This is a genomic window from Streptomyces sp. NPDC059371 (assembly GCF_042751995.1).
In the GTDB taxonomy this organism is placed as follows: Bacteria; Actinomycetota; Actinomycetes; order Streptomycetales; family Streptomycetaceae; genus Streptomyces.
Window position 1 is genome coordinate 54,187 of the sequence record NZ_JBHYXD010000019.1, and the last position, 56,459, is coordinate 110,645.

Consider the following 56,459-nt stretch of genomic DNA (forward strand, 5'->3'; position numbering starts at 1 on the left):
CTCTCTGACCTTCTGACTTCTTGTGTAACCCGCTCTCCGGTGCCACCTCGCCCCCCCGCGCCGCGGCCCCCCCCCCGCGCGCGCGCGCCCCCCCCCCCCCCCCCCCCCCCCCCGTCTCGCTTCCGTGGAAAAGCATCCGGAGGGATCAATGTCGGACCAGACCGCCGACATCACCCGAATCAAGGAGAGCGCGCGTTCACTCTCCAAGATTCACCGTGAGTTCAGCCAGAACGCGAACCCCGCCGATGGGCTCGGGGTCGGCACGCTGGGCGAACAGAGCCTCGTTGACGTGTTCGACGATTTCGGTGACAACTGGAAGATCCATCGTGAGCGCTTGACGGACGAGCTGAAGAAACTTTCCGAGATTCTGTCCACGGCGGCCAAGGCTTACGAGGACATCGATCACCAGCTCGCCGAAGCGCTTCGTTCCACCGACGCGAAGGACGCGGGCGGCAAGGGAGCCAAGAAGTGACGCGTCCCCGGGCCGACGAATGGCAAGTGATCGGAGAGGCGTCGGACCCGATCCCCGGGGATCCGGATGAGATCGCCGGACTCGGCCGTGACCTTCGCCGGACTGCGGAAGCCATCCAGAAGCAGGCGAAGGAGATCACAGCGCTCTCCTCCGTCGAATCCTGGAAGAGCAAGGCCGCTGAGGAGTTCCGCAAAGAGGCCGAGGAAGCCGAGGGAAAGCTCCGAAAGGCCTTCAAGCGCTATGACGCGGCCGCCGACGCTTTGGGCGAGAAGGTCGTCGAGGGCGGCCCCTCCAAGGAGTACGCCTCTGAGCTGCATCGTGCGCAGAGCATGGCCGACAAGGCACTTCGTGACGCTCGTGACGCGCATGACGAGCACGAGTCGAGCAGCGGCGCGATCGGCAAGCTGCCCAAGGACACGGCGGACGACGACCCCGACCGGAAGAAGCTGGAGAAGCGCCAAGAGGCTGCGACTTCGGCAATGGAGCGAGCGAAGAAGGACCTCGACGCGGCCAAGGACATCCGCGATGCGGCGGCCAAGCGTGCGAGGGATGCCATTCGCAGCGCCATCGACCACGATGGCCTGAAGGACGGCACCTGGGACAAGTTCAAGGACTGGGTGCACGACAACGCCGGGTGGATCACAGAGTTCCTTAATTGGGCCGGCTGGGTCGCGACGATCTGCGGAACGCTCTCTTTGATGGTGGGATGGATCCCCGTCATCGGGCAGGCGCTGGCCGGAATCCTGGGGTCCATCGCCCTGTTTGCCACGATCGTCTCCCTGCTCGGGCATGTCCTGCTGGCGCTTGCCGGCGAGGGCAGTTGGTTCGATGTCGCACTGGACGTCGTGGGAATCGCCACGCTGGGTATCGGCCGCGGTGCCATGGCAGGCGCCAAGGGTGCGATGCAGGGAGCCAAGGGAATGGCTCGCTCGGCCGCCTTCCGGCGCGCCATGGAGAACGTCGTGGCCAAGCGGGGAAGTGCTGCCTTCCAACGGGCAGAGCAGGCGGCGTGGAAGCAGGCCAACCGTTTGAGCGGCGGCGCTCTGCGCGGGAAGAAGGGCGCTGAAGCGGTGGCCGGTGCCCCCAAGGGCTGGTTTCCCGGTGCGGGCCGCGTGGGTGAAGCATTCAACCCCCGCGCCATCGGCAGGGAGATGTGGGAGGGCTTCAAGGGCGTCAAGGACCTTCGCCCTCGTAACCTGAGCTCGCTGGGCCGGGGGAGCACCTGGGAAGGTGCCGCCTTCAAAGTCGGTGACAGCGGCCTCGGGGACCTGGCCCGGGAGCTCGACAACATCGCTCCGGAGATCCGCAATGTGAGCGAGGTCAAGGCGGCGATGGACGTGTTCAAGACCCAGACGCACATCTGGCAGGGTACGACTGCTGTGGCGACGTTCATCGACGCCGCTGACAAGGGAAAGCTGACCGCCCCGATCGGACACGCCCTCGGCACCGACGCGCTGGACGACGGGCTGTGGTCGGCCACGGGAATCAAGGACGCTTGGACGACGAGCAATGGCTGATCGACCGGATTCGGGAACGGTTCTTCCGGACACTCATGTGCGACCCCGGGGGGCGAACCCGTATGCCCTTGACGTGGTACGCCACGCGCGTCTCTACCGGCGCGGAGACGAGCTGATCCTCCGTGATCGCCGACTACGCGAGCGCCGGTACGCCATCGGCGCGGGCGGAATCAGCCGTGCTGTCTTCCTTTCGCCGCCCGACTCCGAAACGGTGGTGAGGACCCCCTCGGCCGACCGATGGGGTGTGGTCGACTTCCGAGGCGCCGACGAGAGGACGATCCTCCGGATTCCTCTCGCGGAGTGGCTTCCGGAAGCGGGCCTGGTCGGAGTGCTCGACATAGGGCCGTCACAATGCCTCGACCGGTCCGGATTGCGTCGGCTCGTGGGTGATCTGGGCATTTCCTTGGAAGAGAGCCCGAAGACGGGTGCGCACCGGGACGACCAGACGTCCGGCGTGCGACCCGACCGCGCCATTCATCACGAGCTTCCCGCCTGGCACAACTGGGCGAGGGGAATCGGCATGCTCGTCTGGTTCGTCTTCTTCCTGGTCTTTGCCATGACGGGCAACGCGAGCCCGTGGACGTTCGCTGTCGCAGCGGGCGGATTGTTCGTCGTGCCGGGCTCCGACATGGTCGTACGCCTTCTGCAGCGAACACGTGACCGTCAGGACTCATCGCTCACCGGCGCGACCGTCGTGACGCCATCACCGATGGAGGGCTCAGGAGCCACTCGCCGCTTCCATGACACGGCCGCCGTGCGGATCCTGCCGAAGGACATCGTCCTGACCGACACGCTGGGAGGGGAGCGGTGGATCGCTAGGGGAGGAGCGTCGGGAGTGACCAGCCTTGTGCGCCTGACGGATCCGAAGTCCGGTGCTGTCCTCGGTGTCGAGTTCAGGGACGGGACGGACGCGGTGCGGGTGCTCCTTGTCTGGCGCTGGTGGTTCGCCGGTCCGCGGGGGCGGGAGACCTGGGCGGAACTCGTCAGCACGCTCGGAGTGCCGGTCTCCGACGAGAACGTCCGGACCGTCAAGGACCCCGATTCATGGTGGCAGAACCATGAGCTGGCCGCTGACGCACGAATGATGTCGCCGATCGACGCGAAGGAAGCCCGCTCGCGGACTAGGTGGAACGCCGCGTCCGGTCGAGGCGCCGAGCCGTTCATCGTCTCTCTCTTCGCTCTGCTGTTGTTGCCTCAACTCGTTTCGGATCAGTGGCCCGCACGGGTGGCCGGGGCCCTGGCGATACTGACCATCGTGATCGAACTCTCGCAGGTGGTCGCCCATCAGCTGACCAGCCGGCTTCAGTTCGATCGCCCTGTGACTCCGGAGTCGCCGTGACCGCCCCCGCCGGAACGGACCGAACGCAACCGCCGCCGTCCGACTATCAGCTGTTGCTGCCCGACGGGTGGTTCCGGATCGATCTCGAACCTGAGAGACGACGACAGTCAGTCGACGCTCTGGTGAACCGACAGTTCAACGGCGTCGACAACGAACCACGCCTGCGTCGTCTTTTGCTACAGGAGTTGATTGAGCGTGCCACCAACGCGTTCGATCAAGGAGGCCTCGAGCTCTACATCAGTCTCCAGCGGGCGGGCGCCCTGACCATTCCCGCCTCTTTGCTGGTCACCCTGATCCCTCCTATGAGGCCGGGAGGACAGTCGCCGTCACTGCAGGAGCTGGCCGACGACCTCGGGGCCGAGGGAGGCAGAGGACGCACAGTCTCGATGGTCGAACTTGCCGCGGGCACGGCGATGAAGGTCCGGGTCGATCCAGATGCCACAGACTTGAAGGAACCGGTCCTCACCACATCGGGTGAGAAGGAGATCGACGCCCTTCCCTCCGTGACAGTGGACTATCAACTGGGCGTACCGCGCAGTGACATGAATCTGCTGCTGACGTTCTCCACGCCCCTGGTTCAGATCGCCGACGCGATGGTGGAGCTCTTTGATGCGGTCGCCGGATCACTCAGGTGGAAGGACGAGTGAGGTGACCTCCATTCCGACGCTCACCTACGGAATCACCTGCCCTCGGGACTGGATTCCCCTCCCCGTCATGCCGGGGGAGGAACTCAAGCGCGACTGGGCAGAGCTGGCAGCCAAGGACATTGTCGAGCGAAGTGAGGCGGCGGGATACGACATCGACCCGGAGGCTGTGCAGGCCGACCTGCGCGCCCGAGCCGAGGACAGCCGCAGCCGCGCCCCGTTCTACGCGTTCGCTTTCTATCCCGATGGTTTCGACGCGGCGCTGGGGATCTTGGAAGTCGATCTCATTCACCCCGACGATTCCGTACCCCTCATAACCTTGGACTGGCTGACCGATACCTTCAGTACCGACGACTTCGGGCCGCCCCAGGTCACGCGAACCGATGTCCCCGCAGGACCAGCCGTACGGATCCGACAAGACTTCGCCGCTGGCGGAGCTCCGTCAGATGGACCGGGACTCCTGTTGGAGACCCTCACGTATGGAATTGTGCCGACCGGTACCGAGAGCGCGGTGGTCCTTCTTATGTCCTGGACCATGCCAGGTATCGCTGACGCGATGGAGGAGGCGGCGGGCAGCATCGTGCAGACGCTGACTGTGGAACGCTGAGCCAGGACTGGCGCCCGGTGACGTCCCCGATCGAGTTGGTCCACCAGACCAACTCGAGTCGTCCGGAGACCCCTGGGGACGTCAGCGTGGGTGTGCCGATGACGACAGTGGAGAGCGTTTCCTCGGCCCGCCCATCGGCTTCGGGTGCGTCCGCATCAAACGACCGTGACGGCTGTGCGGAGCCTTGTCACCGTACGCAGGTCTTGCTCCCCCGTACGGACGTGCCGTCGGAGGTCTGCCACACGCCTGGAGCAGTCTTCTCCAGGCGCGTGTTGTACAGAACGTAGGCGTCGTTTCCAGCGGGGGTCCTGTCGACCTTCTCGGACCTCCGGTCCTTGTTGTACGCCTTGGTCTCATCGGCGCAGTACGAGACACCGGCGGACTTGCTGTCGAAGATCTCGACCCTGGGGCTGTAGTAGCGGGTGGTTCCCGTGTACGTGATTCCGGCGTCCAGCCACTTCTGAACCCACTTGACGGAGGACGTCAGAGCCTTGCCCTTGTAGTAGAAGGCCAAGCCAGGGGTGTCCGAGGTGCCCTTGATGATGGCGTCGTTCATCGCCGTCTGCGCGCGACCCGCGTCCGCCAGGATCGCGTCCTTCGTCGCGTCCCCCGTCTTCCATCCCTCGAATTCGTCCTTCACGTTGCCCGGAAGGGTGATGTCGGGCCGGTCGGCGTCGGCCGATGTGCTCGCGCTGGGGGAGGCCGAAGCCGTGCTGCCGCGGTCCGCTCCCGCGATCTTGTCGTTCGCCTTCGGGGTGTCGTCCCCGCCGCCACAGGCCGTCAGCAGCAAGGCTGTTGTCGCGGCGAATGCGGTAGCAACGGGCAAAGAGCGGCGCTTCACAGTGAACTCCCCGTGGGACATCGGTTGAGCGAACTCGATCAAGGGCAATGTCGACATCGTGTGGTGCATGTTGAGAGTGCGTCCGAGGCGGTCGACAAGGCGTTCAGCCGGCGCGGCGCGCTTTCGCGAGCTACGTCGCAAGGGTGGTTCCGGCGGGCCACCGCTTGACGGACTGGATCTCTTGGACGGTGATGTCCTGGATGGTTCCACCACTTCCACGGGCGCTGCCGGAGTAGGTGATCCGCGACTCCAGCGTGTGGCCGGAGCGCTTTGCGGACGTGTCGACGCTGGTGTCGGAACTGCCGGTGCCGCGATCGGCGAAAGCAGGGCCGGGCGACAGCACACAGGTCGTCGCAAGGGCGCCGACGGCGAGTGCCCGGCCCTTGGACCTCAGCGCGTGCACTTGCCGCTGCCCCTTTCGGAGACGAGCTGCGTCGTCTGCCAGACGTCGTTGCCGGCCTTCTTCAGGTGAGTGTTGTAGTAGACGTACGACTTCTTGGTCACCGGGGTTCGGTCGACCTTCTTCGTCATCACGTCCTTGTTGAACGCCTTGCTCTCGTCCGTGCAGAACGTGACCCCCGCGGATGTCGTTCCGTAGAGCGTCACACTGGGGCGGAAGTACCGAACGGTGCCGGTGTACGTGATTCCGGCGTCCACGAAGGACTTGACCCACTGAGCGCCGCCGACGAGGGCGTCGCCCTGCCGGTAGAAGGCGAGGGCCGGTTCGTCGGGGTTCCCCTTGACGATCGCGTAGTTGGTGGCCGTCTGCGCGCGACCCGCGTCCGCCAGGACGGCGTCCTTCGTCGCGTCCCCCGTCTTCCATCCCTCGAACTCGTCCTTCACGTCGCCCGGAAGGGTGATGTCCGGCCGGTCGGCGTTGTCCGAAGCGCTCGCGCTGGAGGAGGCCGAAGCCGTGCTGCCGCGTTCCGCTCCCGCGATCTTGTCGTTCGCCTTCGGAGTGTCGTCCCCGCCGCCACAGGCCGTCAGCAGCAAGGCTGTTGTCGCGGCGAACGCGGTAGCAACGGGCAAAGTGCGGCGCTTCACAAGGGACTCCCCGTGGGACATCGGTTGAGCGAAGTCGGTCAAGGGCCATGACGGTATCCATGGGGCTGCTGGTTTCGCCAGGCGGAAACCCCACGCCGGACGTGGGCATACGAGGGTGTTCCGGGGTGAATTGGCGTTCCATGGTGGCCTGATGGTGTTCCGGGACACATCGGTCCCTGCGGAGACGGGGCCCGCTTCCCCATCTCGCCCAGGGTTTGCGTTCGACACCTTCACGTGAGGCGCCGCGCAGGCGGAACCCTTCGTCTCCGGGGTGTTGTCCCCGCGTCCGTTCCACCTCGTACGCTGACCCGAGCCGAACAAGTCGAACACACGCGGCGAGTTCGTACGCGAAGGCAGAGGATGAACGACGCACCCGGGGGCACCATGGACCGCTACATCGAAACGCTCACCGTCGAGCGCGGCGGATTCCGGATCAAGGTGCCCGAATCGTGGTGGGAGTTCGACGTGCGGCCGGAGTCGCGGGACGACTCGATCCGGCGGATGGTGAGCGAACGGATCGACGGGCATCCGGAGTTGGCACGGCATCGCGACACCTACACCGGCTTCCTGCGCAAAGCCGCCGCCGACGCCTGGAAGTCCGGTGCCCTGTACTGCGGCTGCATGGCGGAGTCGTTCGGCGGGGACACCCCGATCACCGGCTCGGTCACCGTCTCGATCGTCGGCGGCCGCGCGCGGAACGGTGAGCCCCTTCCCACGGACCCTCAGGCCATCGCGGCACAACTCGCCGTGCGGGAAGCGAAGAAGGAGGGCGACGCCTGGCGGAAGGTGACCACCGTCGAGATACCCGGCGTCGGCCCCGCCGCGAGGACGTACGGCATCGAGGACATCGTCGTCCCTGACGACAGTCTCCAGCGCACGATCCGGGCTGTGCTCATGCAGACGTTCATCCCGGTGCCCGGCCAGGAGGGCAGGGTCGCGCTGGTCGCCGGCAGCAGCCAGGTCCTCGACCTCGCCGACTCCTTCTTCGACATCTTCGACGCCGTCACCTCGACGTTCCGTTTCGCGGGCCGGTAGGCCCGTGCCCCTCGGCGCCGCGGGCCCCCTGGCCGTGTACCGGCTCATGCCGAGCGCCCGGAATCTGCGCACCCTGCGTCTGGACGACTCGCTCGTCGATCTCAAGCGCTGGCAGTTCCAGGGCGACGACCGGGCGCCGCGGCCCACCGTGTTCGCGGCGGAGTGGACGGGTGATCCGAAGGCCCGGGAGGCCGAGTTCGTGTCCGACTGTCCCGGCGCTCCGATCCTCGGCGGCCGGCTCGCGGACCGGCTGCGGGAGGATCTGGAGAAGTCGGGCAGGCTTCTTCCGGTCCGCGTCGAAGGGTCGCCCGCGGCCGCCTACCTGCTCCACCTCGTGGACCAGGTCGTCGACTGTGTGGACACCCGCGCCTCGTCGCAGCCGAAGAAGGCGACCGGCGAGATGCAGAGGACCGTCTTCCGCCCGGACGCCCTCCCGCTGGCCCTGCCCTCCTTCCGCGTGCCGCAGTTCCCCGTCGGCGTGCAGTGGAACGCCTGGGCCGTCGACCGTCTGACCGGGCTCCTCGGGGACGACCTGGAGGCCCGCCCGGTCTGGTCGGAGGACCCGGCCGTCAAGCCGCATCCCAAACCGTGGGGGTTCTGAGTCCGGTTCTCCACCCGCCCCGTCCGTGAGCACCTCGTGCAGGCCTCGTGCACGGCCCGTGACGGCTGTTCCGGCCGGCGGTGGTGATTCGCTGGCGCACAGGTGACGGACAGGCCGTGCCGCCGGGCTCAACACGGAACCGAACGGCTGTCGTTGCGCGTCGATAACGTCGAGTCGGGTGCGCTTCAGGGGTCTTGACGCGCCTTGAGGGGCTTAGGGGCTGCTGATACGGTGCCATGGCTTGACACTCGCCCCGGCGCCGGAGTTCGACCAGGTCGCACGGTCCGTCCCGTAAAGGGGATCGGGGGTGAAGTGTCCTACTTGGCTCGTGAATTGACAGACATTTTCTTGGGTGTACGGGGAGCGGTCGCGTGAGGATCCAAGAGCGTACGGGGGCGGGCAACAACCGTGCCGCCACGTCGGCCCAGCCGGCGATGGGCGAGCGGCTTCCCACCCCGCCTCGCGAGCGCAAACCCGCGCTGGCCGCGCTCGCGGTGCTCCTGATCCTCGTCGGCGCGCTCGGCGCCACCATGCTGGTGCTGCGCGCCGGTGACCGTGTCGAGGTCGTGAAGGTGACGAGCGACATCCAGGCGGGTGAGTCCGTGGGCGATCACACGATCTCCGTCCTGGTCGCGGACGACACCTCCATCAACTACGTCAAGTGGAGCCAGCTCACCGCGCTCAAGAAGCTCAAGGCCAAGTCCACGATCTACAAGGGGACCGTGGTCATCGGCGACATGTTCGCCTCGGGTGCCGAACTTCCCGCCGGCAAGGCCTCCGTGGGTGTCTCCCTCAAGGAGGGCCAGTACCCCTCGGGCATCAAGTCCGGTGACACGGTGGCCGTCTACCGCGTCGGCGACACCGGAACGAGCGGCAGCCGCTCGTCGGGTTCGTCCAACTCCGCCGGTTCCGGCTCTTCGAGCGCGGACGCCGCTCCCATCGTCGAGCAGGCGAAGGTCATTTCGGTCGAGAACGACACGGACAGCACGATCAGCAGCACCAACCTGCCCGTCACCCTGATGGTGGACAGCGGCCAGGCGGCCTCCGTCACCACCGCGGCTTCGGCGGGCCAGGTCGCCCTCGTCATCGTCCCCGGCAACTAGAGGCGAGTGAGTAGACAGACATGGCGCTCATCGCCCTCGCCGCAGACAAGGGTTCTCCGGGAGTCACCACCGCAGCGGTGGCGCTCGCGGCGGTCTGGCCCCGCAGGGTCCTGCTCGCCGAGACCGACCCGGCCGGCGGCGACCTCGTGTACCGGAGCGCGGCGGCCCACGGCGGCCCGCTGAACCCGAACACCGGCATGCTCTCGATCGCGGCGACCGCCCGGCGCGGTCTCGTCCCCGACCAGCTCTGGGACCACGTACAGCCGCTGAGCGGCGGACTCGACGTCCTCGTCGGACTCGGGATCGCCGAGCAGGCCGCCGGTCTCGCCGGACTCTGGCCCACCCTGGGCCGGGCGTTCGCGCAGCTCGCCGACTCCCCGAACGCGCCGGCCGACGTCATCGCCGACTGCGGCCGGATCAGCGGGGACACCCCGGCGGCGGAACTGTTCCCGCACGCCGCCCTGGTGCTCCTGCTCTCCCGCACCGAGCCCGAGGCCATCGCCCGCGTCCGCGACCGGGCCGCCGCCCTCTCCGCCAAGCTGCACGGCGGACCGCGCGGCGCCGGCGGACTCGCCACCCCGTTCATCGGCGTCGTCCTCGTCGCCGACCCGGGCGACTCCGCCAAGCTCGTCCACCAGGTCAACGACATGCTCGTGGCGGCCCAGACCGGAGCCCGCGTCGTGGGCACCATCGCCGACGACCCCGCGGGCGCCGCCCAGTTGGCCGGACGCCGGCGCGGGCGCCTCGACAAGTCCCTGCTCATCCGCTCGGCCCGCAAGGTGACCGCGGATCTGTATCAGCAGTACGGCGCCGCCTGGTCCGTACCCGCCGACGGACCGAACGCCGGGCACGGACAGCCCGCCGCCGGAGCCGGCCGATGACCGCCGTCGACCACCAGCTCGTCAAGCGGTTCCGGCAGGACGCCGGCGACCGCATCTCCGAACAGCGCCGCGAGGACCAGGTCCGCGGCGTCACCCCGATGTCCAGCGAGGACGAACGGCACTACGCCCGCGCCGTCATCGCCCAGATTCTCGAGGACCACGCCCGTACCGAGATCAACCTCGGCCGGACCCCGCCCGACGCGGAGACCGAGGAGCAGTACGCGGCAGCCGTCCACGCCGCGCTCTTCGGAGTGGGCCGACTCCAGCCACTCCTCGACGACCCGGAAGTCGAGAACATCGACATCAACGGGTACGACGAGGTCTTCATCGGCTACGCCGACGGCCGGGAGGCCAAGGGGGACCCCGTCGCCGAGACCGACGAGGAACTCGTCGAGCTGATCCAGATCCTCGGCGCGTACTCGGGTCTGTCGTCCCGTCCCTTCGACTCCGCGAACCCGCAGCTCGACCTGCGGCTGCCGGACGGTTCCCGGCTCTCCGCCGTCATGGACGTGACCCGCAGGCCCGCTCTGTCGATCCGCCGCGCGCGCCTGGGCAAGGTCTTCATGTCCGACCTCGTGGGCAACGGCACCCTGACCCCCGAGGTCGCGCACTTCCTCGCCTGCGCCGTCCGGGCCCGCCAGAACATCATGATCGCGGGCGCCACCAACGCCGGCAAGACGACGCTGCTGCGCGCACTCGCCAACGAGATCCCGGCGCACGAGCGGCTCATCACCGTCGAGCGCGCCCTGGAGCTCGGCCTCGACACCTTCGCCGAACTGCACCCGAACGTCGTGGCGTTCGAGGAGCGGCTGCCCAACTCCGAGGGCCAGGGCGCCATCACCATGGCCGAACTCGTCCGCCGCTCGCTGCGTATGAACCCCTCGCGGGTCATCGTCGGCGAGGTCCTCGGCGACGAGATCGTGACGATGCTCAACGCGATGTCGCAGGGCAACGACGGCTCGCTCTCCACGATCCACGCGAACAGCTCCAGCGAGGTGTTCAACCGCATCTCCACGTACGCGCTCCAGGCGTCCGAGCGACTGCCCATCGAGGCCAGTCAGATGCTCATCGCGGGCGCGGTGAACTTCGTGGTCTTCATCCATCGGCGCAACGACTACGAGTCCGGCGGCCGCCTCCAGCGCAGGGTGACCTCCGTACGCGAGGTCAACGGCGTCGACGGACGGGTGCTGTCCAGCGAGGTGTTCGCCGAGGCCCCGGACGGCCGGATCGTCCCGCACGCGCCCATCGCCTGCCTCGACGAACTCGTCGCGCAGGGCTACCGGCTGCCCGGCAGCGGGAATTGGTGACGACGATGACCCAGGACATGACGACGGCCATGGCCCCGGCCGTGCCCCACCTGACCGCGGCCTTGCCGCACCTGACCGCGGCCGCGCCGCACCTCGACCCAGCTGTGCCGCACCTGACCGCGTCCGCGCCGCACCTGAGCGCGGCCGTGGCCACGGGCGCGGCGCCGGGCGGGACCTCCGGCACGACATCGCTCGCGGCCCTCGACTCGCTCGGCTCCATGGGCGGACTGTTCTCCCTGCCCGTCCTGTACGCCCTCGGGTCCGGGATCGCCGTCGGCGGCGGCCTCGCGCTGTTCGCCGTCGCCGTACGCGGACTGCCCGCCAAGCCCGAACACGAGAAGCAGAAGGCGAGCGAGCGCGCGGCCGAGCTGATCCGGTTCGCCGGACAGCGCGGTTCGATCGCCGCCATCGCCGGCCTCGTCGTCCTCCTCCTCACCCGCTGGGCCGTCGCCGGTGTCGCGGCCGGCATCCTCGTCTTCTTCTGGGACAAGCTCTTCGGCGGTGCCTCCGAGGAACGGGCCGCGATGCGCCGGGTGGAGGCGCTGGCGTCCTGGACCGAGTCGCTGCGCGACACCATCGCGGGCGCGGTCGGTCTGGAGCAGGCCATCCCGGCCTCGGCGCGCGCCTCCGCCCCCGTACTGCGGCCGCATCTCGACGCGCTGGTGGACCGGCTGCGTTCCCGGACACCGCTCCCCGACGCCCTGCAGCAACTGGCCGACGAGATCGACGACGCGTCCGCCGACATCATCGTGGCCGCGCTCATCCTCAACGCGCGGCTGCGCGGCCCCGGTCTGCGCCAAGTGCTGGGCGCGCTGGCCAAGTCGGCGCGCGAGGAGGTCGACATGCGGCAGCGCGTGATGGCCCAGCGCGCCTCGACCCGGCGCTCCGTGCAGATCGTCGTCGCGGTGTCCATCGCCTTCGTCCTCGGACTGTCGATCTTCAACCGTGAGTTCGTCGAGCCGTACGGGACCCCGGTCGGCCAGCTCGTACTCGCCTGCGTCTGCGGGCTGTTCGGCCTCGGCTTCTGGTGGCTGCGCAAGCTGTCCACGATCGAGACGCCGGAGCGGTTCCTGGTACGGGACGAGTCGTCCGTCCGGTTCGTGCGGCCCCGTACACCGGTTTCCGGGGATGAGGCGGTACGCCGATGAACCTGACCATGCCGATCCTGATCGGCGCCGTCCTGGGCCTGGGCGTCTACGTCGCCGTCCGCGCCCTCATGCCGTCGAGGCGCAGCGCGGTCGCGCAGGTCGCCCGTATCGACGCCATGCGGGCCCGCGGGGCGGCGTACGAGTCCGCGCATCACGGACAGCGGGACAGCGGACGCCTCGGCAGCCTGCGCGCCCAGGTCGGCGCGCGCGTCGCCGAGCTCTATTTCCAGCAGGGCTGGGAGCAGCGCTCGCTGCGCGCCGATCTGGCGGTGCTCGACCGGAGCTGGGAGCGGTTCCTGGCGACGAAGGTGCTGCTCGCCGCGGCCGGTGTCTTCTTCGGTCCGTTCCTCTTCGCCGTCGTCTGGACGCTCGGCGTCGGCCGCAGTCCGATCATCCCGGTCTGGCTCGCGCTGCTCTTCGCGATCGTGTTCTTCTTCCTCCCCGATCTGGAGGTGCGGCGGGACGCGGTGGACAAGCGGCGTGATCTGCGGCGCGTGATCGGCGCGTATCTGGACCTGGTGTCGATGAGCCTGGCCGGCGGGCGCGGTCTGCCCGAGGCGCTGTTGGCCGCCGCCGAGATCTCCGACGGCTGGGCCACCCAGCGCATCCGCAACGCGCTGGCCGACGCCCGGATCACGGGCATCAGCCAGTGGCAGGCGCTCGGCTCGCTGGGTGAGGAGCTCGGCGTCGAGGAGCTGAAGGATCTGTCGGCGTCCCTGGCGCTGGTCGCGGACGACGGGGCCAAGGTGCGGGAGTCGCTCGCCTCGCGTGCCGAGACGATGCGCCACCGCGAGCTTTCCGAGATCGAGGGCAGTGCGGGCGAGAAGTCGCAGTCGATGCTCGTCGCCCAACTGCTGCTGTGCGCGGGCTTCCTGGTCTTCCTGATCTTCCCGGCGGCGATGCGTGTGTTCCAGGTCTGACCGACCGCGCCGCCCGCGGGGCCACCCGTCGGCCAACACTTTCCTTCGAGAGGACAACTCACCATGAACGGACGGAACTTCAGCACCGGGATCCCGGGGGTGGACTTCCTGATCACCTTCCTCCAGGGCCGGGTGCAGCGTGCCCGCTCCGGCGAGCTCGACCGGGGCGCGTCCGCGGTCGAGTGGGTCATCATCTCGGCCGTCGTCGTCGCCATCGTCGGCGTGGTCGCGGCGATCATCAACGCGGCGCTGAGCGAGGGCGCCAACAAGGTCGGCGACTGCATCAAGGGCGCCGACGCCGGCAAGACCTGCTGAGCGGCGGGAATGCGAGTGCGCGAACACCGAGGGGTACGAAGCTGGGTGCGCCGCAGGGTGGAGGCAGCCTCCGCCCGCGGTGACTCCGGCATGACCGCGATCGAGTTCGTGCTGCTCACTCCGGTGCTGTTCTTCATGATCTTCGCGACGGTGCAGTTCGCGCTGTACTTCTTCGCGGACCACGTCGCCCAGGCGGCGGCCCAGGCGGGCGCCCGCAAGGCCCGTGCCACGGCGGACGCGCAGCCCGGCGCGTGGCGCGGCGAGGCGGGTGACGTCGTCGACAGCTACATCAGCCAGCTCGGTCCGAAGCTGGTGCTGTCCCCGGACGTGACGATGCTCCAGCCGGAGCCGGACACCGTCGGGGTCGAGATCAGGGCGAGGGTCCCCTCGGTCTTCCCGGGCCTGGACCTGACGGTGCACGCGCAGTCGTCCGGCCCGGTGGAGAGATTCGTGAAGGAGGAGGGGCCGTGACGGGACCCGGGGTCCGGCTCGCCGCTCTTCTGGACCACGTGTCCGGGCATCGGCGCGACCGGGGACTGTCCACCATCGAGGTGGTCATCCTCGCGCCGGTGATGATCCTCTTCATTCTGGTGCTGGTGGCCTTCGGGCAACTGGTCGACGGCCGCGGCGCGCTGGACGGCGCCGCCCGGGACGCCGCGCGGGCCGGTTCGATCCAGAAGGACCACGCGACCGCGATGGCCGAAGCGAGGAAGGCGGCCGAGGCGGACCTGTCGGACGTCTGCTCGGGTCCGGTGACCGTCACCCAGACCAGCGCGGGCTTCGAGCCCGACACCCTGTTCACCGTCGAGGTGAGCTGCGAGGTGAGAGGCCTGGCGATGATCGGCCTCGATGTGCCCACCACCCTGGACGCGTCCTTCAGTTCACCGCTCGACCCGTTCCGGAGGACGGCATGAGGCTGAACTCGGCGGTCCGGGAGCGGGCCCGGCGGGCGTGCCCGGAGCCGGACCCCGCACGGCGGGATCCGGAGCTGAGCCCCGCACGGCGGGATCCGGAGCTGAGCCCCGCACGGCGGGATCCGAAGCCGCCCCTCGCCCTGCGCGGCTGGGCCGCCGCGCGCCGGGAGCGGCTCGACGACCGGGGCTCGGGGGCCGGCGCGGTCATCATCTTCGCGCTGGTCTTCCTCTCCCTCTCGGCGTTCGTCATCGACGGCGGGATGTCCATCTCCAAGCGGGAACGGGCCGCCGACATCGCCGAGCAGGCGGCCCGGTACGCGGCCCAGGACATCGACCTCGAATCGCTCTACGAGAACCAGAACGGCCCGGCGCCCATCAACTTCGAGAACTGCGGCGCCCGGGTGAAGGCGTTCGCCCGGGAGATGGGCATGTCCGGCGCGGACATCGCGGCGACCCACTGCGTGACCGCGGACGCGGAACAGGTCGAGGTGGAGGTCCAGCTGACCTACTCGCCGGTCTTCACGGGCATGTTCTACGGCGGAGACGTGACCGTCCACGGCCGAGCGGTGGCGGAGAACGAGGTGGGCTGAGACCCCGGCCCTGCTTGGGCGCGGGGTCGCTCAGTCCATGTCGATTCCGAGATCCCGGGTGAGGATCTCCATCAGCCGTGTCTCGGGAACGTCCGGAACCCGGTACCGGGCCTTTCTGACGTGCGTGAGGAAATCCCGGGGCAGGGAGACGTGGTAGGTGCCGAGGTAGTACGTCAGGTCCTGACGCCACAGCCAGGTCCCGTCGGTGTACAGCGAGCCGATGCCGGACATGAGGGGGCCGTCCGGGTCCAGGACGTCGGACCCGGCACTCGTCTCGGCCCAGAGCCCGGCACCGCGTCCGAGATACCCGATGATCTCCGCCTCGTCCGGCTCCCCACCCGGACGGACGGAATCCCGCAGGAGCCCGTTCACGGGAAGCCCCCACCCGGGCCGAAGCTCGGAAAAGAACCCCAAGGGTCGGATCATTCCCGTGCCTCCGTCCTGGTGCCGTTCTCGAACTACTTCGGCCCGTCCTTCTTCTCCGTCTTCACTCCCTCGGAGACGTTCTTGGCCAGCTCGTCGTCGAGCTTCTTGAACTCGCGGACCACGGCGTCGGACATCTTCGCGAGGGCGTCGAGGGCCTGGCCGATGTCCTCGCGGCCGTCCTCCCAGCCGGACTCGAAGTCGTCCAGGGCGTCGTAGACGGTGTGGTCGCCCAGGTCGTCCTGGTACGACTCGAAGAGCTTCTTGGTGTGGTTCAGCCGGGTCTTGATGTCCCGCAGCCGGCCGCCGTAGTCCTCCAGCTCGCTCAACGGGAGCGCGAGGTCGCTCTTGCCGCCACCACCCATGTCGGTTCCCCCTTGTCGAGTTCTGAAGTCCCGGTCAGGCGAACCGGAACGTGCCGGTCACCGCGTCGAAGATGTCGTGGAACGCCTCGGCCAGGTCCAGCACCGGGCTGGCTCCGGAGACGAGAACGACCTGGTCGGTGGTTCCCGGGACCGGGATGTACGTCTGGGTCAGCACCATACGAAGGGTACGGGTGTCGCCCTGCGCGACGGGCACGTCCTCCACGCCGAATGTCCGCGCCGCTACTCCGATTTGGGGGATGTCGACGGTCGTGACCGTGCGCCAGGCGTCGCCCTCGCGGCGGGCCGTGACAGTCCGCAGATTCTCCGCGATGGCACGCGGGTCGGTCGACAGAGCCACGCCCTGCTTGTTCCTGGCACCCAGCACCGACACGGTGAGGGTCGCGGTCAGCGGAACACCGTCGAAGTTCTCGGCCATGCAGCCCATGTACACGGCCCCGGAGTCGTATGCGTCCTTGGCCATCTTGCGCAGCATGGCCGCCAGGTCGCCTCGGTACTCGGCGAGTTCGGGAATCCCACGGATCCGCTCGTCGACGAGGCCACGGACGGTCGCGTCCCGGCCCTCCGGGCGGATGTCGAACTCCCACCAGGATTCCGGGACGGACAGCGAGAAGCCCGAGAAGCGTTCCGGGGCCTCCGGGGACGCGGAGCTTGCGGTCAAGGTCGGTGGCCTTCTTTCAGGTAGCCCGGTGCGATCCGTCCGGGGCCGGCAGCCAGTCCAGCAGATCCTCGGACCCGGCGGGGGGATCGGCGTCCGTGGTGAGGGACACAGGCAGGTCGAGCCGGGTCGCGCACTCCAGCAGGTGAGGTGAGAGGAAGGTCCGGGAACCGCTCCGCACGTGACCGCTCAGGTCCAACTGCACGGAGTGGCCCCGGCGACGGATGTCCTGGATCTCCTCCAGGGCGGGGGAGATGAGCGCGGCCAGTTCGTCGAGAAGCCCGCCGAATCCCCGTTCCGGCGCCCCGGTCACCTGGAGCGCCCAGCATCCCTCGCCGGGGCGGAAGGGCGATTCGTCCGTCGGCTCTCTGGAGAGCGTGGGGGTGAGGCCCAACTCGGCCGTGATGTCGCGCGGCTTCAGGTTCCGGCCGGTGATGAGGAGGGCGGCTTGAGGGGCTCCCCATGAGGAGAACGGTTCCATGGTTGTCCTCACCGATCGCTGACGCTGGTGGTGACCGTGACGGGAACGCGGAGGGCCGCCGCCTTCCGGACGACGTCGGGGTCCAGCACGAACGTGGCTCCGCGTCCGACGAATCCGAAGAGGTCGAGGTGAATGTCGTATCCCTGGGCGGTCAGTTCGGCCAGTGACTCGGAACGGGGCTTCACCATGTCCACCAGCACGCTGAGCTGGGTGCCGATGCCGCCCGGCATCCGGTCGTGGACCTGAAGCGCCCAGAGGCCGTCCTTGGGCGTCGACACCTGATCGTGCTGATCGCTTCCCGCGCTCCCCGTCGATGTCGGCGGGAGCGAAAGTGTCCGGGACACCAGATCCGCGTCCAGGTCCGGCTTGCGGACGATCAGTGTCACCGCGGTCTCGGCCCAAGGCCCCTCACTGTGGACGTACTCGATCACGCGTCCCCTTCGTCGAACGTGACGGGGGCGTACGTCTTCGCGTAGGCGGCGAGGAACGTCCGGGCTTCCTCGGGTAGCGGCAGGGGCGCCACGGCTACGTAGTCGATGAGCCGCTTCGGTGCGTAGTAGTCGCGGAAGCGGTATTCCACGCGGGCCGGTTCAGCCGCGTCGGTGTAGTGGTGTGCCACCCCGAGGGATTCCGGGAGTTCGGAAAGTCCATACGTGCCGACCGCGTCCCCGAGGCCGACGGGAAGCCGGTATCGGGTCACCTCGGAATCCGAGACCGGAATGCCGCCCGAGCCGATTGCCCGGAGTTGGGGAAGGCCGAAGCCGAACCATGGACCGTTCTTCTTGACGAGCATCCAGCCGTCGGACAGTCGCATGAGAAGTGGAGAGTGCCGTCGAGGAAGGAGGGGGAAAGGGACCAGGGGGCCCGAACCAGGCGGTATCCGATGATCTCTCCGCACTGGCCGTCGATCGGGGGAGCCGCTTCAGCGCAGATGCGGCAGCGATTGGAGTTGTGCATGGCTCTCCTGGCGGTGGTCAGCTCGGTGGGCGTCGAGGAGCGGAGGCTGCGCTCGCCATCACGCGTCGAAGGTCCGGTCGTCGATGAGTTCGCCGTTCTCCGACCACTTCTTGATCGATCGCACCATCCCGCGCGCGCCGTATTCCTTCTCGAGGGCGAGCTGACCGTTCGGGTGCCAGTCCCGCCATCGGCCGTACGGAATGCCTCTTCGGCACTGGCCCTCCGCCCTGTCTGCTCCGTCCGAATACCACTCGCGCAGGGGGCCGTCCTCCAAGCCCTCGATATAGGTGGTCATGGCGACCACCTGACCCGTCCGGGGATTCTCTTCGACAGTCTCGCCGGTGAACAGCCGACCCTGGTAAGTCAGCGACTGGTCGATTCCCATGTCCAACTCGGGGTCGTCGACGTCGATGCGCATCAGTAAGTGACTCCAGGTATGAGGACTTCGTCGCTCGGCGGCCAGCCAGGAAACCTACCTGTGACGCTGTCGACGCCGCCGAGGACATTGTGGCAGTTGGCGCAGAAGGGGGCGGGCTTTCCGCCCCCCATGTAAGGAAAGTGCGTATTCATGGTGATTTCCCGCATTGCGGAAGGGCCGTCCGGGAGCCCCGCGGCGGCACGATCGTGCAGTGCCATGTTCGTCGCTTTCACCTCGGCGTGCCGCAGCGGAACATCCGGGTGGGGGTAGTCGAAGGTGAGAGCACCGTCACGGTCGGGGTAGGGGCCACTGCTCGCCACGTTGTCGACGCTGTCCTGAATGGTGGGGTGGACGTCGCCGGGATCTATTTCGTTTCCCTTGCGCCCGTTGATGCCTTCGTAGACCTTTCCTGTCCTCCGGTCCACACCCACTCCGAGGCAGTCACCGAGGTCCTTCTTCCTGAAGGCATCAGTTCCTTCCGATACCAGGTCCTTGTAGTTCTGTGCTCGTATGTCGGTTAAATTTTTGAGGTAGTCCGAGACCGGCCGGCCGTCGATCTTGGATATGAGTCCGTCGCTTCCGCGCGTGATCCGGCTCTCGGAGGTGGTCTCCAGGAGTTTCGTCCCATGGCCTGCCGGCGGCAGCTTCGGGGTCTTGAATCCTTGACGGGCTCTCCATGAATCGCGCAAGGTGATGGACAGTTGCCTCATGCCCTTGGCGCCGTTGCGGATGGTGCTCGCCAGATTCCTCAGCCCCCCGCCGAGCCCCTTCGTGAAGGCTCCGCCGAGGGCGCGCAGGCCGCCCAGTTTCCAGAGTTTGCCCATCTTGGCCAGGCTCGTGAAGCCCTTCGTGGCGGGGATGCAGTCGAGGACCGCGAAGATCAGGTCGCCCCAGCCGGCTTGGCCGTTGAGCATTTTTCTCACGGTGTCCGCGAGCACCACGAGCGCCGCCGCGAAGACCAGCCAGCCCAGCGGGCCGCCCACGATCATCACGATGATGCCGACGATCGTGACGACCCACTTGCATACCGTGACGATCTCGTCCCAGTGGTCGGAGACCCAGTCGATGGGCTCCTCCCACCAGTGGCGGTTGTGGATGCCCGCGTCCGACGCCTCGTTCAGCTTCTTCACCGTGCGGCGGGCGGCCTCCTCGCGCAGCCCCTTCGCGTGAGCGGCGAGCTTCTTCGCCGCGTCCAGCAGCCCCTTGGCGTCGTCGACGTCCTTGTGGGCGGCGGTCTGCCGCTCCCTGGCGTGCTGGGCGTCACGCGTCACGCGTCGCCCGGCGCACGTCCGCCTCGTCCGGCGGCGGTACGTCCTTGCCGCGGTTCTTGTCCTGGTCGTAGGAGTCGGCCTTCGCGGTGGCCCTGTGCACCCAGTCGTCGGCGCCCGACAGCGCGGTCCGCGCCGTGGACAGGTCCTGGCGGGCCTTGCGGCCGTCGCGCAGCGCCTTGTCCGCCTTCTGCTGGGCGTCGTCCAGGTCCGGCCAGTACGAGGCGAGCGCGTCGCCCGCGATGTCGTAGGACTTCTTGAGTTTCTTGAGCTGCCCGGGGACGTCCTCGAACTCCGAGGCGAAGGAATCCGCCGTCTTGCCCTCCCACTTCAGGACCGCGTCGTCGTTGGCCAGTCCCTTCACGTCCCGCAGGATGTCCGCGACGTCGTCGGCGAAGTCGTGGAGCGAGCCGGCGAGCCCGCGCACCCGCTGCGGGTCGCCCGGCGTCGGGTCCTGGTCGAGGTCGAGTACGTGCCAGTCCGTCGGCCTGTTCGACACACGTTCCCCCGTAACACCCGCAACCTCTGCATCAGAACGTACGTGTGAACGTATCTGGCTGATCATTGCGAGTGGAACGTCGAACAGTGCTTCGTCGAGGGGTTGTTACGAGCGGGGTGTGCCCAGCGCTCCGGCGCGTATGGCCTGGAGCAGGTGGTCGACGGGGGGCGGGGTGGTGGTGAGGACGGTGCCCGGGTCGTCGGACTCGCGGAGATGGAGCATGGCGGGGGTGGAGGCGAGCTCGACGCAGGAGTCGCCGTCACCGGGCCCCGAGTAGGACGACTTCTGCCAGTTGTCAGGGGTGCTCATGGATGACTCTCACAGCTCCTTCGTCAACCTGTGGATGAAGTCGCGGGACCGGTCGGCGTCCAGCGACACCGCCTCGACCTTGTGGAACAGCGTGCGATAGGCGTTGAGCTGGGCTTCGGAGTCGATGAACGCGGCGCCCTGGGGAGCGTCGCGCACGACGGTGTCCAGCCTGGGCTCGGGGCCGCCCGCGTAGGTCATGGCACTCGCGGCGCCACCGAACCCCTCCAGGCCGAACGGGATGACGCGCACGGTGATGTGCTCGGCCTCGGACAGGTCCAGCACGTGGGCGAGTTGGGACCTCGAAGCGGTGCGGTTGCCGACCATGATGCGCAGGGCCGCCTCGTGGACGACGCCGTCGTACCGCTTGGGAGCGGGGCCGTCGAGGAGTGCCTTGCGCTGCATGCGGTGCCGTACACGCAACTCGACCTCTTCGGCCGGGAGTTCTGGGACGCGGTAGGAGAACACCGCGCGTGCGTACTCCTCCGTCTGGAGGAGGCCGGGGACGTGGAGGAACTGGACGTCCCGCAGGAAGGTGGCGTAGTGCTCCAGCTCGGCGAGGTCGAGGAACGGCGTGGGCAGCAGACCGCGGTACGGCTCCCACCACCCGCGTGTCCTGTCGGTCGCCATGGCGACCAGGGCCTCCACGAACGCCTCGTCCGTGCAGACGTACTGGGCGGCGAGCCGGCGTAACCGCTTCTCGCTCACGCCCGCGAGGCCGGCCTCGATCTGACTGATCTGTGCGGGGCTCACCCCGAGCAGTGTGGCCGCTTCACGCGATGAAAGTCCGGCCGCTCCGCGGAGTCGGCGCAATTCCACCGCCAGACGCATCTGACGTGCCGTCGCGTCCCGCCTCAGTGCCATCGGGTTCCCTTCTCGGTGTGCCCATGAAGGTGACTCGTTCGGGGGCAGATTACGCGACCGTCCCAGTGGCTCTGAAGAGTTGGATCTACCGTCGGTGACGTAATGGCCACTCTGCGACACCCGCGAACGCCGCCATCTCCGTCTTGCGGATGTTGTGAAGGGTGTGAGGGGGTCAACGGGGGTGACGGAAGCCGGGGTGAAGTGGCAACTCGGTTGTCCTGGGCGGTTGGTGATGAAACGGGCGGACTGTCGTCCATGCCGTCCGCCCGGCCTTCGACACCCTCCCTAGACTCTCAGTAGGCTCGGTTCACCCCCGAACTCACGCCCTCCCCAAACGACCCCGGGACACCCGCCATGGCGCGACGCACCACCTCCAGCTCGACGGGCGGCTCGCCGGGTCCGAGGAATCGGACGCCGCAGCCCCTGCCCCGGCGTCGTCGGACGTTCGGGGACTTCGTGAAGGCGTTGGGGGCGTTCGCCGCCCTGCTGGTGCTGCTCGTCGGTGTGCCCGGCGCGCTGGTCGTCGCCGTGGGCTGGCCGCTGCCGCACGGGACGCCCTCGCTGGACTGGCTCCAGCAGGAGATCACCGTCGGCACGTTCATCCACGTGCTGACGGTCATCGTGTGGCTGGCGTGGGCGCAGTTCACCGCGTGCGTCCTCGTCGAGATGAAGGCCGCGCTGTCGGGCGTCGGGCTGCCCAACCGCGTACCGGGCGCCGGGGCGAGCCAGTTGCTGGCCCGTCAGCTCGTCGCGGCACTCCTGCTCGTGGGCGCCGCCGCCGCGAGCTTCACCCCGGGCCTCTCCCAGCTCGGCCAGAGCCCGGACGGCAGCCGGCACGGCTCCGTCGCCGCCGCTCAGCAGACCCCGGGCACGCTGTTCGGCCAGCAGCGGGACCAGGCCGCCGCGGGAGCCGCCGCCGTCGCCGAACAGGCCGCCGACGCCGCGGCCCAGGCCGCCACCCAGACGGACGGCGGCTCCTCCGCCCGGCACGGTGACACGAAGTACTACCGGATCCAGCCCCCCGAGGGCCGTCACCACGACTCCCTCTGGGAGATCGCGCAGCGCCACCTCGGCGACGGGCGCCGGTACAAGGAGATCTACGAGCTCAACAAGGACCGTACGCAGCCCGACGGGTCCAAGCTGTCCGAGGCCAGCCTGATCCGGCCCGGCTGGATCATGGAGATGCCCGGCGACGCCCACGGCGGCGAGCTCGTCGAGATGCCCGAGGCCAAGCCCGGGATCCCGGAACAGGTCCAGCAGCAGATCCACGACTACGCGAAGACCGGCGACCACCAGCAGACCGGCGGACAGCGGGCCGGCGGCATCGGCCGGCAGGGCGAGCAGGGCGACCGGGACACCGCGCACTTCCGCGTTCCCCAGCAGCGGGCCGGCGGCGACCAGGGCCAGGAGAGCGACCGCGCCTCCTCCGGCGAAGCCGCCCCGGACGCGCGCGACGGGCGGAGCGCGCCGTCGGCCTCCGAGGAGAGCGGGTCCTCCTTCGGGTTGCCCGAGGCCCTCGTCGGCGCCCCCCTCCTCGCCGCGGGCCTCCTCGGCGCCCTCGGCAGGCGCCGCCGTCAGGCGCTGTGGCAGTCGGCCCTCGGCGCGGTCGGCGGACGCCGGGGCATGGAGCCGCCGGTTCCCACCGGTTCCGCCGCGGACGCCCAGGACGCGCTGCTCGTCGGCGCCGACCCCGAGGGCGTACGCCTCCTGGACCTGTCGCTGCGCGGCCTCGCGGCCGCCCTCGCCGCCGAGTCGCGCCCGCTGCCGACCGTCTACGCGGCCTGGCTCGGCGGCAATGGCGATCTGCACCTCCAACTCGCCCAGCCGGCCGGGAAGCCGCCCACGCCGTGGCAGCTCGGCCAGGACCAGACGTTCTGGATGCTGGCACGCGCGGACGCCGAGCGGTACGAGGAAGTCGACACCGCCGCCCCCTACCCGGGCCTCGTCAGCCTAGGCACCATGGACGACTCGCGGCTGCTGCTCAACCTGGAGGCCGTGCCCGGCATCGTCTCCCTGAGCGGCAGCGCGGCCGACCGCGCCGGCGTCTTCGCCTCCGTCGCCGCCGAACTGGCCACCAACGGCTGGTCGGACCGCATGACGATCACTCTCGTCGGCTTCGGCGAGGACCTGACGCCGCTCGCGCCCAACCGGCTGCGCCACCTCGACGACATCGAGGCGCTCGTCGAGACCATGGAGGCCGAGACACGGCAGCGGCGCGGCGCGCTGGGCGCCGCCGGACACGACTCCGTACTCACCGGCCGTACCGGGCCCGCCCAGCACACCCGTTGGGCCCCGCACCTCGTCCTCCTCGCCGCCGAACCGTCCCCCGTCGACGCCCTCAAGCTCGCCGAACTGGCAGCCGACGCCGGCCGGTTGGGCATCGGCTACCTCGTCGGCACCGAGAGCGGCGAACTGCCGGGCGCCGCCTGGGAGATGGAGGTCACCCGCGAGGGCAAGCTGCTCGCACCGCTCCTCGGCCTCGAACTCGACGCGCAGCTGCTGCCGGTCGCCCAGCAACGGGCGGTCGTGGAACTCTTCGTCGAGGCGGACCCGGAGGGCGGGCCCGACGGTCCGACCGACTCCCCGCCGTTCCTCATCGACATCAGCGAGCAGGGGCGGCCCGCCGTGTACGCGCGGCTCGTGGGCCCGTACGAGATCATCGGTCTGGAGACGCCCGAAGGCGACCGCAGTCCGCTGCTGCACGAGGCGCTGGCGCTGCTCCTGCTGCACCGCGAAGGGGTGCACCCGCGCGTGCTGTCCTCCGCGCTGTGGCCGCGCGGAGTCACCGACGACGTGCGGGACGCGCTCGTCGAGCGGCTGCGCGGCTGGCTCGGCGGCGACCCCGACGGCACCCCCCGCCTCGGCTCCGACGCGACCGGGCGGCTCACGCTCGCCAAGTCCGTCGTCTCCGACCTGGACGTGCTGCGCTCCCTCTACCACGAGGCGACGCAGGGCAAGGGAGTCGACAGCCGGGTGGTGCGCGGGCGACTGCTCACCGACGCGCTCGTCCTCGTCCGCGGCCCGCTGCTCGCCGACCGCCTCGAGGGGCGTTACGGCTGGCTCACCCACGAGATCATCGACGCCCAACTGCCGCTGCTGGTCGCGGACATCGGCCTCGCGCTCTCCGCGTTCCATCTGGAGAAGGACCGGGCCGAGAAGGCGATCGAGGCGCTGAACGCGTCGATGAACTCGGCACCGGCGGACGAACGGCTGTGGAACGAGCTGCTGCGCGCGACGCACGCGACGGGGAACGAGGACAAGGTGAAGCGACTCGCCGCGGACCTGGTGTCCCGCAGCGGGGCGCGTGGGCTGCCGCCCCGGACGGAGGCGCTGCTCGACGAACTCCTCCCGACCTGGCGCAGCGGCACGGCAGCGGTGAGCTGAACGCTCGGGCCCCGGCCCGACGCCCGCCCCGCACACCGGCCGCTTCCGGCCGGGCGGCGCGACTCACCGTCGTTCTCGCCGTCCCGCACCGACCGCCGGCCGGGAGCGGACGCCGGTGGCCGTGGGCGTCGGTCGCGGCGCTCGTCACCGGCCTCGCCGGTCGGTTCGGCCGGCCCGGCCGGTACACCGCACTCTTGGGGGAACGCGTGGATCTCGATCTCTGGCTCGTCCTCGCCGCAGCGCTCTGGGGCGCGGTGGCGGGGCTTCTGGTGCCCCGGCCCGCGTACCGCTTCGCCGTCGACCCCGACGAGCCGTGGCGGGACCGCTGTCCCGAAGGGCAGCCGATCACCGGGGCCGCGCGCGGATGGCTGGGGCTCGCCCGTTCCCCGGGCGGAACCCGCTACGGCCCCAGCGCCCTCCTCGTCCCGCCGGTCACCGCCCTCCTCTGCGCCGGACTCGCCCTCGTCACCGGCACACGCCCGGAGCTCGGCGTCTGGCTGCTGCTCACGCCGCTCGGCGTCCTGCTCGCCGTGGTGGACTTCCGGGTGCAGCGGCTGCCGGACGCGCTGACCCTGCCGCTCGCGGCGGCGGCGCTCGTCCTGCTCGGGGTGGCCGCCGCGCTGCCGGAGCACGCGGGGGAGTGGACGACGGCGCTGTTCGGGGCGCTCGCACTCGGGGGCGGGTACTTCGTGCTCTTCCTCATCAACCCGAACGGCATGGGCTTCGGCGATGTGAAACTCGCCCTCGGCCTCGGCGCGGTGCTCGGCTGGTACGGGTGGAGCGTGGTCGTCCTCGGCACCTTCGCCGGGTTCCTGTTCGGCGCGTTGTACGGGATGGCGCTCGTGATCGCCCGGCGCGCGGGGCGCAAGACGTCGATCCCGTTCGGCCCGTTCCTGATCGCGGGGGCGTACGTGGGGCTGCTGATCGGGGCTTACGCGGCCTGACGCCGGACCGGACCGGCGCGGGTCGGCGCCGGTCGCACCGACGGGCATGAAGTCGGTCGCGCCGGTGGGCCTGAAGTCGGTCGCGCCGATGGGCCGGACGCCGGTCGGCCGGTGAGCCCGACAAAGGTCCGCCGGTGGGCCTGGCGTCGGCCGGTGGGGTGGGCTGGCGTAGGGTGGTTGAGTCTGTCCACAACCCTTACGAAAGGGACGCTCCCGGTGACCGAGAAGGCCGACCTTCAGTCCGTGCTGGACCGTGCCGCGGAGGGTGGGCGGATCACCCCGGAAGAGGCGCTCGTCCTCTACCGCGACGCCCCGCTGCACGCGCTCGGCGCAGCCGCCGACGCCGTACGCCGCCGCAGGTACGCGGGTACCGAGCACATCGCGACGTACATCATCGAGCGCAACATCAACTACACGAACGTGTGCGTCACGGCGTGCAAGTTCTGCGCGTTCTACGCGGCCCCGAAGGACACCGCCAAGGGCTGGACGCGCGACCTCGACGACATCCTGCGCCGCTGCGCGGAGACCGTCGAGCTCGGCGGGACGCAGATCATGTTCCAGGGCGGACACCACCCGGACTACGGCGTCGAGTACTACGAGAAGCACTTCGCCGCGATCAAGGGCGCTTACCCCGAACTGGTCATCCACTCCCTCGGCGCGTCCGAGGTCGAGCACATGGCCCGGATCTCCAAGGTGAGCGTCGAGGAGGCCATCCAGCGGATCCACGCGGCCGGTCTCGACTCGTTCGCGGGCGCCGGAGCCGAACTGCTCCCCGCCCGCCCGCGCAAGGCGATCGCCCCGCTCAAGGAGAGCGGCGAGCGGTGGCTGGAGATCATGGAGATCGCGCACGGCCTGGGTGTCGAGTCGACGTCCACCATGCTGATGGGCACCGGCGAGACCAACGCCGAGCGCATCGAGCACCTGCGGATGATCCGTGACGTACAAGACCGGACGGGCGGGTTCCGCGCGTTCATCCCGTACACCTACCAGCCCGAGAACAATCACCTGAAGGGCCGCACGCAGGCGACGCTCTTCGAGTACCTGCGGATGATCGCGATCGCCCGTCTCTTCCTCGACAACATCGCCCACATCCAGGGCTCCTGGCTGACCACCGGCAAGGAGGTCGGCCAGCTCTCCCTGCACTACGGCGCGGACGACCTCGGCTCGATCATGCTGGAGGAGAACGTCGTCTCCTCCGCCGGCGCCAAGCACCGCTCCAACCGCATGGAGATCATCGACCTGATCCGCAAGGCGGACCGCGTCCCCGCCCAGCGGACCACGACGTACGAGCACATCGTCGTCCACGACGACCCGGCGAACGACCCGGTCGACGAGCGCGTCATGTCCCACATCTCCTCGACCGCGATCGAGGGCGGCACGGCGCACCCCGAGCTGAAGCTGCTCGCGTCCAACTGACGTACTCATGCTGACGATTCACGTAGCCGAGGAGTCGGCCGGGACCGCGGTCCTGGTCGACGGGGCGGCCATCGCCGCCATCGGCCCGTACGAGCGACTGGCCGAAGCGCACCCGCAGGCGAAGGTGCGGCGCTGGCCCGGCATCCTGACGCCGGGACTGCTCAACCCGTACGGTCCCGAGCTCCTGGAAGCCATGTACCACCCGGACCCGCGCGAGGCCGAGGGCTTCGGCACCGAGCCCATCGGCGGGGAGCGGGCCAAGCGGATCTTCCGCGCCGATCCCGCACGCGTCGGCGCGAGCGCGCGGCGCGGGATCCAGCGGATGCTGGCGCACGGCACGGTGGCGGTGGCCGGGGAGCTGCGGTCGCGAGCCGTGGTCGACGCGGTGCGCAGGGCCGGCCTCGCGGTGGGACGGCGGCCGGACCCGCTCGCCGGGCCGGCGTCGCTGTCCCCGACCCCGCTGATCCTGCTGCCCGGGCTGGTGCCGGGCGGTCCGGCCCGGTTCGCCGTGTTCGACGTCGCGGACCGCGCCGAACTGGTCCGACGCGGCGCGGGGACCTGCGTGGCGACCGTGATCGGCGGCCGACTGGTGTACCGCGCCCGCTGATCACGACACGTGACACCGGCTCGGCCTGCGAGGGTTCCCGGGCCCGCGCGATGGCATGTGGCACCCGCGCTCGCGAGGGTTCCCGCGCCCGCTGATCACGGCATGTGACGCCGGGGCGGCCCGCGAGGTTCCCGGGTCCGCGTGATGGCATGTGACGCGGGCTCGGCCCGCGAGGGTTCCCTGATCTCGCGCCAGGCCCCGTGACGCCGGCTCAGCCCGCGAGTGCCTTCGCGAACGCCCCCGCGCTCTGCTTCACGCCGCTGCAGTCGGTCGCCGCGTCGTCCGCCGTGGCGCTGCCCTTCTCGCACTGCCTGTCGCGGAACGTCGACCACATCGACACCCAGGCCACCTCCTTCTTCTCGGCGAACTCCCTTACCTGCGCGGCGTCCGCGAGCCCGAACGTCTCGTTGTCCACGTCGTTGACGCCGATCATCGAGGTGAGCGCGAGCCCCTGCCACGCGTCGGCACTCGACAGTCCGAACACCTTCCTCAACTGGGTGTGGGCCGCTTCGGCGGACGTGATCGCGTAGTCGCCCATGTCGCCGGCGTACGAACTGCCGTAGTTCATGGTCATGATGTTGACCGTGGAGACCTCCACGGAATGGTCGTTGGCGGACTCCAGCAGGGCCAGGCCGTCGGCGTCGAGCCCGGACGGCATCACGGGCAGGGTGAAGGACACCGTCAGCCCGGGACGCTTCTTCTGGAGCAGCGCGATGGCCTCGGAGCGCAGCGCGACCGAGTCGGAGTCGCTCAACTGGGCGCCCTCGATGTCGAAGTCGGCCTGTGTGGACCCGGCCGCGTCCAGTGCCGCGCCGTAGGCCGCGGCGAGGTCGCTCGCGCTGTCGCACGTCGACGCCAGCTCCTTGCCGGAGGCACCCCCGAAGGACACCCGCACCCGTGCCCCGGACTTCTCGAGCGCCGAGATCCGGGACTTCACCGCCGTGTCGCCGATGGCGTACATCCCGTCCCACTCCGGTGTGCAGCCGCTGCCGTCCGAGATCACGAAGGCCAGGTTGTACGTGGTCGGCGACCCCGCCGAGTCGGTGTCCGCGGCGGTCGTGGCGCTCACGTACGGCGCGTACGAGGTGGCCGACGACGTCGCCGCACCCGCCTCCGGCGACGCCGCCGCCGTCGACCGGCCGGCCCGCGCGGACGACCGGTCCGAGGCGTCACCGCCGCCCGAGGAGCACCCCGTACAGGCCAGGGCCACCAGGCAGACGACCCCCACGGCCGGCCTCAGGAAACTCCGCATTCCGCACGCACCCACTCTCGTGATCTTTCGCGATCTCGTGTGATGTCTGTCTCGGATCGAAAACAAACAGCCGTTCCCCGACTGGAAATGTGTCACATCCGGAACGGAATGCCGAATGGAGATCGCGAGGAGAAATCGCGGGCAAGGGTGCGGGCAAAAGGGGTGATTCGGGCTTTGGTTACGTGCATATCTCCCATATCCATCGGGTCCGGGGCACGCGGGCATTTCTCGATTCTCATAGGAAAAGTACAGGCTCGGGCTTCTCTCATGGGCCGTTCATACGGAACTCGGAGTTTCCGGCACATAAACGCGTCCTACCGTCTGGGGAATGCAATCCGAGTCCGCCGTCGAAAACCGTGTCCAGGTGCGTGGCCGTAGCCGCAAACGCGGCAGGGGGGCCGAGGCCGGCCCCGTGTTCGTTGACAGCTCCGGGCGCCGTGCCCGCCTGCTGAGCAGAGTCGGCATGCTCGTCGGCGTCGTCTGCCTCGGGTACGCCGTCGTGCTCGGCATGGCCTTCATGGGCTGGGGCACCTCGCTGACGCCGTCCTCGCTCCTCCCCTTCGGCAGCGGCCGCTCCGGCTCCGCACCCGGCGGGGCCTACGGCGGACCCGGCGTCGGCACCCGCCCGAGCGGCGCGCCGGACGGAGCGCCCACCGGTGTCCCGCCGTCGGGCCGGCTCACCGGCTCCGCGCCCTCCTCCGCCCCCACGACCACCGCCGGGGCGTCCGCGTCCACCGGCGCCGAGTGACGGGGGCGCACCCACTCCCATGACCACGACAACACCCACGCGTGGCCGCCGGCGGGCCCCCTCCAAGCTGGAGCGGGCCGCCGGGAAGGCCGCGGCGCTGCAGAAACCCCGTGTCATCCTCGCCCTGATGCTCCTGCTGGCCCTCATCAGCGTCATGCTGCTCGACGGCTATCTGCGCTCGGAGATCGGCAACGACGCCCGGGTGCGCGACGGCGCGGCCTACGACAAGGTCCCCCAGAAGATCCTCGACGGCGGCCCCATCCTGACGTTCGCCGACGGCGCCGCGAAGACGCAGTCCGTGCCGGAGAAGACCATCGTGCTCACCTTCGACGACGGGCCGACCCCCAACTGGACGCCCGAGGTCCTGAAGGTCCTGGAGAAGAACGACGTCGACGCCACCTTCTTCGTGGTCGGTTCGATGGTCTCCCGCTACCCCGACGTGGTGAAGAAGCTGGTGAACCAGGGCAACGAGGTCGGCATCCACACCTTCACCCACGTCGACCTCTCCTACCAGAGCACCGCTCGGCTCCAACGCGAGCTGAAGCAGACGCAGTTGGCGCTCGCCGGCGCGGCCGGCGTCCAGACCACGCTGTTCCGTGCCCCGTACTCCTCGGAGATCAGCGCCGTCGACAACTACAGCTGGCCCGTCTACAAGGAGCTCGGCGGCCTCGGCTACACCAGCGTCTTCGTCGACACCGACAGCGACGACTGGAAGAAGCCGGGCGTCTCGAAGATCGTCCGGTGGGCGACTCCGAAGAAGAACGAGGGCGCCATCGTCCTCATGCACGACGCGGGCGGCGACCGCTCGCAGACGGTCCAGGCGCTCGACACGTACATCAAGAAGATGAAGGCGAAGGGCTACACGTTCACCACGGTCAGCGGCGCCCAGGCCGAACTGAACCGGGCCGCGTCCCTGGCCGCCGCCGCCACCGACCGGGGCGGGTCCGGGGCGGCGGCGGACCGGACCGGGTCCGGGTCGGTGGCCGGCCAGGGCGGTTCCCGGGCCGGGGACACCGCGGCGGCTGGCGGTCCGTCGGCGGGCGCCATCGAGAGCGCCGAGGCGCAGGCGGGCCAGCGCGAGGCGACCGGCGCGACCCTCTACGAGGGCAAGGCGCTCGTCTACGCCGTGGCGGTCGCCGAATGGGTCGTACCGGCGCTGTCCTGGTTCCTCGTGGTCGTCGGAGTCGCCGTCATGGGCCGGTTCGCGATGATGCTGGTCCTCGCCCGCCGGCACCACCGGCAGCGCAACCGCAGTCGCGGCCGCGGCCGCAGAGGAAGTCGGGGCGGGACGTTCAGCTGGGGACCGACGGTCACCCGGCCGGTGACCGTCATCGTGCCCGCGTACAACGAGAAGGAATGCATCGCCAACACCCTGAGGTCGCTGGCGAAGAGCACGCATCCGATCGAGATCATCGTGGTCGACGACGGTTCCGAGGACAACACGTCCGAGATCGCCGAGTCGCTCGGCATGCCGAACGTCCGGGTCGTCCGGCAGGAGAACGCCGGCAAACCCGCCGCGCTCAACAACGGTGTCCGGCACGCCCGTTACGACATCGTCGTGATGATGGACGGCGACACGGTCTTCGAGCCGGACGCCGTGCACCAGCTCGTGCAGCCCTTCGCCGACCTGGAGATCGGGGCCGTCGCGGGCAACGCCAAGGTCGGCAACCGTGGCACCGTGATCGGCGCCTGGCAGCACATCGAGTACGTGATGGGCTTCAACCTCGACCGCCGCATGTACGACCTGCTGCGCTGCATGCCCACCATCCCCGGAGCGATCGGCGCGTTCCGCCGGGACGCGGTGCTTGAGGTCGGCGGCATGAGCGAGGACACGCTCGCCGAGGACACCGACATCACCATCGCCATGCACCGCGCGGGATGGCGGGTCGTCTACCAGGAGCACGCCAAGGCCTGGACGGAGGCGCCCGGTTCGCTCAAACAGCTCTGGTCCCAGCGCTACCGCTGGTCGTACGGCACCATGCAGGCGCTCTGGAAGCACCGCAAGTCCCTGACGGACAAGGGTCCTTCGGGCCGCTTCGGGCGCGTGGGCATGCCGCTGGTGGTGCTCTTCCAGATCGTCACGCCGGTCTTCGCGCCGCTCATCGACGTGTTCACCGTCTACTCGATGATCTTCGTGGACTTCCGGGCCGCGCTGCTCGCCTGGCTGGCCGTCCTCGCGGTCCAACTGACGTGCGCGGCTTACGCGTTCCACCTCGACCGGGAGAGGTACCGCTACCTCGCGATGCTGCCGCTGCAGCAACTCGCCTACCGCCAGATGATGTACCTGGTTCTGATCCACTCCTGCGTCACGGCTCTGACCGGCGGCCGCCTCCGCTGGCAGAAGCTCAAACGCACGGGCGAGGTCGGAACCCCGGCAGGAGTGAGCTAGATGACCTGGGGCGCGGAGCAGCAGGGCCAGGGGTACGAGGGCGGATACGGGCACGACGGCGGGCACGGCTCCGGGTACGGGCACGGCCCCGCATACGGGCATGGCTCCGGGTACGACGGCGGGTACGGGCACGGCCCCGCGTACGGGTACGACGGCGGGTACTCCTACGACTCCGGGCAAGGGCTCCCGTACGACCAGACCCTGTCGTACGAGCAGCCGACCGCGTACGAGCAGCCGGCGCCGTACGAGGAGCCGACGCTGTACGAGCAGCCGACGCCGTACGAGGAGCAGTGGCCGTACGTTCCCGAGCCGGAGGACCCCGTCCTGACGGTGACGGGGACGGTGGGGGCGGCGGAGACGGTGGGGGCGGCGGTGGAGCCGGAACCGGCGGCGACCGAGCCGGCCCCGGTCCCGTCCCCTTCCCGCAGGAAGGGAGCGGGGGGCGGCCGAGACCGCTATTTCGACGCCCTCCGTGCCGTCGCCCTGGTCCGTGTCGTCACCTACCACACCTTCGGCTGGGCCTGGGCCGGGCTGGTCTTCCCGTCGATGGGCGTGATGTTCGCGCTCGCCGGCACGCTGATGGCCAAGTCCCTGGAGCGCCCCGCGCTAGAGGTGGTGCGCGGCCGGATGCGGCGACTGCTGCCGCCGTTCTGGTTCTGGGGCCTCTTCGTCGTGGTGGCGATGCTGATACACGGCTGGATGCCGGGATGGCAGATCGTGTTCTGGATCGTCCCGGTCGGCGACCCTCCGGGCAACCAGTGGGGCGAGCAGGCCTGGGAGATCCTCTGGTACCTGCGGACGTACCTCTGGTTCGTGCTGCTCTCCCCTCTGCTGCTGAACGTCTTCCGCAGGGCCCCGGTACCGGTGCTGCTCCTCTCGCTCGTACCGATCGTGGTCTTCCAGTACGCGTGGCAGCCGTCGGACGACCGCTTCGGCAGTGCCCTCACGGACCTCGCCACCTATCTCTTCTGCTGGCTCCTCGGCTTCGCCCACCGCGAGGGGGCTCTGCGGCGCCTGAAGCCCGCCGTGGTGGTCCTCGCCTCGGCGGCCGCCCTTGCGTACGGCGGCTGGTACGCCCTCGCGCACCGGGCGGAGTACGGCACGTACGACCTGGACGACATACCCCTCGCCCAGGCCTTCTGGTCGGCGGGCTTCGTGACGGCGCTGATGTACTTCAAGGCCTACTACGACGTCGACTTCGCCTGGCTGGCCCGCTTCAGGCGGCTCGACCGCACGGTGACGGTGTTCAACGGGCGGGCGGTGACGATCTACCTCTGGCACGAGATCGCGCTGATCCTGGCCGTCCCGCTGATCGACCAGTTCTGGAACGTGCCGGCCTTCGAGAAATGGCTGCCCCTGGAGAGCCAGTGGTTCATGTTCGGCGTCGGCTGGGTGCTGATCGGGATCGCGATCCCGCTGTTCGGCTGGGTCGAGGACGTGGCCGCCCGGAAGCGGCCCCGGCTGCTGCCGTAGCGGCTCGAAGGGTGAACCTCGCCCCGGTTGGCCGTGTGCGGACGCCCACAGCGAGCCGGGCACGATCTTGGTTACGAGCATGGGAGAAACCCCCACAGAGAGGCTGACGTCCCTCATGCGTCGTTCCCTGCTCGCCGCGTCCACCGCGGCGACCGCACTCGCCGCCGCCCTGTCGCTGGCCGTGAACACACCCGCAGCCGCCGGAGCCGGACCCGGCCACGACCCCGAGCCGTGGGTGAAGCGCAGCGCGGTGATGCGCGCGAATCCCAAGGACTTCCATTCGCTGTGCGGCAGACAGAAGGACGGCGTGCCCGAGCGCCGCACCTTCCCGCTCTTCGAGCACCAGAAGGGCTTCACGGCGATCGAGGACTTCAAGCGCCAGGACCCGGACGGCACGGTGTTCTGGTCCGGCCACGACCCGAGGCACCCGGAGAACACGATCTCCGTGTCCATCATCGGCGCGTGCGCCGCCGGGCCGGTCACCCTGTCCGGTGAGATCGAGGAAGGCTTCCGTCAGTACCTGTACAAGCCGGTGCCCAAGCGGCCGGGCAGGTACCTGCTGCAGGAGATCGACGCGCTGAAACTGCCGCCGAGCGGACAGGGCGTCGACACGGTGACCGTGCCGCCGACCAGATCGGTTCGGCCGCACAAGCCGGGGCTGAGGATCGCCACCCCCGACAACCCCGCGGCCATCGACATCGTCGTCGCCTACACCCCGGCCACCGTCACGGAACTCGGCTCGGCCTCCGCGGTCCAGAGCCGGATCCGGTACGGCGTGAACCAGCTCAACAGGGCGCTCGCGACCAGCCAGGTGCCGGCCAGCGTGCATGTCGTGAACACCTACGAGACCGCGGCGACCGGCGTCGCCCGTGAGAACGCCGGAACCCTGCTGAGCATGATCAGCAACCCCCTGAACCCGACCCTCGGCGTCACGGCCGCCGCCCAGCGGACGGCCTTCGGCGCCGACCTGGTGGCGCTCATCGCCTCCATTCCGGCGGAGGACAGTTCCGGGCAGGCCAACCTGCCCACCCCGGCGGGCCCGGGGACCAGCAACAACGCGTTCTCGGTCACCAGCGCCTTCTCCATCACGGCGTGGGAGAACCTCGCGCACGAGATCGGCCACAACTTCGGTCTCAAGCACGACCGCAAGACGGTGGTGGACCAGGGCGGTACGACGCCCGTGGGCACCGACAACTACGGCTGGGTCACCGCCGACCAGCGGCACCACACGATCATGGCCTACTCCAGTGCCTGCACCCTGGCGTGCGCTGTCGTCAACCAGTACTCCAACACCGTGAACCTGCTGAACGGCCAGGCTCTCGGCGACGAGAACAACAACAATGCCGCCAACGCGACGAGGGCCGCCGAGTTCCTGGCGGGCTACCGAGCCTCCCAGGTCACCAACCGGGTCTCCCTCACCATGACCTCCAGTCCCCCCGCCGGAGGCAGCCTCAGGCCGAGCGAGTACGGCCCGTACGACCCCGGCACGCAGGTCACCGTCACCGCCGATACGAGCCCCGGCTTCCGGCTCAGCGGCTGGGAGGTCGACGGTGTGCTCCAGACGGACACCACGCCGAACTACACGATCACCATGAACGCCAACCACACCATCAACGCGGTGTTCGCCGAGATCCCCGAGCCCACGCGGTAGCACCTGGCACGTAGTACCCGGCATGCGGCAGTACCCGGCACGCGGCGGAACCTCTCGCAGCGGCAGAACCCGCCAGGCGGCAGAACCCGTCGGGCCGTCGGAACGGCGCCGTGCCCTCCCCGTGGTTCACGCGGGCGGGTGCGGCGCTTTCCCGTACGTGGGAACGACGACCGGTTCCCGGCCGGGCGCCGGAGAGCCGTCGGGCCCGTACTGCCACAATGGGGACCGTGATTCGCGCATCCCTGGACAAGCAGCCGCACGAAGTCGCCTCGATGTTCGACGACGTGGCGGAACGGTACGACCTGACGAACGACCTGCTGTCGCTCGGACAGGACCGGGCGTGGCGCAAGGAGGTCGCGAAGGCGGTCGACGCGCGCCCCGCGCAGAAGATCCTGGACCTCGCGGCCGGCACCGCGACCTCGTCGCTCCCGTTCGCCCGCACCGGCGCGTACGTCGTCCCCTGCGACTTCTCCCTCGGGATGCTCCGCGTCGGCAAGCGGAACCACCCCTGGCTGCCGCTGACCGCCGGTGACGCGACCAGACTGCCCTTCAAGGACGACACGTTCGACGCCGTCACGATCTCCTTCGGGCTGCGCAACGTGCAGGACACCGACACCGCGCTCCGCGAGCTGTACCGCGTGACCAAGCCGGGCGGACGCGTCGTGATCTGCGAGTTCTCGCACCCCACCTGGGCGCCGTTCCGCACGGTCTACACCGAGTACCTGATGCGCGCGCTGCCCCCGGTCGCCCGGGCCGCCTCCTCCAATCCCGACGCGTACGTCTATCTCGCTGAGTCCATCCGCGCCTGGCCGACCCAGCCGGAACTGGCCAAGCGGCTGATCGGCGCCGGCTGGTCGAAGGTGGCCTGGCGCAACCTGACGGGCGGCATCGTGGCCCTCCACCGGGGCTACAAGCCGGCCTGACCCCGCTCGGCGCCGCCCCGGGGGCCTCCGGGACCGGCTACCTGAGGACCACGAACGGGCCACCGGGCAGGTCGAGTTCGCGGCGCAGTCCGCCCGACGGCGGACCGGGCGGACGGGGCTCACACACCCCGGCGCCGCCCTCCGCGTCCCCCAGGTCGAACCACACCGTCACGACGGCTCCGCGCGGCACTTCGGCCCCGGGCTGCGGAAATTGCCGTACGACGTAGTCGACGACCGTCCGATGGAAATCGGGCCGGTCGGGCGCGGCGAGCAGAACACCGCGAGCCTCTGCCGTCTCACGCGCGTCCATGGCCATCAGACCGACGAGCCGCGGCACGCGCACTTCGGGTGTCTTGGGTGTTATGCGCACAGACGTCACCCCCAGCGGTACCGGAAGGGTAAGCCTCGCCCGTGCCCTTCCGGAAGCCATGAGGAGACGCGGGGGACTCCGTCCGGAAGCCATGAGGAGACGCGCGGGACTTCGCCACAGGGCCGGCTCCGGCAGTCGTCACAGGGCCAGCCGGTAGCGGTGGCCCTCCTGCCGCGACGAGGGCAGCGTGAACCGCTCCGCGAGCTCCATGCCGAGCCGTCTCGTCACCGCGATGGAACGAGTGTTGCCCGCGTTGACCATGGCGACGACGTCCGTGACGCCCGCCACGCGGACCCGCTCCAGGGTGGTCCGGGCCGCCGCCGTGACGTACCCCTTGCCCCAGTGCGCCCGCCCCAGCCGCCAGCCGATCTCGATCTCCCCGGCCGGGCCCCAGGCGTGCGGCCAGGGCTGCGCGCCCGTGAAGCCCAGTACCTCGTCCCCGGGACCGACCATCGTCCACAGACAGAACCCGTGCTCCGCGTCGTGCCGCCGCTGGCGCGCCGTGAGTTCCTCGTAGACGGACCGCTCGGCCGCGCGGCCCCCGTGGAACTCCATGACCTCGGGGTCGTCGAAGACCCGATGCCACTCGAGAGCGTCCTCGTCGGTGGGGACGCGCAGGCGTACTTCGGGGAGAGCTCGGTTCACGGGGCAGCCCTTCAGCCGGGTGATCGGTACCGCTGCATAGACTGCCCATGTCCAGTGCCCGTCGGCACGTTCATTTCGAGTCTTGGGGAGACCCCGCCGTGACCGAGTCCCAGCCACTCTCCGAGAACACCGCCGACGTCATCGTCGTCGGGGCCGGGCCAGCCGGCTCCACCACCGCCTACTACCTGGCGAAGGCGGGGCTCGACGTCCTGCTCCTGGAGAAGACGGCCTTCCCCCGCGAGAAGGTCTGCGGTGACGGACTGACCCCGCGCGCGACCAAGCAGCTCGTGTCGATGGGCATCGACATCTCCGAGGAAGCCGGCTGGCTCCGCAACAAGGGCCTGCGCATCATCGGCGGCGGTGTACGCCTCCAGCTCGACTGGCCGGATCTCGCCTCCTTCCCCGACTACGGACTCGTGCGCAAGCGGGACGACTTCGACGAGCAGCTCGCGCGGCAGGCGCAGAAGGCGGGAGCGCGGCTGCACGAGCGCTGCAACGTCGGCGCCCCGATCCTCGACGAGCGCACCGGCCGGATCATCGGCGTGCACGCCAAGCTGGGCGACGCCGACTCCAAGGAGAAGCGGGAGGTGACCTTCCACGCCCCGCTGGTGGTGGCGGCGGACGGCAACTCCAGCCGCATCTCCCTCGCGATGGGCCTGCACCGCCGCGAGGACCGCCCGATGGGCGTCGCCGTCCGTACCTACTTCACCTCGCCGCGCCACGAGGACGACTACCTGGAGTCGTGGCTGGAGCTGTGGGACCGCCGGGGCGCCGAGGACCGGCTGCTGCCCGGCTACGGGTGGATCTTCGGCATGGGCGACGGCACCTCGAACGTCGGTCTCGGTGTCCTCAACACCTCCGACTCCTTCAAGGAGCTCGACTGGCGCGAGGTCCTGAAGGCGTGGTGCGCCTCGATGCCGGAGGACTGGGGCTACACCCCCGAGAACATGACCGGCCCGATCCGCGGCGCGGCCCTCCCGATGGCCTTCAACCGTCAACCGCACTACACCAAGGGCCTGCTGCTGGTGGGTGACGCCGGCGGTCTGGTGAACCCCTTCAACGGTGAGGGCATCGCCTACGCCATGGAGTCCGGCCAGATCGCGGCCGACGTCATCGTCCAGGCCCACGCCCGCGCCACCCCCGGCCAGCGCGAACTCGCCCTCCACCGCTACCCGCGCGTCCTGAAGGACACCTACGGCGGCTACTACACCCTCGGTCGCGCCTTCGTGAAGCTCATCGGCAACCCGAAGGTCATGAAGATCGCCGCGCAGCGCGGTCTGACCCACCCGATGCTGATGAAGTTCACCCTCAAGATGCTCGCGAACCTCACCGACCCGACGGGCGGCGACGCGATGGACCGCATCATCAACGGCCTCTCGAAGGTCGCCCCGAAGGCCTGACCCTGACCGCACGACCCGCCCCGGTGGCCACCGGGGCGGCTCCGGACGCCGCCGGCACCGGGTCCGGAACAGCCCGAAGGACCGCTCCCCGCACAGGAAGCGGTCCTTCGGCAGTTCACCCGGGGGTTCAGAGCACGCGCACCGCGCCCGTGGCCGGGTAGCCCGACAGGTCCTGGATCACGACGCCCTTGGAGGGGTTGGCCGCGTCGAGGTACTGGCCGTTACCGATGTACACACCGACGTGGTAGGCCGAACCAGCCGAGCCCCAGTACAGAATGTCGCCGACCTGGACATTGGACAGGGAAACCGGCGTACCGGACACCGACTGGTCCTGCGAGACACGCGGCAGGTCGACGCCGACCTGCTTGAACGCCGCCTGCACCAGACCGGAACAGTCCCACGCGTTGGGTCCGGTGCCGCCCATGACGTACGCGTCGCCGACCTGCGCCTTGAGGAAGGCGACGACGGTCGCGACACTGCCGCTGGCCGGGGCCACGACGTTCGTGGACGTGGACGCGCTCGCGGACAGGGTGGTCCGCGCCGAGGAACGCGAGACGGCGTCGGCCGCCGCGGCCTTGCGCGCGGCCTCTGCCTTCTTCTTGGCCTCTGCCTTCTTCTTGGCGTCCGCCAGGTCGGCCTTGGCCTGCTTGGCGGCCTTGGCGGCCGCCGCGTCGCGCTCCGCCTGGAGCTGATAGTCGGCCGCGGCCTGCTGGGTGGCGTCCGCGGACTGGGCGACCTGGTTGGCCAGGTCGGCCGTCAGGGTCGGCAGTTCCATGGTCTGCGTGACGGGCTCGGCGGCGCTCGCCGAACCCGCGGCCGCGGCCACGACAAGGGTGCTGAGGACGCCACCGGCAACTCCGGCGCGCATCGCGAGCGACGGAGCGTTGCGACGGGGCTTCCGGTGGCTTCGTATGTGTGCGGTGTGGGACATGGGTACTAGCGGTACCAGGGGCTCCTCCATACCTTCAAGAAACGTGTGGTGCGCCACAGTTGTTCAATCGGCCGCCGAATTCGTCGCGCGTCACTCTTTATTGACGCCGTAACGGGCATTGCGGACACTGTCCATCGGGCCCGTGATCATGGCCTTTCAGTATTACGTCCGAATTGCCCGCGACCTACCACCGGTTGAAGAGGATGGCCAAGCCCGCCTCATCTGACCCATAGGTAGATGTGGCGCAGGTCACGGAACGGTCACCCGGGCACTCGCGTCCCGCGCGTGCACCCTCATCGCCCCGTCGTCCGCGCCCGCTCGTGAACGCGTGCACGTGTCCACATCGGTCCCGTTGATCCCCCCGACGTGTGAACGCGGTCCTCTATCAAGGGGGTGCGTCCAACGCGAATTTGCATGCGGCGGAAGTCTCTTGATATGGAGACGACCCCTGGGCCTGCGGTGATGAACGAAAATGTCACGTCTGGTGACCGACCTGACGCTTCGCGTGTGAAGATCACCGCTCATCCGACTTCATGATCGTTCGTCAGGTGGTGGAGATCACAAAGCTAAGGCAATACCCCGTGTCGCAGATCACAGACCGCCGGGCATAAGATGCGAGGCAGTTGGGCTTGTGACCTGCTTCACATGTCCGTGATCTTCGCCGGGACGGGTGGGGTTCGCGGTGCTGGCGAGGCAGGGGTGCGGGCCCGCCGAAACCGCCACCAGTCAGTGCCGACTGAGAGGAGCGAGGAGCGTGAACGCGTATGCGCCGATCCTCGTACTGGGAGCCCTCGGGGCAGGCTTTGCGATCTTCTCCGTGGTCATGGCCACGCTGATCGGTCCGAAGCGGTACAACCGCGCCAAACTCGACGCCTACGAGTGTGGCATCGAGCCGACCCCCACGCCGGTCGGCGGCGGGCGTTTCCCCATCAAGTACTACCTGACGGCGATGCTCTTCATCGTCTTCGACATCGAGATCGTCTTCCTCTACCCCTGGGCCGTCACCTTCGACGCCCTGGGTGTTTTCGGGCTCGTGGAGATGCTGCTCTTCGTGCTCACCGTCTTCGTCGCCTACGCGTACGTATGGCGGCGCGGCGGCTTGGAATGGGACTGAGGGGCCTTTAAGACATGGGACTCGAAGAAAAGCTGCCGAGCGGATTCCTGCTGACGACCGTCGAGCAGGCCGCGGGCTGGGTGCGCAAGGCGTCCGTCTTCCCCGCGACATTCGGACTCGCCTGCTGTGCCATCGAGATGATGACGACCGGCGCCGGGCGCTACGACCTGGCCCGCTTCGGTATGGAGGTGTTCCGCGGGTCGCCCCGCCAGGCCGACCTGATGATCGTGGCCGGCCGGGTGAGCCAGAAGATGGCGCCGGTGCTGCGGCAGGTCTACGACCAGATGCCCAACCCCAAGTGGGTCATCTCCATGGGGGTTTGTGCGTCATCGGGCGGAATGTTCAACAACTACGCCATTGTGCAGGGAGTTGACCATATCGTCCCGGTCGACATCTATTTGCCCGGATGTCCGCCGCGGCCCGAGATGCTGATGGACGCGATTCTCAAGCTCCACCAGAAGATCCAGACCTCGAAGCTCGGCGTGAACGCCGAGGAGGCGGCCCGCGAGGCGGAGGAAGCGGCGCTCAAGGCGCTTCCCACCATCGAGATGAAGGGCCTGCTGCGGTGAGCGACGCGAACGGCAACGGGGTCAACCCCGAGAAGGACCTGAGCGCCTCCAACCTTCCCGGCCAGCGAGGCGACCAGGGCGAGGAGATCCGCGTCCAGCGCGGCATGTTCGGCGCCAACAACGGCGGCGACACCTCCGGCTACGGCGGCCTGGTCCGCTCGATCCGGCTGCCCGGCGCGGCCGCCCGCCCCTACGGCGGCTGGTTCGACGAGGTGGCCGACGAACTGGAGGGCGCTCTCGAGGAACAGGGACTCGTCCCCGAGAACGTGATCGACAAGACGGTCGTCGACCGCGACGAGATCACCTTCCACGTCGAACGCGAGTACCTGCTTCCCGTCGCCCAGACCCTGCGCGACGACCCGGCCCTCCGGTTCGAACTGTGCACCGGCGTCTCCGGCGTCCATCACCCGCAGGACAAGGGCCGCGAGCTGCACGCCGTCTACCACCTGCGCTCGATCACCCACAACCGGCTGATCCGGCTGGAGGTCAGCGCCCCGGACGCGGACCCGCACGTCCCGTCGCTCGTCACCGTGTACCCGACGAACGACTGGCACGAGCGCGAGACGTACGACTTCTTCGGCCTGATCTTCGACGGCCACCCCGCGCTGACGCGGATCATGATGCCGGACGACTGGCAGGGCTTCCCGCAGCGCAAGGACTATCCCCTCGGCGGCATTCCCGTCGAGTACAAGGGCGCCCAGATCCCGGCTCCGGACCAGCGGAGGTCGTACTCATGAGCACGCAGACCCCTCCCGGGGCATCGGCCGCCTCGCCCCGCGAGACGACCGAGGGCACCGTATATACGGTCACCGGCGGCGACTGGGACGAGATCGCCCAGTCCGCGGCCAAGTCCGACGACGAGCGCATCATCGTCAACATGGGCCCGCAGCACCCGTCCACCCACGGTGTGCTCAGGCTCATCCTGGAGATCGACGGCGAGACCGTCACCGAGGCCCGCTGCGGCATCGGCTACCTCCACACCGGTATCGAGAAGAACCTCGAGTTCCGTACGTGGACGCAGGGCACCACGTTCGTGACGCGCATGGACTATCTGACGCCGTTCTTCAACGAGACGGCCTACTGTCTCGGCGTCGAGAAGCTCCTCGGGATCACCGACCAGATCCCCGACCGCGCCTCGATCATCCGGGTGCTCCTCATGGAGCTGAACCGGATCTCCTCCCACCTGGTGTGCATCGCCACCGGCGGCATGGAGCTGGGCGCCACCACGATCATGATCTACGGCTTCCGTGACCGTGAGCTCATCCTCGACATCTACGAGCTGATCACGGGCCTGCGGATGAACCACGCGTTCGTCCGCCCCGGCGGACTCGCCCAGGACCTGCCCCCGGGCGCGGTGGACCAGATCCGCGAGTTCGTGAAGAAGATGACGAAGAACCTTCCCGAGTACGACAAGCTCGCTACCGGGAACCCCATCTTCAAGGCCCGCATGCAGGACGTCGGCTACCTCGACCTGGCCGGCTGCATGGCCCTCGGCGCCACCGGCCCGATCCTGCGCTCGGCGGGCCTGCCGCACGACCTGCGCAAGTCCCAGCCGTACTGCGGCTACGAGACCTACGACTTCGAGGTCCCCACCGCCGACACCTGCGACTCCTACGGACGCTTCCTGATCCGTCTGGAGGAGATGCGCCAGTCGCTGCGGATCGTCGAGCAGTGCCTGGACCGGCTCCAGCCCGGCCCGGTCATGGTCGCCGACAAGAAGATCGCCTGGCCCGCCCAGCTCGCGCTCGGCCCCGACGGTCTCGGCAACTCGCTCGACCACATCAAGAAGATCATGGGCACCTCCATGGAGGCCCTGATCCACCACTTCAAACTGGTGACCGAGGGCTTCCGCGTGCCGCCGGGACAGGCGTACACGGCGGTCGAGTCGCCGAAGGGCGAGCTCGGGGTGCACGTCGTCTCCGACGGAGGCACCCGCCCCTACCGGGTCCACTTCCGTGACCCGTCCTTCACCAACCTGCAGGCCATGGCGGCGATGTGCGAAGGCGGCCAGGTCGCCGACGTCATCGTCGCCGTCGCGTCCATCGACCCCGTGATGGGAGGCGTCGACCGGTGACCACCACCCCCGAGGGCGTCAGCCTGGGCATGCCCCGACTGCCCGCGCCCGACTACCCGGCCGACGTCCGGGCCCGGCTGGAGGCGGACGCGCGCGAGATCATCGCCCGCTACCCCGACTCCCGCTCGGCGCTCCTTCCGTTGCTGCATCTCGTGCAGTCGCAGGAGGGCCACGTCACGCGCACGGGACAGCGGTTCTGCGCGGAGGTACTGGGCCTGACGACGGCCGAGGTCGCCGCGGTCGCGACCTTCTACTCGATGTACCGGCGCAAGCCGAGCGGCGACTACCAGGTGGGTGTCTGCACCAACACCCTGTGTGCCGTCATGGGCGGCGACGCCATCTTCGAGGCACTCCAGGACCACCTGGGTGTCGGCAACGGGGAGACCACCGGTGACGGCAAGGTCACCCTGGAGCACATCGAGTGCAACGCGGCCTGCGACTTCGCGCCGGTCGTGATGGTCAACTGGGAGTTCTTCGACAACCAGACCGTGGACTCCGCCAAGCGCCTCGTCGACGACCTGCGCGCGGGCTCCGACGTCGAACCGACCCGCGGCGCCCGGCTGTGCACGTTCAAGGAGACCGCCCGGATCCTGGCGGGCTTCCCCGACGAGCGCGAGGGCGCGGTGGAGGGCGGCGGCAGCGCGGGCCACGCGTCCCTGGTGGGGCTGCGTCTGGCCAAGGGGGAGAGCGCCCCCGCGCGCGTGGTGCATCCGCGGGGCGGAGGAGCACCTCAGAACCAGCGGCCCGCCGAGCACCCGAGCTCGCACGACGCGCCGCAGGACACGTCGGCCTCCGACCCGTCCCACCCGGCGGGTCCTGTGGCAGAGGAGGGGGAGTGATGACCTTGGCAGCCGAGATCAACGAGACAAGTCCGGAAAAGCTGCTCGCACCCGTGCTGTCGGCCTTCTGGGACGAGGACAGGTCCTGGTCGCTGGACGTCTACCGAAGGCACGAGGGGTACGAGGGCCTGCGCAAGGCACTCGCCATGTCACCGGACGACCTGATCGCTTACGTCAAGGACTCCGGGCTGCGGGGCCGTGGCGGCGCCGGCTTCCCGACCGGAATGAAATGGCAGTTCATTCCCCAGGGAGACGGCAAACCTCACTATCTAGTTGTCAACGCCGACGAATCGGAGCCGGGAACCTGCAAGGACATCCCGCTCCTCTTCGCGAACCCGCACAGCCTCATCGAGGGCATTGTGATCGCGTGCTATGCCATCCGGTCTTCGCATGCCTTCATCTATCTCCGCGGTGAAGTCGTCCCCGTATTGCGGCGGTTGCACGAGGCCGTACGTGAGGCCTACGCGGCGGGTTACCTCGGCGAGAACATCCTGGGCAGCGGACTCGACCTCCAGCTCACCGTGCACGCGGGCGCGGGCGCGTACATCTGCGGTGAGGAGACCGCGCTGCTCGACTCGCTCGAAGGCCGCCGTGGTCAACCGCGGCTCCGCCCCCCTTTCCCTGCTGTCGCGGGCCTTTATGCGTGTCCAACTGTTGTGAACAACGTCGAATCGATCGCGTCAGTTCCCGCAATTCTCCAAAAAGGCAAGGAATGGTTCAGGTCGATGGGCAGCGAGAAGTCTCCGGGCTTCACGCTCTACTCGCTCAGCGGCCATGTCGCCAGCCCCGGCCAGTACGAGGCACCCCTCGGCATCACCCTGCGTCAACTCCTCGACATGAGTGGCGGGATGCGCCCCGGCCACCGGCTGAAGTTCTGGACGCCGGGCGGCTCCTCGACCCCGATGTTCACCGCCGAGCATCTCGACGTCCCTCTTGATTACGAAGGAGTGGGCGCCGCGGGTTCCATGCTCGGCACGAAAGCACTCCAGTGCTTCGACGAGACGACCTGCGTCGTCCGCGCCGTCACCCGCTGGACCGAGTTCTACGCCCACGAGTCCTGCGGCAAGTGCACGCCGTGCCGTGAAGGAACGTACTGGCTCGTTCAGTTGCTGCGCGACATCGAGGCCGGCAAGGGCGTCATGTCCGACCTCGACAAGCTCAACGACATCGCCGACAACATCAACGGCAAGTCCTTCTGCGCCCTCGGCGACGGTGCCGCCTCGCCGATCTTCTCCTCGCTCAAGTACTTCCGCGAGGAGTACGAGCAGCACATCACGGGCCGCGGCTGCCCCTTCGACCCCGCCAGGTCCACGGTCTGGGCGGACAAGCACACGGAGGTGAACGCATGACAGTGACCACCAGCGCTCCCTCCGGAGGCGGGGAAGCCGCGGTCCCGCCGGAGGACCTCGTCTCGCTGACGATCGACGGCGTCGAGATGAGCGTGCCCAAGGGCACCCTGGTCATCCGGGCCGCCGAACAACTCGGCATCGAGATCCCCCGGTTCTGCGACCACCCGCTCCTCGACCCGGTCGGCGCCTGCCGCCAGTGCATCGTCGAGGTCGAGGGCCAGCGCAAGCCCATGGCATCCTGCACGATCACCTGTACGGACGGGATGGTCGTCAAGACTCAACTCACCTCCCAGGTCGCCGAGAAGGCACAGCACGGTGTGATGGAGCTGCTGCTCATCAACCACCCGCTGGACTGCCCGGTCTGCGACAAGGGAGGCGAGTGCCCCCTGCAGAACCAGGCGATGTCGCACGGCAACGCCGAATCCCGGTTCGAGGGCAGGAAGCGGACGTACGAGAAGCCGGTCCCGATCTCCACCCAGGTGCTCCTGGACCGCGAGCGGTGCGTGCTGTGCGCCCGCTGCACCCGCTTCTCCAACCAGATCGCGGGCGACCCCATGATCGAACTGGTCGAGCGGGGCGCGCTCCAGCAGGTCGGCACCGGTGACGGCGACCCCTTCGAGTCGTACTTCTCCGGCAACACGATCCAGATCTGCCCGGTGGGCGCGCTCACGTCGGCGGCCTACCGCTTCCGCTCACGCCCCTTCGACCTCATCTCCTCGCACTCCGTGTGCGAGCACTGCTCCGGCGGCTGCGCGACGCGCACCGACCACCGGCGCGGCAAGGTGATGCGGCGTCTCGCGGCGCCGGACCCCGAGGTCAACGAGGAATGGGTCTGCGACAAGGGCCGGTTCGGGTTCCGGTACGCGCAGCAGCGCGACCGCCTCGACACCCCCCTGGTGCGCAACGCCGAAGGCGTCCTCGAACCCGCGTCCTGGCCGGAGGCCCTGGAGGCCGCCGCCCAGGGGCTGACCGCCGCCCGCGGCCGGGCCGGTGTCCTCACCGGCGGCCGGCTCACCGTCGAGGACGCCTACGCGTACAGCAAGTTCGCGCGCGTGGCCCTCGACACGAACGACATCGACTTCCGCGCGCGCGTGCACAGCTCCGAGGAGGCCGACTTCCTGGCCGCCCGGGTCGCCGGACGCGGCCGGGACCTCGACGGCACGGGCATCACGTACACCGCTCTGGAGAAGGCGCCCGCCGTCCTGCTGGCGGGCTTCGAGTCGGAGGAGGAGGCGCCCGGCGTCTTCCTGCGGCTGCGCAAGGCATGGCGCGGGCACGGCCAGAAGACCTTCTCCCTCGCCACGCACGCCACCCGCGGTCTGGAGAAGGCGGGCGGCACGCTGCTGCCGGCCGCCCCCGGCACCGAGACCGAGTGGCTGGACGCGCTCGCGAGCGGCGTCGGGCTGGAGGGCGACGGCGCGAAGGCCGCCGAGGCCCTGCGCGCCGAGGGCGCCGTGATCGTCGTCGGTGAGCGGCTGGCCTCCGTGGCCGGAGGGCTGACCGCCGCCGTGCGGACCGCCACCGCCACCGGCGCCCGCCTGGTGTGGATCCCGCGCAGGGCCGGGGAACGCGGTGCGATCGAGGCCGGCGCGCTTCCGTCGCTGCTGCCGGGCGGACGCCCGGCCACCGATCCGCGCGCGCGGGACGAGGTCGCCACCGCGTGGGGCGTCTCCGAACTCCCGCACCGCTACGGCCGTGACACCGGCCAGATCGTGGAGGCCGCCGTCGGCGGCGAACTGCGCGCCCTGGTGGTGGCGGGCGTGGAGGTCACCGACCTCCCCGACCCCGCACGCGCGCGTGCGGCACTGGCCGAAGTCGGCTTCCTGGTGTCGCTCGAAATGCGGCCCAGCGAGGTCACCGAGCACGCGAACGTCGTCCTGCCGGTCGCCGCGGTCGCGGAGAAGGCCGGAAGCTTCCTCAACTGGGAAGGCAGGGTCCGCTCCTTCGAGGCCGCTCTCAAGCCCGACCAGATGACCCGGCGGCTCGCGCCCGCCGACGCGCGCGTCCTGCAGATGCTGGCCGACGCCATGGACGTCCACCTCGGACTGCCGGACCTGCGCACCACGCGCGGGGAGATCGACCGGCTCGGCGCCTGGGGCGGACAGGGGGCCGGCGAACCCGGGGAGACCGGGGTGCAGATGCCCCGTCCGGCCGCCGGGGAGGCCGTACTGGCCGGGCACCGGCTGCTGCTCGACCAGGGGCGCCTTCAGGAGGGCGACACGGCACTCGCCGGGACCCGGCACGCCGCACGCGCGCGCGTGTCGGCCGCCACCGCCGCCGAGGCCGGGGTCAAGGATGGCGACGTGATCGCCGTGACCGGTCCCGCTGGAGCGGTCGAACTCCCGCTGCAGATCACCGAGATGCCCGACCGCGTGGTCTGGCTCCCGCTGAACTCGACCGGAGGGGGCGTCGCCTCCGACACCGGGGCGCTGCCCGGCGCACTCGTCCGCATCGGCCCGGCGACGATCGCCGCCGAGGCCCCCAAGGAGGTGGAGGCATGACGCCGTACCTCGCCGCTGAAGACCTCTCGATGTTCGGCCACGACCCCTGGTGGCTGGTCGTCATCAAGGCGGTGTTCTGCTTCGCCTTCCTGATGGTGACCGTGCTCTTCTCCATCGTGTGGGAGCGCAAGGTCGTCGCCTGGATGCAGCTCCGCATCGGCCCCAACCGTCACGGGCCCTGGGGCATGCTCCAGTCGCTCGCCGACGGCGTGAAGCTGATGCTCAAGGAGGACCTCGTCGTCAAGCGCGCGGACAAGGTCGTCTACGTCCTCGCGCCGATCGTGGCGGCCATCCCGGCCTTCATGGCGATCGCGGTGATCCCCTTCGGGCCGGCCGACAACGAGGTCTCGATCTTCGGTCAGCGCACGACGATGCAGCTGACCGACCTGCCGATCGCGATGCTCTTCATCCTCGCGGTGGCCTCGGTGGGCATCTACGGGATCGTGCTCGCCGGCTGGAGCTCCGGATCCACCTATCCGCTCCTCGGCGGTCTGCGCTCCTGCGCCCAGATGATCTCGTACGAGATCGCCATGGGTGCCGCGTTCGCCTCGGTGTTCCTCTACTCCGGGTCGATGTCGACCTCGACGATCGTCGAGCAGCAGCATGACCGCTGGTACATCATCCTGCTGCCGGTCTCGTTCCTGATCTACATCGTGACGATGATCGGCGAGACCAACCGGGCCCCGTTCGACATGCCGGAGTCCGAGGGAGACCTCGTCGGCGGCTTCAACACCGAGTACTCGTCGATCAAGTTCGCGCTGTTCATGCTCGCCGAGTACGTGAACATGGTGACGGTCTCGGCCGTGTCCACGACGCTCTTCCTGGGCGGCTGGCGCGCGCCCTGGCCGATCAGCAGCTTCTGGGAGGGCGCCAACCACGGCTGGTGGCCGATGCTCTGGTTCGTGGTGAAGGTGCAGCTCCTGCTGTTCTTCTTCATCTGGCTGCGCGGCACGCTCCCGCGCGTCCGCTACGACCAGCTCATGAAGCTCGGCTGGAAGGTGCTCATCCCGGTCTCCGTGGTCTGGCTGATGCTCGTCGCGACGGTCCGGACGCTGCGCAACGAGAACTACGACTTCGCGGACATCGCCCTGTACGTCGGCGGAGGCGTCCTCGTCCTCCTGCTGCTGTCGTTCGTGGCGGACATCTTCCGCGACAAGCAGGGCCAGGAGACGCCCGAGGAGCCCGCCGCCTTCGATCCGATGGCCGGTGGATTCCCCGTGCCCCCGCTGCCCGGACAGGAGCTGCCGCCGGTTCCGCGGCGCCGTCCGCGCCGCGAGCGGGAGCTGATTGTCAGTGGCGGGTCCGATACTGCGAGTGATGGACCGGTTACCGGATCTCGTGACGGAAAGGAGGGGTCCGATGGCTGAGGAGCCGAAGGAGACCAAACCGGGTTTCCAGAACCCTGTCGCCGGTTTCGGCGTGACCTTCAAGGCCATGTTCAAGAAGCGGCTGACCGAGCAGTACCCGGAACAGCAGAAGACCACCGCACCGCGGTTCCACGGCCGGCACCAGCTCAACCGCCACCCGGACGGCCTGGAGAAGTGCGTCGGCTGTGAGCTCTGTGCCTGGGCCTGTCCCGCGGACGCCATCTATGTGGAGGGCGCGGACAACACCGAGGAGGAGCGCTACTCCCCGGGCGAGCGCTACGGCCGCGTCTACCAGATCAACTACGCCCGCTGCATCCTGTGCGGGCTGTGCATCGAGGCGTGTCCCACGCGCGCGCTGACGATGACGAACGAGTTCGAGCTCGCGGACAGCAGCCGCGCCAACCTCATCTACACCAAGGAGCAACTGCTCGCCGGACTCCAGGAAGGCATGGTCGACACACCGCACTCGATCTTCCCGGGCACGGACGAGCAGGACTACTACCAAGGTCTGGTGACCGAGGCGGCACCCGGCACCGAGCGCCAGGTGGCCGTCTCCAACGGCGAGTTGCACCCCTCGGCAAGCCCGTCGGGCACGTCCGCCGGAGAGGGGGCGGAGGCATGACCGCCAACCTGGCCGCGTACTCCACCTCCACCGGAGAAGCCGTCCAGTTCTGGGTTCTCGGCACCGTCGCGGTGATCGGCGCCCTGTCCACCGTCTTCATGCGCAAGGCCGTGCACAGCGCGCTGTGCCTCGCCGGGACCATGATCGTCCTGGCCGTGTTCTACCTCGCCAACGGCGCCTACTTCCTGGGCATCGTCCAGGTCGTCGTCTACACCGGCGCGATCATGATGCTCTTCCTCTTCGTCGTCATGCTCGTCGGTGTCACCGCGGCGGACTCGTTGAAGGAGACCATCAAGGGCCAGCGCTGGCTGGCCCTGCTCTGCGGAGCCGGCTTCGGCATCCTGCTGTTCGCCGGCATCGGCAACGCGTCCGTCCAGGACTTCGACGGTCTGGCGAAGGCGAACGCGAACGGCAACGTGGAGGGCCTCGCCGCCCTCATCTTCACGAAGTACGTGTTCGCCTTCGAGATCACCGGCGCCCTGCTCATCACGGCCACGGTCGGCGCCATGGTGCTGACGCACCGCGAGCGCACCGAGCGGGCCAGGACCCAGCGCGAGCTGTCCGAGCAGCGGGTGCGCGAGGGCAAGCACATCCCGCCGCTGCCGGCGCCGGGTGTCTACGCCCGGCACAACGCCGTGGACATCGCGGGCCTGCTCCCCGACGGCACTCCGTCCGAGCTGACCGTCAGCAAGACGCTGCGCGACCGCGGGCAGATCCGTGACGTGTCGGCCGACGCGCTGAAGGACCTGAAGGCGCTGGAGCAGCGTGCCGAGGAGCGCCTGGAGCGCACGAAGCCGGAGGAGGCGTCCAAGTGAATCCGGTCAACTACCTCTATCTCGCCGCTCTGTTGTTCACGATCGGCGCCACCGGTGTCCTGATCAGACGGAACGCGATCGTGGTGTTCATGTGCATCGAGCTCATGCTCAACGCCTGCAACCTCGCCTTCGTCGTCTTCTCCCGGATGCACGGCAATCTCGACGGCCAGATCTTCGCCTTCTTCACGATGGTCGTCGCCGCCGCGGAGGTCGTGGTCGGGCTCGCGATCATCGTGTCGCTGTTCCGTTCCCGCCACTCGGCCTCGGTCGACGACGCCAGCCTGATGAAGCTGTAAGGGGTCGCTGAATCGTGGAGAACCTGATTGCGCTGCTCATCGCGGCGCCTCTGCTCGGAGCGGCCGTACTGCTGTGCGGCGGACGTCGGCTGGACGCCGTCGGTCAGTGGATCGGCACCGTGCTCGCGGCCGCCTCCTTCGTGATCGCGGTCGTGCTCTTCGCCGACATGCTGGGGAAGAGTCCGGACGACCGGACGTTCACCCAGCATCTGTACAGCTGGATCGCCGTCGGAAACTTCCGCGCGGACGTCGGCTTCCAGCTCGACCAGTTGTCGATGACGTTCGTCCTGCTGATCACCGGCGTCGGCTCGCTGATCCACCTGTACTCGATCGGGTACATGGAGCACGACGAGCGCCGCCGCCGCTTCTTCGGCTATCTGAACCTGTTCCTGGCGGCGATGCTGCTGCTCGTCCTCGCCGACAACTACCTTCTGCTGTACGTCGGCTGGGAGGGCGTCGGTCTCGCCTCGTACCTGCTGATCGGCTTCTGGCAGCACAAGCCCAGCGCGGCCACGGCCGCCAAGAAGGCCTTCCTGGTCAACCGCGTCGGCGACATGGGCCTGTCCATCGCCATCATGCTGATGTTCACGACCTTCGGGACCTTCGCCTTCGGGCCGCTGCTCGGCACCGAGGGGCACCCCGGCATCGCCGGGGACGCCACCGAGGGCAAGCTCACGGCCGTCGGGCTGATGCTGCTGCTCGCGGCCTGCGGCAAGTCGGCCCAGGTGCCGCTGCAGTCCTGGCTCGGGGACGCGATGGAGGGCCCGACCCCGGTCTCGGCCCTCATCCACGCCGCCACCATGGTGACCGCGGGCGTGTATCTGATCGTGCGCTCGGCCGCCGTCTTCAACGCGGCACCCGACGCCCAGCTCGTCGTCACCGTCGTGGGCGGGGTCACGCTCCTGTTCGGTGCGATCGTCGGTTGCGCGAAGGACGACATCAAGAAGGCGCTGGCCGGCTCGACCATGTCGCAGATCGGCTACATGGTGCTGGCGGCGGGCCTCGGCCCCATCGGCTACGTCTTCGCGATCATGCACCTGGTGACGCACGGCTTCTTCAAGGCCGGGCTCTTCCTCGGCGCCGGTTCGGTCATGCACGGCATGAACGACGAGGTCGACATGAGGAAGTTCGGCGGCCTCAGGAAGTACATGCCGGTCACCTTCGTGACCTTCGGCCTCGGCTATCTCGCGATCATCGGCTTCCCGGGCCTGTCCGGCTTCTTCTCCAAGGACAAGATCATCGAGGCGGCCTTCGCCAAGGGGGGCACCGAGGGCTGGATCCTCGGCAGCGTGGCCCTGCTGGGCGCGGCCATCACCGCGTACTACATGACGCGCGTGATGATCATGACCTTCTTCGGGGAGAAGCGCTGGCAGCCCGACGCGGACGGCCACGAGCCGCACCCGCACGAGTCGCCCAGGTCCATGACGATCCCGATGATCGTACTGGCCTTCGGGTCGGTCTTCGCGGGTGGCTTCTTCAGCATCGGCGACCGCTTCGTGCACTGGCTGGAGCCGGTCACCGGGCACGCGGAGGGCGACTCGCCGGTGAGCGCCCTCACGGTCACCCTGGCCACCATGGTGCTGCTCGTCGTCGGCGCCGGCATCGCCTACCTCCAGTACGGACGCAGCTCTGTCCCGGTCGTCGCCCCGCGCGGCTCCCTGCTCACCCGCGCCGCCCGGCGCGACCTGTACCAGGACGACTTCAACCACGTCGTGCTGGTACGCGGCGGTGAGCACCTCACCCGCTCCCTGGTGTACGTCGACCACACGCTGGTCGACGGAGTCGTCAACGGGACGGCGGCCTCCGTGGGCGGCCTCTCCGGGCGGCTGCGCAAGCTGCAGAACGGCTATGCGCGCAGTTACGCGGTCTCGATGTTCGGCGGTGCGGCGATCCTCGTCGCCGCGACCCTGCTGATGAGGGCGGTCTGATACCGATGTCCTTTCCTCTGCTGACAGCGACGGCGGCGCTCCCGGCCCTCGGGGCGATCGCCACGGCCGCCGTGCCGGCCGCGCGGCGCGTCGCCGCGAAGTGGCTGGCGCTGCTCGTCTCCCTCGGCACGCTGGCGCTCGCCGCGGTCACCCTGGTGCGTTTCGACCCCGGCGGCGCCCGCTACCAGCTCACCGAATCCCACTCCTGGATCCCGGACTTCGGGGTGAGCTACCAACTGGGCGTGGACGGCATCGGGGTGGCGCTCGTCGCGCTCACCGCGCTGCTGATGCCGTTCGTGATCCTGGCGGGCTGGCACGACGCCGACCCGATGGAGACCGGAAGCAGGCGCTGGCGTCCGACCCAGGGCTTCTTCGCCCTGATCCTGGCCGTCGAGGCGATGGTGATCATCTCCTTCGAGGCCACCGACGTCTTCCTCTTCTACATCTTCTTCGAAGCCATGCTGATCCCGATGTACTTCCTCATCGGCGGCTTCGGGGACCGGGCCCACGAGCACGGCGACGAGGCGGCGGCGACGCAGCGCTCGTACGCCGCGGTGAAGTTCCTCCTCTACAACCTGGTCGGCGGTCTGATCATGCTGGCCGCCGTGATCGGTCTGTACGTGGTCGCCGGAAGCTTCTCGCTCCAGGAGATCGTCCACGCGCGGGCCGACGGCTCCCTGCACATGGCGACCAGCACCGAGCGGTGGCTCTTCCTCGGCTTCTTCTTCGCCTTCGCGGTGAAGGCGCCCCTGTGGCCGCTGCACACCTGGCTGCCCAACGCCATGGGCGAGGCCACCGCCCCGGTCGCCGTGCTGATCACCGCGGTCGTCGACAAGGTCGGCACCTTCGCGATGCTCCGCTTCTGCCTCCAGCTCTTCCCCGAGGCGAGTAAGTGGGCGACGCCCGCGATCCTCGTGCTGGCGCTGATCAGCATCGTCTACGGGGCGCTGCTCGCGGTCGGGCAGCGGGACATCAAGCGGCTGGTCGCCTACGCCTCGATCTCCCACTTCGGGTTCATCATCCTGGGCATCTTCGCGATGACGAGCCAGGGCCAGTCGGGCGCGACGCTCTACATGGTCAACCACGGGATCTCGACCGCCGCCCTGATGCTGGTGGCCGGCTTCCTGATCTCGCGGCGCGGCTCGCGTCTCATCGCCGACTACGGAGGGGTGCAGAAAGTCGCCCCGGTGCTCGCGGGCACCTTCCTGATCGGCAGCCTCGCGACGCTGTCGCTCCCGGGTCTCGCGCCCTTCGTGAGTGAATTCCTGGTCCTGGTCGGCACGTTCACGCGCTATCCGGTGGTCGGAATCATCGCCACCTTCGGCATCGTCCTCGCCGCGCTCTACACCCTCGTCCTCTACCAGCGGACGATGACGGGCCCGGTGAAGGCCGAGGTGGCCCAGATGCCGGACCTCAGGGTGCGCGAGCTCCTGGTCGTCGCCCCGCTGATCGCTCTGTTGATCTTCCTGGGCGTCTACCCGAAGCCGCTCACCGACATCGTCAACCCGGCGGTCAAACAGACCATGTCAGACGTACACAAGACGGACCCCAAGCCCGAGGTGGAGGCGGCCAAGTGAGCGCATCAGCCGTCCACAGCCTGTGGACAACCGCGGCGACCGCGGCCGAGCCGATTTCCAAGATCGATGCACCGAAGATCGAATATGGGCAATTGTCGCCCACTTTGATCGTTATCGGTGCGGCGGTCATCGGGGTTCTGATCGAGGCCTTCGTGCCGCGCAAGTCCCGTTACTACGCACAGGTGTTCGTCGCCGTCGTGGCGCTGGCCGCGGCCTTCTCCGCGGTCGTCGCACTCGCGGCGGGCGGATACGGCACCACCAAGGCGCACATCGCTGCGATGGGCGCGGTCGCGGTCGACGGACCGGCCCTGTTCCTCCAGGGCACGATCCTGCTCGCCGGAATCCTCGGCGTCTTCACCTTCGCCGAGCGGCGCCTCGACCCCGAGGCGCACGGGAACCGGGTCGACGCGTTCGCCGCGCAGGCCTCGTCGGTGCCCGGCAGCGACAGCGAGAAGGCCGCCGTGAAGGCCGGGTTCACCACCACCGAGGTGTTCCCGCTGCTGCTCTTCGCGATCAGCGGCATGCTCGTCTTCCCCTCGGCCAACGACCTGCTGACGCTGTTCATCGCGCTGGAGGTCTTCTCCCTGCCGCTCTACCTCCTGTGCGCCGTGGCCCGCCGCAAGCGGCTCATGTCGCAGGAGGCGGCGGTCAAGTACTTCCTGCTCGGCGCCTTCGCCTCCGCGTTCACGCTGTTCGGCATCGCCCTGCTGTACGGCTACGCGGGATCGGTGTCGTACGCGACGATCGCGCACGTCGTCGACGGAACGGTCACCAACGTCGACCCGGCACTCGCCGGCACCATGGGCAACGACGTACTGCTGCTCATCGGCACCGCCCTGGTCGTCATGGGCCTGCTCTTCAAGGTCGGCGCGGTGCCGTTCCACATGTGGACGCCCGACGTCTACCAGGGCGCGCCGACCCCGGTCACCGGCTTCATGGCGGCCGCGACGAAGGTGGCGGCGTTCGGCGCGCTGCTGCGCCTGCTCTACGTCGTCCTGCCCGGCCTGCGCTGGGACTGGCGGCCGGTCATGTGGGCCGTGGCGATCGTCACGATGCTGGGTGGCGCGATCGTCGCGATCACCCAGACCGACATCAAGCGGCTCCTGGCGTACTCGTCGATCGCGCACGCCGGATTCATCCTCGCGGGTGTCATCGCGACCTCGCCGGACGGCGTCTCGTCGGTCCTCTTCTACCTGGGCGCGTACTCCTTCGTGACGATCGGCGCCTTCGCCGTCGTCACGCTCGTACGGGACGCGGGCGGAGAGGCCACGCATCTGTCCAAGTGGGCCGGTCTCGGACGCAGGTCCCCGTTGGTGGCCGCGGTGTTCGCGATCTTCCTGCTGGCCTTCGCGGGTATCCCGCTCACTTCGGGATTCACCGGAAAGTTCGCCGTGTTCAAGGCGGCGGCCGAGGGCGGCGCGGGCGCGCTGGTCGTGGTCGGTGTGATCTCTTCGGCGATCGCGGCGTTCTTCTACATCCGCGTGATCGTGCTGATGTTCTTCAGCGAGCCGAAGCCCGAGGGGCCGACGGTCGCTGTGCCGTCGCCTCTGACCATGACGGCGATCGCCGCGGGTGTGGCGGTCACGCTGGTGCTCGGTGTGGCACCGCAGTACTTCCTGAACCTGGCCAGCCAGGCCGGGGTTTTCGTGCGCTGAGCGGTTCCTCGCGCGGCTCGGGCCCCGCTCCCTTCGAGGGAGCGGGGCCTGAGCCGTTCTCAGTGGGCGGCGTGGGCCGCGCCCG

Annotated in this window: 59 protein-coding genes (1 of these 59 running past the window's edge); 40 read left to right on the top strand and 19 right to left on the bottom strand. The window is 69.2% G+C overall.

Going from position 1 to position 56,459, the window contains the following annotated elements; all coding sequences use genetic code 11:
- Positions 1-148: 148 nt before the first annotated feature.
- The 5 genes from ACFXGX_RS13920 to ACFXGX_RS13940 all read left to right on the top strand — a co-directional run bounded on the left by ACFXGX_RS13920 (position 149) and on the right by ACFXGX_RS13940 (position 4,579).
- A complete protein-coding gene (locus ACFXGX_RS13920; RefSeq protein ID WP_384789531.1) occupies positions 149-472 on the top strand; it encodes a hypothetical protein in 324 nt (107 codons plus the stop codon).
- Positions 469-1,989 (top strand): putative T7SS-secreted protein, encoded by a 1,521-nt coding sequence (locus tag ACFXGX_RS13925; protein ID WP_384789534.1) that lies wholly within the window; start codon positions 469-471, stop codon positions 1,987-1,989. The genes ACFXGX_RS13920 and ACFXGX_RS13925 overlap by 4 nt, the downstream gene beginning before the upstream one ends.
- Before the next feature lie 382 nt (positions 1,990-2,371).
- Positions 2,372-3,328: a hypothetical protein gene (locus tag ACFXGX_RS13930; RefSeq protein ID WP_384789537.1), complete on the top strand. Its 957-nt coding sequence runs from the start codon at positions 2,372-2,374 to the stop codon at positions 3,326-3,328.
- Positions 3,325-3,975: a hypothetical protein gene (locus ACFXGX_RS13935; RefSeq protein ID WP_384789540.1), complete on the top strand. Its 651-nt coding sequence runs from the start codon at positions 3,325-3,327 to the stop codon at positions 3,973-3,975. The genes ACFXGX_RS13930 and ACFXGX_RS13935 overlap by 4 nt, the downstream gene beginning before the upstream one ends.
- A gap of 1 nt (position 3,976) precedes the next feature.
- Positions 3,977-4,579: a hypothetical protein gene (locus ACFXGX_RS13940; protein WP_384789543.1), complete on the top strand. Its 603-nt coding sequence runs from the start codon at positions 3,977-3,979 to the stop codon at positions 4,577-4,579.
- A 187-nt stretch (positions 4,580-4,766) separates the two neighbouring features.
- Here ACFXGX_RS13940 and ACFXGX_RS13945 read toward each other — a convergent pair whose 3' ends face one another.
- From ACFXGX_RS13945 to ACFXGX_RS13955, 3 genes are all read right to left on the bottom strand, one after another.
- On the bottom strand, positions 4,767-5,420 hold the full coding sequence (locus ACFXGX_RS13945; RefSeq protein WP_384789546.1) for a hypothetical protein: 654 nt from the start codon (positions 5,418-5,420) through the stop codon (positions 4,767-4,769).
- A 130-nt stretch (positions 5,421-5,550) separates the two neighbouring features.
- Positions 5,551-5,823, bottom strand: coding sequence for a hypothetical protein (locus ACFXGX_RS13950; RefSeq protein ID WP_384789549.1), 273 nt, complete (start codon positions 5,821-5,823; stop codon positions 5,551-5,553).
- Positions 5,811-6,464, bottom strand: a complete 654-nt coding sequence (locus ACFXGX_RS13955; RefSeq protein ID WP_384789552.1) for a hypothetical protein — start codon at positions 6,462-6,464, stop codon at positions 5,811-5,813. Before ACFXGX_RS13955 ends, ACFXGX_RS13950 begins: the two co-directional genes overlap by 13 nt.
- A 384-nt stretch (positions 6,465-6,848) precedes the next feature.
- On the opposite strand from ACFXGX_RS13955, the gene ACFXGX_RS13960 reads away from it, so the two are divergent.
- The 11 genes from ACFXGX_RS13960 to ACFXGX_RS14010 all read left to right on the top strand — a co-directional run bounded on the left by ACFXGX_RS13960 (position 6,849) and on the right by ACFXGX_RS14010 (position 15,278).
- Positions 6,849-7,499 carry a hypothetical protein gene (locus ACFXGX_RS13960; protein ID WP_384789715.1) on the top strand — a complete coding sequence of 217 codons (651 nt, stop codon included), beginning with the start codon at positions 6,849-6,851 and terminating at the stop codon, positions 7,497-7,499.
- Between the two features lie 4 nt (positions 7,500-7,503).
- Complete coding sequence (locus ACFXGX_RS13965; protein WP_384789555.1) at positions 7,504-8,100, top strand: hypothetical protein; 597 nt, start codon at positions 7,504-7,506, stop codon at positions 8,098-8,100.
- A 371-nt stretch (positions 8,101-8,471) separates the two neighbouring features.
- Complete coding sequence (locus ACFXGX_RS13970) at positions 8,472-9,203, top strand: RcpC/CpaB family pilus assembly protein (protein ID WP_384789558.1); 732 nt, start codon at positions 8,472-8,474, stop codon at positions 9,201-9,203.
- Between the two features lie 20 nt (positions 9,204-9,223).
- Entirely contained in the window at positions 9,224-10,084 is an 861-nt protein-coding gene (locus ACFXGX_RS13975) for a hypothetical protein (protein WP_384789561.1), read from the top strand.
- Complete coding sequence (locus ACFXGX_RS13980; RefSeq protein WP_384789564.1) at positions 10,081-11,391, top strand: CpaF family protein; 1,311 nt, start codon at positions 10,081-10,083, stop codon at positions 11,389-11,391. The genes ACFXGX_RS13975 and ACFXGX_RS13980 overlap by 4 nt, the downstream gene beginning before the upstream one ends.
- A 218-nt stretch (positions 11,392-11,609) precedes the next feature.
- On the top strand, positions 11,610-12,539 hold the full coding sequence (locus tag ACFXGX_RS13985) for a type II secretion system F family protein (protein WP_384789718.1): 930 nt from the start codon (positions 11,610-11,612) through the stop codon (positions 12,537-12,539).
- Positions 12,536-13,459: a type II secretion system F family protein gene (locus ACFXGX_RS13990; protein ID WP_384789567.1), complete on the top strand. Its 924-nt coding sequence runs from the start codon at positions 12,536-12,538 to the stop codon at positions 13,457-13,459. Before ACFXGX_RS13985 ends, ACFXGX_RS13990 begins: the two co-directional genes overlap by 4 nt.
- A gap of 63 nt (positions 13,460-13,522) precedes the next feature.
- Positions 13,523-13,774 carry a hypothetical protein gene (locus tag ACFXGX_RS13995; protein ID WP_351863077.1) on the top strand — a complete coding sequence of 84 codons (252 nt, stop codon included), beginning with the start codon at positions 13,523-13,525 and terminating at the stop codon, positions 13,772-13,774.
- Positions 13,775-13,864: 90 nt separating this feature from the next.
- Entirely contained in the window at positions 13,865-14,245 is a 381-nt protein-coding gene (locus ACFXGX_RS14000; protein WP_384789571.1) for a TadE family protein, read from the top strand.
- Positions 14,242-14,688: a TadE/TadG family type IV pilus assembly protein gene (locus ACFXGX_RS14005; RefSeq protein ID WP_384789574.1), complete on the top strand. Its 447-nt coding sequence runs from the start codon at positions 14,242-14,244 to the stop codon at positions 14,686-14,688. Before ACFXGX_RS14000 ends, ACFXGX_RS14005 begins: the two co-directional genes overlap by 4 nt.
- A gap of 140 nt (positions 14,689-14,828) precedes the next feature.
- Positions 14,829-15,278 carry a TadE/TadG family type IV pilus assembly protein gene (locus tag ACFXGX_RS14010; RefSeq protein WP_384789720.1) on the top strand — a complete coding sequence of 150 codons (450 nt, stop codon included), beginning with the start codon at positions 14,829-14,831 and terminating at the stop codon, positions 15,276-15,278.
- Positions 15,279-15,308: 30 nt separating this feature from the next.
- Here the strand turns inward: ACFXGX_RS14010 and ACFXGX_RS14015 are convergent, their stop codons facing one another.
- The 11 genes from ACFXGX_RS14015 to ACFXGX_RS14065 form a co-directional block, all read right to left on the bottom strand.
- A complete protein-coding gene (locus tag ACFXGX_RS14015) occupies positions 15,309-15,650 on the bottom strand; it encodes a hypothetical protein (RefSeq protein ID WP_384789577.1) in 342 nt (113 codons plus the stop codon).
- A gap of 86 nt (positions 15,651-15,736) precedes the next feature.
- Complete coding sequence (locus tag ACFXGX_RS14020) at positions 15,737-16,066, bottom strand: hypothetical protein (protein WP_384789580.1); 330 nt, start codon at positions 16,064-16,066, stop codon at positions 15,737-15,739.
- Positions 16,067-16,100: 34 nt separating this feature from the next.
- Positions 16,101-16,745, bottom strand: coding sequence for a hypothetical protein (locus ACFXGX_RS14025; protein WP_384789583.1), 645 nt, complete (start codon positions 16,743-16,745; stop codon positions 16,101-16,103).
- Positions 16,746-16,761: 16 nt separating this feature from the next.
- A complete protein-coding gene (locus tag ACFXGX_RS14030) occupies positions 16,762-17,223 on the bottom strand; it encodes a DUF4279 domain-containing protein (protein ID WP_384789586.1) in 462 nt (153 codons plus the stop codon).
- A gap of 8 nt (positions 17,224-17,231) precedes the next feature.
- The gene (locus ACFXGX_RS14035) at positions 17,232-17,654 is read right to left on the bottom strand and encodes a DUF4279 domain-containing protein (RefSeq protein ID WP_384789589.1); all 423 of its coding nucleotides are present in this window, start codon (positions 17,652-17,654) and stop codon (positions 17,232-17,234) included.
- The gene (locus tag ACFXGX_RS14040) at positions 17,651-18,037 is read right to left on the bottom strand and encodes a hypothetical protein (RefSeq protein ID WP_384789592.1); all 387 of its coding nucleotides are present in this window, start codon (positions 18,035-18,037) and stop codon (positions 17,651-17,653) included. The genes ACFXGX_RS14035 and ACFXGX_RS14040 overlap by 4 nt, the downstream gene beginning before the upstream one ends.
- Before the next feature lie 201 nt (positions 18,038-18,238).
- Positions 18,239-18,598, bottom strand: a complete 360-nt coding sequence (locus ACFXGX_RS14045) for a toxin-antitoxin system YwqK family antitoxin (protein ID WP_384789595.1) — start codon at positions 18,596-18,598, stop codon at positions 18,239-18,241.
- A complete protein-coding gene (locus tag ACFXGX_RS14050) occupies positions 18,598-19,869 on the bottom strand; it encodes a YwqJ-related putative deaminase (RefSeq protein ID WP_384789598.1) in 1,272 nt (423 codons plus the stop codon). The genes ACFXGX_RS14045 and ACFXGX_RS14050 overlap by 1 nt, the downstream gene beginning before the upstream one ends.
- Positions 19,859-20,365, bottom strand: coding sequence for a WXG100 family type VII secretion target (locus tag ACFXGX_RS14055; protein WP_384789601.1), 507 nt, complete (start codon positions 20,363-20,365; stop codon positions 19,859-19,861). The genes ACFXGX_RS14050 and ACFXGX_RS14055 overlap by 11 nt, the downstream gene beginning before the upstream one ends.
- Before the next feature lie 105 nt (positions 20,366-20,470).
- A complete protein-coding gene (locus tag ACFXGX_RS14060) occupies positions 20,471-20,674 on the bottom strand; it encodes a DUF397 domain-containing protein (protein WP_384789604.1) in 204 nt (67 codons plus the stop codon).
- A 9-nt stretch (positions 20,675-20,683) separates the two neighbouring features.
- A complete protein-coding gene (locus tag ACFXGX_RS14065) occupies positions 20,684-21,535 on the bottom strand; it encodes a helix-turn-helix domain-containing protein (protein ID WP_384789607.1) in 852 nt (283 codons plus the stop codon).
- 354 nt (positions 21,536-21,889) lie between these two features.
- On the opposite strand from ACFXGX_RS14065, the gene ACFXGX_RS14070 reads away from it, so the two are divergent.
- From ACFXGX_RS14070 to ACFXGX_RS14085, 4 genes are all read left to right on the top strand, one after another.
- On the top strand, positions 21,890-24,919 hold the full coding sequence (locus ACFXGX_RS14070) for a BTAD domain-containing putative transcriptional regulator (RefSeq protein ID WP_384789610.1): 3,030 nt from the start codon (positions 21,890-21,892) through the stop codon (positions 24,917-24,919).
- A gap of 206 nt (positions 24,920-25,125) precedes the next feature.
- Entirely contained in the window at positions 25,126-25,863 is a 738-nt protein-coding gene (locus tag ACFXGX_RS14075) for a prepilin peptidase (RefSeq protein WP_384789613.1), read from the top strand.
- Positions 25,864-26,079: 216 nt separating this feature from the next.
- Complete coding sequence (gene mqnC, locus ACFXGX_RS14080) at positions 26,080-27,279, top strand: cyclic dehypoxanthinyl futalosine synthase (protein ID WP_384789616.1); 1,200 nt, start codon at positions 26,080-26,082, stop codon at positions 27,277-27,279.
- 7 nt (positions 27,280-27,286) lie between these two features.
- The gene (locus ACFXGX_RS14085) at positions 27,287-27,886 is read left to right on the top strand and encodes a hypothetical protein (protein WP_384789619.1); all 600 of its coding nucleotides are present in this window, start codon (positions 27,287-27,289) and stop codon (positions 27,884-27,886) included.
- Between the two features lie 211 nt (positions 27,887-28,097).
- Here ACFXGX_RS14085 and ACFXGX_RS14090 read toward each other — a convergent pair whose 3' ends face one another.
- Positions 28,098-29,138: a chitinase gene (locus ACFXGX_RS14090; RefSeq protein ID WP_384789622.1), complete on the bottom strand. Its 1,041-nt coding sequence runs from the start codon at positions 29,136-29,138 to the stop codon at positions 28,098-28,100.
- A gap of 328 nt (positions 29,139-29,466) precedes the next feature.
- Here ACFXGX_RS14090 and ACFXGX_RS14095 point away from each other — a divergent pair, with 328 nt between their 5' ends.
- The 5 genes from ACFXGX_RS14095 (at position 29,467) to ACFXGX_RS14115 (ending at position 36,322) form a co-directional block, all read left to right on the top strand.
- The gene (locus tag ACFXGX_RS14095; RefSeq protein WP_384789624.1) at positions 29,467-29,886 is read left to right on the top strand and encodes a hypothetical protein; all 420 of its coding nucleotides are present in this window, start codon (positions 29,467-29,469) and stop codon (positions 29,884-29,886) included.
- Between the two features lie 19 nt (positions 29,887-29,905).
- Entirely contained in the window at positions 29,906-32,275 is a 2,370-nt protein-coding gene (locus tag ACFXGX_RS14100) for a bifunctional polysaccharide deacetylase/glycosyltransferase family 2 protein (protein WP_384789627.1), read from the top strand.
- A complete protein-coding gene (locus ACFXGX_RS14105) occupies positions 32,276-33,748 on the top strand; it encodes an acyltransferase family protein (protein WP_384789630.1) in 1,473 nt (490 codons plus the stop codon).
- 115 nt (positions 33,749-33,863) lie between these two features.
- A complete protein-coding gene (locus ACFXGX_RS14110) occupies positions 33,864-35,399 on the top strand; it encodes a reprolysin-like metallopeptidase (RefSeq protein ID WP_384789633.1) in 1,536 nt (511 codons plus the stop codon).
- Positions 35,400-35,626: 227 nt separating this feature from the next.
- Positions 35,627-36,322, top strand: coding sequence for a demethylmenaquinone methyltransferase (locus ACFXGX_RS14115; protein WP_384789636.1), 696 nt, complete (start codon positions 35,627-35,629; stop codon positions 36,320-36,322).
- Positions 36,323-36,359: 37 nt separating this feature from the next.
- On the opposite strand, the gene ACFXGX_RS14120 is transcribed toward ACFXGX_RS14115, so the two are convergent.
- Both ACFXGX_RS14120 and ACFXGX_RS14125 read right to left on the bottom strand, forming a co-directional pair.
- Positions 36,360-36,692 carry a PASTA domain-containing protein gene (locus ACFXGX_RS14120; RefSeq protein WP_384789639.1) on the bottom strand — a complete coding sequence of 111 codons (333 nt, stop codon included), beginning with the start codon at positions 36,690-36,692 and terminating at the stop codon, positions 36,360-36,362.
- A gap of 138 nt (positions 36,693-36,830) precedes the next feature.
- Positions 36,831-37,337, bottom strand: coding sequence for a GNAT family N-acetyltransferase (locus ACFXGX_RS14125; protein WP_384789642.1), 507 nt, complete (start codon positions 37,335-37,337; stop codon positions 36,831-36,833).
- Positions 37,338-37,384: 47 nt separating this feature from the next.
- Here ACFXGX_RS14125 and ACFXGX_RS14130 point away from each other — a divergent pair, with 47 nt between their 5' ends.
- On the top strand, positions 37,385-38,737 hold the full coding sequence (locus ACFXGX_RS14130; RefSeq protein ID WP_384789645.1) for a geranylgeranyl reductase family protein: 1,353 nt from the start codon (positions 37,385-37,387) through the stop codon (positions 38,735-38,737).
- Positions 38,738-38,864: 127 nt separating this feature from the next.
- Here ACFXGX_RS14130 and ACFXGX_RS14135 read toward each other — a convergent pair whose 3' ends face one another.
- On the bottom strand, positions 38,865-39,698 hold the full coding sequence (locus tag ACFXGX_RS14135; RefSeq protein ID WP_384789648.1) for a C40 family peptidase: 834 nt from the start codon (positions 39,696-39,698) through the stop codon (positions 38,865-38,867).
- Between the two features lie 724 nt (positions 39,699-40,422).
- Between ACFXGX_RS14135 and ACFXGX_RS14140 the strand changes: the two genes are divergently transcribed.
- From ACFXGX_RS14140 to nuoN, 14 genes are read left to right on the top strand one after another with little or no spacing between them, the layout of a single operon-like run.
- The gene (locus ACFXGX_RS14140) at positions 40,423-40,782 is read left to right on the top strand and encodes an NADH-quinone oxidoreductase subunit A (RefSeq protein WP_037627175.1); all 360 of its coding nucleotides are present in this window, start codon (positions 40,423-40,425) and stop codon (positions 40,780-40,782) included.
- Between the two features lie 14 nt (positions 40,783-40,796).
- Positions 40,797-41,351, top strand: coding sequence for an NADH-quinone oxidoreductase subunit B family protein (locus ACFXGX_RS14145; RefSeq protein ID WP_003998928.1), 555 nt, complete (start codon positions 40,797-40,799; stop codon positions 41,349-41,351).
- Positions 41,348-42,088 (top strand): NADH-quinone oxidoreductase subunit C, encoded by a 741-nt coding sequence (locus ACFXGX_RS14150; protein ID WP_384789652.1) that lies wholly within the window; start codon positions 41,348-41,350, stop codon positions 42,086-42,088. Before ACFXGX_RS14145 ends, ACFXGX_RS14150 begins: the two co-directional genes overlap by 4 nt.
- Entirely contained in the window at positions 42,085-43,425 is a 1,341-nt protein-coding gene (locus ACFXGX_RS14155; RefSeq protein WP_384789655.1) for an NADH-quinone oxidoreductase subunit D, read from the top strand. Before ACFXGX_RS14150 ends, ACFXGX_RS14155 begins: the two co-directional genes overlap by 4 nt.
- Positions 43,422-44,264 carry an NADH-quinone oxidoreductase subunit NuoE gene (gene nuoE, locus ACFXGX_RS14160; RefSeq protein WP_384789658.1) on the top strand — a complete coding sequence of 281 codons (843 nt, stop codon included), beginning with the start codon at positions 43,422-43,424 and terminating at the stop codon, positions 44,262-44,264. Before ACFXGX_RS14155 ends, nuoE begins: the two co-directional genes overlap by 4 nt.
- Positions 44,261-45,613 carry an NADH-quinone oxidoreductase subunit NuoF gene (nuoF, locus tag ACFXGX_RS14165; protein ID WP_384789661.1) on the top strand — a complete coding sequence of 451 codons (1,353 nt, stop codon included), beginning with the start codon at positions 44,261-44,263 and terminating at the stop codon, positions 45,611-45,613. Before nuoE ends, nuoF begins: the two co-directional genes overlap by 4 nt.
- Positions 45,610-48,114, top strand: coding sequence for an NADH-quinone oxidoreductase subunit G (locus ACFXGX_RS14170; protein WP_384789664.1), 2,505 nt, complete (start codon positions 45,610-45,612; stop codon positions 48,112-48,114). The genes nuoF and ACFXGX_RS14170 overlap by 4 nt, the downstream gene beginning before the upstream one ends.
- Positions 48,111-49,481 (top strand): NADH-quinone oxidoreductase subunit NuoH, encoded by a 1,371-nt coding sequence (nuoH, locus tag ACFXGX_RS14175; RefSeq protein ID WP_384789667.1) that lies wholly within the window; start codon positions 48,111-48,113, stop codon positions 49,479-49,481. Before ACFXGX_RS14170 ends, nuoH begins: the two co-directional genes overlap by 4 nt.
- Positions 49,474-50,103 carry an NADH-quinone oxidoreductase subunit NuoI gene (gene nuoI, locus ACFXGX_RS14180; RefSeq protein ID WP_384789670.1) on the top strand — a complete coding sequence of 210 codons (630 nt, stop codon included), beginning with the start codon at positions 49,474-49,476 and terminating at the stop codon, positions 50,101-50,103. Before nuoH ends, nuoI begins: the two co-directional genes overlap by 8 nt.
- Positions 50,100-50,918 carry an NADH-quinone oxidoreductase subunit J gene (locus ACFXGX_RS14185; protein WP_384789673.1) on the top strand — a complete coding sequence of 273 codons (819 nt, stop codon included), beginning with the start codon at positions 50,100-50,102 and terminating at the stop codon, positions 50,916-50,918. The genes nuoI and ACFXGX_RS14185 overlap by 4 nt, the downstream gene beginning before the upstream one ends.
- Entirely contained in the window at positions 50,915-51,214 is a 300-nt protein-coding gene (gene nuoK, locus ACFXGX_RS14190) for an NADH-quinone oxidoreductase subunit NuoK (RefSeq protein WP_384789676.1), read from the top strand. The genes ACFXGX_RS14185 and nuoK overlap by 4 nt, the downstream gene beginning before the upstream one ends.
- Before the next feature lie 14 nt (positions 51,215-51,228).
- A complete protein-coding gene (gene nuoL, locus ACFXGX_RS14195) occupies positions 51,229-53,142 on the top strand; it encodes an NADH-quinone oxidoreductase subunit L (RefSeq protein WP_384789679.1) in 1,914 nt (637 codons plus the stop codon).
- Positions 53,143-53,147: 5 nt separating this feature from the next.
- A complete protein-coding gene (locus ACFXGX_RS14200; RefSeq protein WP_384789682.1) occupies positions 53,148-54,719 on the top strand; it encodes an NADH-quinone oxidoreductase subunit M in 1,572 nt (523 codons plus the stop codon).
- On the top strand, positions 54,716-56,374 hold the full coding sequence (gene nuoN / locus ACFXGX_RS14205) for an NADH-quinone oxidoreductase subunit NuoN (protein WP_384789685.1): 1,659 nt from the start codon (positions 54,716-54,718) through the stop codon (positions 56,372-56,374). Before ACFXGX_RS14200 ends, nuoN begins: the two co-directional genes overlap by 4 nt.
- Before the next feature lie 59 nt (positions 56,375-56,433).
- Here nuoN and ACFXGX_RS14210 read toward each other — a convergent pair whose 3' ends face one another.
- Positions 56,434-56,459 carry the final stretch of a hypothetical protein gene (locus ACFXGX_RS14210; RefSeq protein WP_384789688.1) on the bottom strand. The gene runs 685 nt beyond the window's last position, so 26 of the gene's 711 nt are visible here — the last part of the coding sequence; its start codon lies beyond the right edge, outside the window; it ends in the stop codon at positions 56,434-56,436.

Excerpts from the sequence above, each read along its gene's own strand:
- nuoI (WP_384789670.1), top strand. The coding sequence starts at position 49,474 with ATGGCTGAGGAGCCGAAGGAGACCAAACCGGGTTTCCAGAACCCTGTC.
- ACFXGX_RS14090 (WP_384789622.1), bottom strand. The coding sequence starts at position 29,138 with ATGCGGAGTTTCCTGAGGCCGGCCGTGGGGGTCGTCTGCCTGGTGGCC.
- ACFXGX_RS14100 (WP_384789627.1), top strand. The coding sequence starts at position 29,906 with ATGACCACGACAACACCCACGCGTGGCCGCCGGCGGGCCCCCTCCAAG.
- nuoH (WP_384789667.1), top strand. The coding sequence starts at position 48,111 with ATGACGCCGTACCTCGCCGCTGAAGACCTCTCGATGTTCGGCCACGAC.
- ACFXGX_RS14045 (WP_384789595.1), bottom strand. The coding sequence starts at position 18,598 with ATGCGCATCGACGTCGACGACCCCGAGTTGGACATGGGAATCGACCAG.
- ACFXGX_RS14060 (WP_384789604.1), bottom strand. The coding sequence starts at position 20,674 with ATGAGCACCCCTGACAACTGGCAGAAGTCGTCCTACTCGGGGCCCGGT.
- ACFXGX_RS13975 (WP_384789561.1), top strand. The coding sequence starts at position 9,224 with ATGGCGCTCATCGCCCTCGCCGCAGACAAGGGTTCTCCGGGAGTCACC.
- ACFXGX_RS14110 (WP_384789633.1), top strand. The coding sequence starts at position 33,864 with ATGCGTCGTTCCCTGCTCGCCGCGTCCACCGCGGCGACCGCACTCGCC.
- ACFXGX_RS13985 (WP_384789718.1), top strand. The coding sequence starts at position 11,610 with ATGGGCGGACTGTTCTCCCTGCCCGTCCTGTACGCCCTCGGGTCCGGG.
- ACFXGX_RS14085 (WP_384789619.1), top strand. The coding sequence starts at position 27,287 with ATGCTGACGATTCACGTAGCCGAGGAGTCGGCCGGGACCGCGGTCCTG.
- ACFXGX_RS14135 (WP_384789648.1), bottom strand. The coding sequence starts at position 39,698 with ATGGAGGAGCCCCTGGTACCGCTAGTACCCATGTCCCACACCGCACAC.
- ACFXGX_RS14070 (WP_384789610.1), top strand. The coding sequence starts at position 21,890 with ATGGCGCGACGCACCACCTCCAGCTCGACGGGCGGCTCGCCGGGTCCG.
- ACFXGX_RS13990 (WP_384789567.1), top strand. The coding sequence starts at position 12,536 with ATGAACCTGACCATGCCGATCCTGATCGGCGCCGTCCTGGGCCTGGGC.
- ACFXGX_RS14000 (WP_384789571.1), top strand. The coding sequence starts at position 13,865 with ATGACCGCGATCGAGTTCGTGCTGCTCACTCCGGTGCTGTTCTTCATG.
- ACFXGX_RS14065 (WP_384789607.1), bottom strand. The coding sequence starts at position 21,535 with ATGGCACTGAGGCGGGACGCGACGGCACGTCAGATGCGTCTGGCGGTG.
- ACFXGX_RS14040 (WP_384789592.1), bottom strand. The coding sequence starts at position 18,037 with ATGCGACTGTCCGACGGCTGGATGCTCGTCAAGAAGAACGGTCCATGG.
- ACFXGX_RS13995 (WP_351863077.1), top strand. The coding sequence starts at position 13,523 with ATGAACGGACGGAACTTCAGCACCGGGATCCCGGGGGTGGACTTCCTG.
- ACFXGX_RS14200 (WP_384789682.1), top strand. The coding sequence starts at position 53,148 with ATGTCCTTTCCTCTGCTGACAGCGACGGCGGCGCTCCCGGCCCTCGGG.
- ACFXGX_RS14095 (WP_384789624.1), top strand. The coding sequence starts at position 29,467 with ATGCAATCCGAGTCCGCCGTCGAAAACCGTGTCCAGGTGCGTGGCCGT.
- ACFXGX_RS14130 (WP_384789645.1), top strand. The coding sequence starts at position 37,385 with ATGTCCAGTGCCCGTCGGCACGTTCATTTCGAGTCTTGGGGAGACCCC.
- ACFXGX_RS14145 (WP_003998928.1), top strand. The coding sequence starts at position 40,797 with ATGGGACTCGAAGAAAAGCTGCCGAGCGGATTCCTGCTGACGACCGTC.
- ACFXGX_RS14155 (WP_384789655.1), top strand. The coding sequence starts at position 42,085 with ATGAGCACGCAGACCCCTCCCGGGGCATCGGCCGCCTCGCCCCGCGAG.
- ACFXGX_RS14185 (WP_384789673.1), top strand. The coding sequence starts at position 50,100 with ATGACCGCCAACCTGGCCGCGTACTCCACCTCCACCGGAGAAGCCGTC.
- ACFXGX_RS13960 (WP_384789715.1), top strand. The coding sequence starts at position 6,849 with ATGGACCGCTACATCGAAACGCTCACCGTCGAGCGCGGCGGATTCCGG.
- ACFXGX_RS14170 (WP_384789664.1), top strand. The coding sequence starts at position 45,610 with ATGACAGTGACCACCAGCGCTCCCTCCGGAGGCGGGGAAGCCGCGGTC.
- ACFXGX_RS14030 (WP_384789586.1), bottom strand. The coding sequence starts at position 17,223 with ATGGAACCGTTCTCCTCATGGGGAGCCCCTCAAGCCGCCCTCCTCATC.
- ACFXGX_RS14105 (WP_384789630.1), top strand. The coding sequence starts at position 32,276 with ATGACCTGGGGCGCGGAGCAGCAGGGCCAGGGGTACGAGGGCGGATAC.
- ACFXGX_RS14020 (WP_384789580.1), bottom strand. The coding sequence starts at position 16,066 with ATGGGTGGTGGCGGCAAGAGCGACCTCGCGCTCCCGTTGAGCGAGCTG.
- ACFXGX_RS13980 (WP_384789564.1), top strand. The coding sequence starts at position 10,081 with ATGACCGCCGTCGACCACCAGCTCGTCAAGCGGTTCCGGCAGGACGCC.
- ACFXGX_RS13920 (WP_384789531.1), top strand. The coding sequence starts at position 149 with ATGTCGGACCAGACCGCCGACATCACCCGAATCAAGGAGAGCGCGCGT.